Raw genomic sequence first — 43,028 nt, forward strand, 5'->3', positions numbered from 1 at the left:
TCGTTTACAAAATGAGATTTTCATTTACAAAGAGAGACTCTTGGGTTACAAACGGGACTCTCGCTCTACATTTCACCTTCTATAATCGGCATGAGAAAAAATGCCACTGCAAATACAAGGATAATGCTGCAGAAGGTTCCCACTACTTTCACAAGTCCGGGAGTTCGATACTGTTCGATCATATAATTAAAGAATCCGTCAACACCCGGATGCATTACGATGCAGATTACAAACCAGGCTGCCGCTACGATTCCGCATACCAGACCGCTCTTTTTGTAAAAAGCTCCTTTTTCATCCTCTGGTACTCTTCTGATTACTTTTGCAAAAACATATCCTAAAAATACATAACTCAGATATGGAAAAAAGCAGAAGCTTGTCTCACCTTTTCCCCCAAAGGTCATATCCAGAAGCCAGTTAAGTGCCTGATTATCAGAAACCAGCAGTTTGGTAAAAGGTGTTACGATTCCCACTATCAATGCACTTATTATGTAACCGCCAAGTTTTACATTAAATTTCCTGTACAAAGCAAGTACAAGGTAGCACATACCGGATATGAAAAAGATATTCACAAATGTAAGCATGAAATACCGACTTGCTTCAAATACTTCCCTGCTGCCTGCCACTTCCCCTGTAATGGAATTTCTTATGGCGTAACTGACCGTCATGACTGCCGCATAGCACAAATTGCTTATGCCTTGGTAAATCAACAGTTTTATACCGTTTCTGACCATGTCCTTTGGCTGGGAATGACGTGTAAAAACACTTCCAAAACCCATGGTAAACAGATATAAGCAGGCTCCGGTAGGCATAAACAGGGCAAACATAATTTTATGTACACTTGACTCTGCCGCTGCTGCACCTGCAATTGTCTGAAAGGAATGTATAAATACAATCATGATCATCAGAAAGCCTTTTACCAGGTCAAGCTCTCTCTGGCGTCCAGTATTTACTTCTTTTTCTTTTAAAGAAAACATATTTCTTCCCCTTTTCCTTAATTTGTTCAAATATTATCTAAAAGTGCAATGTTTTTTGGATACTCCATATTAGAATATAAGTTCAGCTGCAGCTGCAATATCCTGTTATACTCATCACATCCAGGCTCAAGGACTCTTCTCTGCTCATACAAGTCGTGGTCTTCCTTGCTCATTTTCACATCAAAGCTTTCCTTTGTATGAAACTGGATTTCAATTCGGTAGTTGCGCGGATTTTTAAATTTGGTATTCACGCCATTGTATGGAAAACCGTCATTGGTCCAATAATTTTTTAATGCATAAATTTTCCAGTTTTTCTCAGACAAAGCCGTTATAACAGAACGGATCTGTTCTACATAATCTTCCGGATCCAGTATGATCGTATAACGGACTACATCCGCCAGCGAATCAAAGAAGGATTTCTCTACTCTCTGATAAAGCTTATTGTACAAGGATTTCGGTGATTTCACTCTGTACTCTAATCCTTCCAGTACGGCTTTGTTGGTTTTCGCGAACTCTACAAGGAATTTGGTTGTCTCGAATTCTGTGGATAAATAATCGGCATAAAACACTCTTTCCTCAGGAGAAAGCTTCTGAAACAGTTCCCTGTCCTCATCTGTCCATGATTCTTCGATTTCTTTGTTCAGATAGATTTTTTCAGCTGTTTCCGCTGACGGAAGGCGGTGAAGCTCTATGGAAGCAATAGAAAAAAAATCAAAACTGTGGTCTGACCGATTAGACAGACTACTGACAATTTTCCCAAAATTATCAATAATTAAATTTACCTTCCGCTCAATCAGTGTATAAGCCGAATCCGAACCGCCTGCTTCTATCACCAGTTTGCCATCTTTTACCTTAATACTTCTTACCACGTTTCTTTCAACAAATCCAACGATTTCTTCGGAATTATATTTGTCGAACTTGTCATAGCTCAAATCAATATTTGCATTTTTTAATTCTGCCAGCTGATTTCCAACAGCTAACACAGCCGCCAGTTCCTTCAGACTGATAACATTTTGATTGTTCAACACCAAAGCTTCTTCTAACTGAACAGGTGCTGTACCATTTCCACCGATAAAGTGAAGCATACGGATTATGGCATATTTATGCAGATCTGATGGAAATTCAAATATATCACCGTATTCTTCCAACAGGCATGCACTGAACAAAACATGATATTTACTCATAACCGGAAAGAACGTAAGCTCTTCTGCCTGCTTCTGAATTCCAAGCTTGTCTACATATCTATTCATAATTTCCTGATTTAAGCCAAATCCAATATGTGCAAATAACGCTGCGGACAAAAGGCAGTAGCACTCATCTTCATTCAGATTTTCCAGTTTCTGCTTATCCATTATCATATCACAAAATTCTGCAATATCGATAAAATGCATTATAGAATAATCAGAAATATTAGGATATAACTTTTTATATTTTTCCAGCATTCTCTGGACAACTGTACAGTTATCCCGGTAGTTCCCATATAATTTTTTTGATTTTGCTAATAAAATTTCCGAACATTTATTAACTATCATTTGGTTTATTCTCCAGTCTCTTTTCCCTGTTCTCCTTCGTTTGCCTCTTTAATTAGGATAATGGCACAGAGTTATTCGTTTCTTATCCAGCTTAATTACCTCAAGATTACTTACCGTTTCAAAATAATCATTCATATTCCGAATATTCTTTTGTCATTTAAAATCATATCGAACCACAGCACAGTTTTTTACTCCAAATGCAGCATATTCCTCATTTGTCATATCCGTAAAATAGGACTGTACCACTCTGGCGATTCCGTTATGAGCAACCAGGATGTAGGTCTTTTTATCGGACTCTGCTTTTATTTCATCAAGAAGATTATAGATTCTCTGCGCCAGCCTGAGTGTGGATTCTCCGCCTTCATGACTGCATGCAAAAAACTCCTTTGCTTTCTTGAAATCCTTCCCATCCCGGGGAGTGGACTCCCATTTTCCAAAATTCTGCTCAATCAGCCTTGGTTCCACCCTGTATGGAATTCCTGTCATTTCCGAAATCAACCTGGCAGTATCCGCTGCCCTGCTAAGCGGAGAGCAGAGGATTTCATCTGCCTTAACCCCCTCTGTAAGAATCTTCTGTCCCGTCTCCTTTGCCTGCTCGCGTCCATATTCTGTAAGCGGACTGTCTGTAGCCCCGCAAATTTTGTTCTCAACATTCCACACGGTCTGCCCGTGCCGGATGAAATAGAAATGTCCCATGGTGGGTTCCTCCCGTTATTTTCTTCTCATAATCCTGGTTATATTTCTCGGTAAGCGTCTTTACCTCTGCTTCTGTAAATCCAATATAAGGTGCAAAATTCCTAGAGCATGTTTAAAAAGGCTTTCTGCAAGATGTGCGTCACAATCGTCCAATAAAATAATGGGTTCGTCATTTTCATTAACAGTTTTTATTACAGCTGCAACTACTCTAACTGTTTTCATAAGTTCCTTGTTGAAACGTAAATATGCATCTTCTTTAGTAATTTCAGACATTTAATCCCATTTCATAACGTATATCAATTTAAGGTTCCAATATCCTCAACTTTAATATAGTTTAAGATAGTAGGCGCAGCATCCCATCCCCTTAAATAACTTATTTCAGAATTATACACACATTTTTCTATTTTTCCCTTTAGTTCTTCAATATCATTTACGCCAAATAATACCTCCATTTTTTTACAATATCTACGTGACTTCATTCTTTCCCATTCTAGCCCTTTATTTTCAACATAAATATAACATGTAGGAAACCAACAAGTGCCATACCAAATTCGCTCATTTTTAGGAAGATCATAGGCATTACAAACCTGATATAAAAATAAATCTGCTTCTGCAATTGCTTCTGCCGTATATATCGGAAATTTTTCTCTTTGACTGCAAATAATATTGCCAACTAAAGTATACTTATCTTTCATTTGAGACATTGGCTTATAATGTTCTTCAATGACAAAACTATGATGTCTAAATGTTGTATAATTAGTTTGTTTAATTTCTCCACCAAAAAGACTGTTCTCTAAAAAATATGTATATGTTAGCAATATATTTATTGCCTCATAGTCTTTAATATGACGTAAATAAGCAATAACACAGATGAACAATTCCCACAAAAGAATTTTATATACATCCAAATCATTCTTATTTGCAGAATATGCCTGTGGATTAAATGTTTTTACACAAGTTAATTTGTTATATAAGTACTCAAAAGATTCTGCAAGCGTCTCCGCATAATTGCTTTCGGTTTCGGCAATCGTTTCTACAAATTCCAAATATATATCACGTACTGTTTTTGTATTTAGGAAATTATTATATGCTTCTTCTGGTTTTACATTACAAATATAATAAGATTTTAAAACCTCAATATATGCTTCTTGAAATCTTGCTATGCAGCTCTTTCGTTTAATTGATGTATTACCTCCTCTGATTTGACGAATCAAATCTTTTACTGGAAAAAAATTAGTCTTTTCCTCATCCAACCATTCTGGTTTCTTTCCAAGAGGTGGTTTTACAAACTGAGGTTTTTCATATATATTTCGAAGAAGTTTCTCATATTCTTCCTCATATTTTTCCGGATTCGAAAGATCAATATATATTCTGGTTTTTATATAAGTTGGTACATATTCCTTTCCCTCTTCATCTCGCTCTGCAATAATTGGGATGAACTTTTCTTGTCTTGCATTTCCGTACACTTCACTGGAAATAATTACTGTTTCATCTCCTACACCTCCAGTACGGTCATTTGCTTTCTGTGCGTATGCTTTATCACAAATTATGAGTACTTTTGTAATACTCGAATCATTAACACACCTTTCCATAAATTCATATTTATCATTTCCCTCTTTCAAATCCCATTTGTCAAGGACGACATCTACCCCATGGAAAACCAATCTGTTCGCAAGCTCAAGTACAAGTGCATCACTACTCCATGAATATGATATAAATATTTTGGGAATTTTATCAATCTGCAATGTCAGCACCTCCAAATTTAACCTTCATCATTATCACAAATAATCACATCAAATATTGCCTCTTCCACTGTTTTAACACACTCATCCGTATATTTCTTTATATCTTCTCCCCAAAATCGGATAACAGTCCATCCTTCATAGTTTAACTTTTTATTTATCTCGTCGTCTCGCTCCATGTTACGTGATATTTTCTTAATCCAGAATTCACTGTTATTACTATTCTTTAATTTCAATTCTAACTTTTCCCAATCTTTTCCATGGAAAAATTCTCCATCGCAGAATATCGCAATCTTATATTTTGTCAACGCAATATCTGGACTTCCAGGTAATTTTTTGTAATTTTTCCGATACCGATAACCTTTATTCCATAAGGCTTTTCTTAATATAACTTCTATCCTGGTATCTTTTCCGCGAATATTTTTCATATTCTTATGCCGCTGTTCTTTTGTTAAAACATCAGTCACAAAATCACCTCAACAATCAGCTTTCAATTAACTTCGCCAATTTTTCTATTTCATTCATTTCCTGCCGGACATTTATACTCATTAAAGATTTAACATCAATGAGAATTCCCTGTATTTTCTGATATTCTTCTGAATTATCCTTCCAATTACTTATTGCTTCTCCTATTTTAAGCATCTGGGAATTATCTGGACATTTCCTTTTCAACGAATCAAAAGGCATAAGAAATGCATTATACACCCTCATGTTATCTCCATGTTTTTTCTTAAATTTTTTCTCAGTAGCTACATACTCCCCATATGTAATCTGTTTATTAATTGATGTTGATTCAGGAAGATCCCTGGTATTTCCAGTTACTCCGTATTTATAATACTTTGCATCAAGAATGTACACATTTGTTCCACTTATCATAATCGTATCTGGTTCAAGAGAAGCATTTTCATGTTTCGTCTTATCAATCCACCATGAAGTCTTCGGAAAATAATCAGCTTTATTTTCTATACCAAATACTTTATCAATCATTTTTTCCCAGACATATTCAAAGCGATAAGTTCCGTATCTATAAGTCTTGTCAGAATTTCTATCTCCCTCAAAATCAATAATTGCCAACATATGTCTAAACAATATGCGATTTTTATCATTATATGTATTTGCAAGCTTTTCTTTAAGAACCGAACGGAAGATTCTGTCCCGCTTTATAATTCGTGGTTTTTCTGGCATTATTCTGGTAAAAAGCCATCCCATTTGTTCAAAACTCTCATACACACAATACTCATGTATTAATGTAATCAGTTCATTTTCTTTAACACGATCGTTCTTTGTTACAAAATCCAGATAAAATACATCTGTACCCTGTACATAAGACTTCTGAGTTTTTATTGTTCTGTTCCAATTTATTTTTCCTTTTTTAGCAACTTTATATGAAACTTCCTGTTCTTTATAATAACCTCTTGCAAAAAAATCTTTTATAAGATATAAATATGACTGCAACGGAAATTCCATTTCATCAAAAGCATTTCCTTGTCTAAGAACATCTGATTCCTTTCGCTTTGTATTAGCCGAAAGTGTTGTAAATAGTAACATAATGTCCTTGCGAAGTTCATTGTCGTCTTCAGATATATGATAACCTATCGGAAAGTTGATACTAATATCGCCATCACTACATCTCAATCCAACAAATGTATCCTTTTCACAATTAGAATTCACTCTGCACTTGCTTCTTATATCAACTTTCCTCAAAAAATCACCACCTACTTTTCATCATTTTCTATATTTCGCTGCTTCATTTTTAAAAGCATCTTCTCATAGACTTCTGTTCTCAATACAGATTCCAATTTATCAGCTTCACTTGTTTCATACTTACTAACCACATCCTCCAGAGATTTACAGCTCTCATTAAATATTACTGTCGGATCCATTCTAAAAGCATTATCCCATAGATGTTTAAGCACTTTTTCAGAGAACTTATCTGCATCCAATTCTTTTTTCTTTGCAAAATATATTCCCAAACACTTATCTGCAGAGCTTACCATGTCAGTATTACTATCAATAATCATATCGTTAATTACAGTAGCAAAGGTCCCCCAACTTACTTTTGTACCATCAATCATATCTTTTGAATGTTCAGATTTTTCAAAATTATTCTCTATCTGTCTTGTACTCCATCTTCGCAAGAACGCAGTATCCAGTGTAAACACATTCTGATCAGCCGTATTCATTGTTGCCAGAATGTTCATATTGGAAGGAATCCTTACCGGGTGATTTTCATCCCCATATACCTCTTTTGCAACATCATAATTTGAAATTCCATATTCACTCTCCCCAACTTCTTCTGCAGGAAATTCATCCTCATCTTTTCGATCCAGTAACTGAAATATCTCTCCAAATATTGCAGGTGCATTGCCACGATTTAATTCTTCTATAACAAGATAATAATGATTACTGGGATCTTCTTGTGCTTTCTTTAACATTCTGGTAAATGGTCCTGGTGTAAACACATATTTTAACTTCTCATTGCCGTCTTTATCTTTTTCCACTCTCGGCAATATCTGCCCCACAAAATCTGAGTATGTATAATCGGGATGAAAAACAACCCTTTCCATCATTTTTTCATCATTACAATATTTTGTTTTTATTTCATGGCTTTTACCAGATCCTGGGACTCCATACAAAAGTATATTTTCTGCTCCTGTTTTTCTCTCGCCAAAAACTTCTTTTTCTTCTTTTATCGCATTCTCATCTGAAATATAAATACCATATGAATTCTGTTCAAGACATCTGTATATATTCAAAGCCTTTTGTAATTCTGTAGAGTATGATTCATTTATTCCAGCAGCTTTAACTATATCCAATGATTTGAATGCCTTTTGAATAATGTTTTTTCCGTACTTTATTCCGAAAATATGGATAGAAGCCACTTGCATTTTATTTTCTGCATTACTATACATTTCTTTAAGAATGTTTCCTAATTCCGAGATTGTAAAATTTCTATTTTCAACTTTGGAATCTTTAATTTTAATATATTTCTTTATATCAACTTTCGTATTAGTCGGTAATTTGTAAAATTTGTTGTTTAGCACAGAAAGATGATACTCTCCATTATTTTCATCAGCTGCTCTTATTCCAATACAATCATAACTCAACCTCTCTTTATGTTTCAAGATCACCAGAAAGTCTCCGGTGTGTAACAACTTTCTAAACTTAACAAAATCCACATCATCACTAGTAATCAATGAAAGTTGTACTTGATCTGCCTGTTCTTTTCTCCTACTTCTTACCACGCTTGCACAAACACAACTTTTTTTATTTTCGTCAAAAATGATTCCGCTTTTCTCATCAGCCTCTAAATATGAAATATTGTCCTGGTAAATGTAAAGTGGGATCTGTGTTATAAAATATTTTTTTAACTGTTCATCTTTTTCACTATAATCGCAGTTAAAATAACCATCAGCCATGAGATACGGGAACATATTCATCTGTTCTCCAGATATTGCTATGTGTGTCTGATTAGTTGTTCTCCCCTCATCCAGGGTATTAGACGCTTCCAGTCTTTTTACCAGTATTCCATCATATTCGTTTGCAGAACACTGTGGAATTATATTCTTTATTACTCTTATTGCTTCTACAAAATTCATCAAGCATTACCGCCTTTCATATAGCCTTTTATCACTTGTGCTATTGCCCTTCCCAAAAGTGGCGGAACAGAATTTCCTATCTGCATATATGTCTTCGTATATGCCCCTCTGAAAAAATAATCATCAGGATAAGACTGTACTCTTGCCGCTTCTCTTGGCGTTAATCCTCTTGCCTGGGTAGGATGTATATACATATTGCAGTCAAATTTCATATGCGCAGTTATCGTTTTACAAACCTTATCATTTTCCAGTTTAAAATATTTATCCTTAAAAATTCCATTTCTTCTGGCATAAGGCATGATATCTGCTATTTTAGGGTCATCTGAACGATCTCCCGGTTCCATTCGTCCAAAAATTTCAATATCCCTGTCATTGTTGTATCTGGCCTTATGATTTGAAACCACATCAATTACTCTGCCTTGATTAATATAAGAAATATAATCATTTGTTTCAGTACAATAATTCTTTTCTATTTTGTATCCACTTTCTATCGAGCCGCTTTCTGTAGAGTTTTTCACTCTTGAAGCTTCCAATTTCCTAAGTCCAAATAAAGCATCACCCAGATTATATTCCGGTATCTTTTCGCTAAGTTCAAATATCTCATTGAAGATTTTCTCATTATCAATTCCAAGACAATTACCTATATATATTAGTCTTTCACGATTTTGAGGCACTCCGAAATTCTTTGCATTTAGTATATGGCACTCTACAGAGTACCCGATTGCACGGAAATCATCTTTTACCTGTTCTGCTACAGATTGCATCCCTTTGACATTTTCCATGACAAAAAATTTAGGCTGAACTTTTTTTACTGCTTCAACATAACTTTTATAAAGATGATTTCTCGGATCGTCTATCAGCCTCTGTCTGTTAGCCATACTAAATCCCTGGCAAGGTGGTCCACCAATAACAATGTCAGCACTTCTTCCATCCAGCAATTCATCAAGCTCGTTTACCACATCTTTTATGTTTCCCAATATAATATGGTCTCTGGGTGTCTCCGGATGGTTATGTGCATATGTATCCACACAACAATCCTGGATATCATTTGCCAAGGTAGTAACAAATCCTTCCTGTGTAAATCCTAACGACAACCCACCTGCTCCGCAAAACAAATCTATCATCTTTAGTGAATCATCATTAACATTTTTTCTGGCGTTCTCAATATAAGTATTACAATATTTGCTTACAGGACATTCATAACACTGCTGTACATTTTCATTACATATAACGGATAATCTTCTGAATGCAGTCATAACTTCTGCATCGTTCTTTACCTCGTCCTTATATAATCTGGCCCTTGCATTAAGGAAGTCCTCTTTTACAGTTTTCGTTACTCTTTCAATACAAATTTCTATATTTTCCTGCTCTTTACTATCAAGTCCTGCTTTTACAAACGCAGTAAACTCACATTTATCGTTTTTGTATTCCATATCAGTCTACCCACTCTCCAAGATTTATAAATGTACTCTTTACCGATTGGGCAACAGCTCTTGACACATTAACTGTAACTGCATTCCCAAATTGCTTATACGCCTGGCTGTCAGACACTGGAATCACAAAAGAATCTTCAAATCCCTGCAATCTTGCACACTCGCGCGGCGTAAGTCTTCTTATCTTTCCCTTTTGTGTGACATAATTATCCTGACATGCTCTGTGCATCTTCGCCATAGTTGCACATAAAGGTCTTGCAATCTCAAGATCTATTTCTGATTTTGCTTTATATCCACCAGTTCCATTAGATAATATTGTGGGTAATATTCTATCTGACAAAAAATACTTATTATCAACTTCCGGCTCTAATAAATCCTGTAAAGTTTTTTTAAGTTTTTCTTTTTGCGGAAATATGAATTTTGCATTCTGGTTGTCAAAACACACTATGTAAGTTCTATTTCTTGTCTGTGGTATTCCATAGTCGGCTGAATTTAATATATCACAAAACACATTATATCCGAGCACGTCTTGTAATACTCTGTGTATTTCTTTATATGTTTTTCCATTATTATGAGTCCGTAAAGAGCGGACATTTTCAAGAATAATCGCTTTCGGCTTCTTTCCTCTTTTAATTTTATCATCCACTATTTCTGCTATTCTAAAAAACAAGGTTCCTCTTGTGTCCTCAAAACCTTTTTGTTGTCCCATCATACTAAAGGGCTGGCAGGGAAATCCCCCTATAAGAATATCACAGTCTGGTATAATTTCTAATGGAATTTCATTTATATCTCCTAAAACAATATGATCACCAAAATTAGCCTTATATGTCTGTACCGCGTACTTATCAAAATCATTTGCCCAGACAATATTATAACCGGTATCTGCAAAACCTTTATCAAGTCCTCCAAGTCCGCTGAAGAGTGATACAACATTCATCTATTCTTCCTCCCCAAGCTTATTATTTTTTATGTACTCTCTGATCCATAACCCAATTTCTACAGAAGCAGTTTTTCCTTCTTTACGCAATAATGTCATAAATTCATCTTTTACTGTCGGTTCAATTGATATTTCTATTTTTGCAGTTTTTATTCTTCCTGCAGGTCTTCCGCAATTATTTTTCTTTATATTCGTCATTAAAATTTCCTCCATTTAATATAGGTATTATATAATGTTTTTATCAGGGTGTAAATAGATTCTTTTATATAATTTTCTGTATACACTTTTCATCTTGTTTGCTATAATATATACAAAATTAAAGAAGGGAATATATGCACATGTATAAATTAATTATTGATCTATTAAATAATTTTCTAAATTATATACATATTCCAGATACTCCACTTAATCCAGATGTTTTCCAGGGTGTATTTGTGAAGAAGCTTTCCAATCAGAATATTATAAAAGAGAAACGAAGAATCAGCGCCAATAATACTATTCTAAAAGTCAACCAGACACATATAGATGTCACAGGAGAACAGGCGAAATTATTTTTCTTTGAAGGTCTGAGTAATACTACAACTCCTCCTCAGAGTATTGACATAGATTTATATGATAATAATTTGAGCTATCTTTGTGCTATCAACAATCCTTTAAGCCGTCTCTCTTCAGATGGAAACACATATTTTTTTCGCCATTCAATTGATGTGCCACCTTATCTATCAAATTGGGATTTAACCCTTCACAGTTCTGCATACAAAAAATACGGACACAAGGGCACGCAAGTTCAGATTAATATACCAGATTCGAAAGAATCCTTTACTTTACTCCAAAGATATGCCTTCCAGGACGATGCTCTTGTCATGCTGAGATATGATTATTTGCGCTACCTTGCCATACTCATCCCCTCAGAGTTGTGCAATCACCTATATTCTATTACTGACACACATGGTTCTCATAATATAAACTTTGCAGTACTAAATCCTTCATATAATTCAGCATTAGCAATTCAATTACAACATCAAATCATTTCAAAAGATGTCATGTATGACGATGCTAAAACAATTGCATTGCAAAATACCCTTAATAATACCCCGAATGCTGGAACAGATATTGAAAGAATTGTAAAAACACGCGTTTCACAAGGCTCCTTTCGAAGACTACTTCTTCTTGAACGTCATCACTGCAACCTTTGCAATATTTCCACAACATCGGTATTACGTGCAAGTCACATTAAAGAATGGTCTGAATCTTCCAGAGAAGAACGTATAGATGCAAATAACGGTTTACTTTTATGTGCTAATCATGATGCTTTATTTGACCGCCACCTAATATCATTTAATCCTGATACTGGAAATATATGTATCTCAGAATCAATTGACAATGAACAGCGAAAAGCACTAAGTATTTCAGAATCAACACAGCTTTCTATGGGTGAACGCATGAAATCATATATGCGTATACACTATAAAAAATTTATAGATAAAGAAAATCAATAGTTTCATTATTGCGAGATGTAACCACATACATCTCGCAATATTAATTTGTTTACAACACTCCCTGCTTCCACATTTCTTCCGCCACACACACATATTCCTTACTATTCTCCAAAATCCCTATTTTCTCTTCCCATGTAAGATTTCTCTTAATCTTCGCAGGACTTCCCATTACCAGGGAACCTTCTGGGATGATGGTGTTTTTGGTGACGAGGCTTCCGGCTCCGATGATGCAGTCGCTACCAATTTTTGCGCCGTCAAGAATTATGGCACCCATTCCAATTAAAGTGCGGTCGCCGATTGTGCAGCTATGGATTACAGCATTGTGACCGATTGTGACATTATTCCCAATATAGACTGGCAGGCCTCGGCTGACGTGGATCGTGCAGTTTTCCTGGATGTTGGTTTCCTCGCCGATTGCGATTGGCGCGTCATCTCCGCGGATTACGCTGTAGTATAGCACGCAGCTGTCGCGACCGATTGTTACATCACCGATGATTACGGACTGCTTCGCAATTTTTGCCGTTTTGTCTATTTTTACATTCTTATAGTTCATTTGTTGTTCCCCGATCTGATGATATTTTATGGAATGAATATCAATCTATTTTCATTAATAGTAACATACAAAAAAAAGATTGTATATTCTTTCATTAATATACAACCTCTCAATTTCAATTCACAAGTTACTATTCGCTCTTGATCAGCAGCACGCTTCGCAAAGCATAGAAGTTCATTCACATGATTCTGCGCCGAAATTCTCGTTTTTACTGTGAACTTTATTCACCTAAAACGCTTCTCAGAACGTTAACAATAAGCAGTAACTTACTTGTTTCTTTTTCCCTTACCTAAACAATATCCCTGCTACTTTCTCCAGTTCCCGTCGTTCTTCCACATCATCATAGGACTTCTCCCTGTCGTCTAGTCCTTTCACCACATTTATTGAAAAAAGCCCGTCTTTGTTACAGTAGAAGAAAATTCTCTTCACACCGTTGATTTTAAACCTAGCTTCAGCATTTCCTTCTGGGTAGAGTTTAACCATTTGCATGCGGTCTGAGGATGCAGCTGCGATAAAGGAAATGTAATGTTTTTTCGTCATATCATGATCAATGCAGACGAAGTATTCGGCTTCTACTTTTTCGATAAAAATTTTATGATTCTCGTCAGTTTCTTCTGGGACAGCGGGCGCCAACTGCACGCCGTGGCAATGTATGACAGCTTCGCCCATGGTATGGATCACATTGCCGCATACAGGGTAGACGTAAAATTTTGAGCGGAGCATGTTGGCTGACACATTTGCATTACTCACGGTACTGCCAGAGATCAGTTCTGTGACAGATATGGAAAAAGCGTCTGCAATTGGCTCCAGCAGCGTAATATCCGGATAGCCTTTTCCAGTTTCCCATTTGGAAATTGTTTTGTCTGTGACTCCCAGCTTATCAGCAAGCTGTAATTGTGTCATTTTGTTTCTTTCACGTAATTCTTTAATTATGGTTCCTGTAACATATTGGTTCATAATATCTACCTCCATGTGCAGATTCTATAACAAATTTGACTTTTTGAGTACCTACGCAAAGTAAAGTTTCCTACGCTGATAAACTTCTTTCTTATAATTATTGATTTTTTATGTTCATAAAAATTAACAAAAGTACGCTGTTTTATCAATTTTTATTTACTTTATAAGCTTGACATTTTTATTTACTTTATAAGCAAAACTTTCTCCTCAACCAGATTTTTTATATTTGATTAAGGAGACTAATTTTCGTTTATAGGCAACGCCAAACTTATTTTTCTTCCAAAAACTTTTCTATTTTATCCCAATATACTTCCATCGTCTCATCCCCGCCACAATATATCTCATGCTTCGTCCCGGGCATGTAGACATATTCACAGGGAGCTACACCGCGCTTTCTGATTTTCGCTGCGAATTTCTGAAGTGCGCGGACGGATATGAAATCGTCTTTTTCGGCCTGGAAAATGAGCAGAGGAGACCGGAGTTTCTTCCAGCCGTGGTATCTTAAATACCAGCTCATTTTTATGGCTGCTTTCAGCCAGCCATAGGATGGTGCACAGGTCTGGAGAAACTGTTTTTCTTTTCTCAGGTCGTTGTACCTTGCAAATTTAGATTCGGAGGTGCCAGCGCTGGTTTGGAAGGTATCGGTTCCGTCGTAGGGTTTCTGGCCTAAGACATAGGACTCTTCCTTTCCCAAAAGGCATTCTGCATTGGCGATCAGTACGGTCAACGGCCAGGGCACACCTCCGGTGAGCGGTTTGATCATAGGCGAGCTTAATATCACTTTATGAAAAAGAGTGGGTTCCCAGGCTGCGGCGATTACGCCGATTGCACCGCCCATGGAGTGGGCCAAAAGGTTCACGGGCAGCTTCGGGTATGCCCTTTTGATTTCGTGGCATACTTTCAAAAAATCCCTTACATACCGCTTCCAGATATCAATATGTACCAATGAAGGATCTGCTGTCAGGCGGTAGCTTTGGCCGTGTCCCATATGTTCTGGCATGTATACGTGATAGCCAGCCTGTAAAAAATAGTAAATCATCTCCTCATATTTTGGCGCACCTTCTGTGAAGCCGTGGCTGATTACAACCACCCCTTTTGGATCATCTGCCAGATAACGTTTCACATGGATTTTTCCTATAATTCCATTTTTCTCATGGTAAATGTCTTCTGCTCCTGGAATGTACCCCTCTCGGCAATGAGCCTTTAAATAAGGTTCCACCTCATTTTTCATAGTATCTAAATATTCGTTTTCCTGTATTATTTTCATTCCAAAACTCCTCTTACAAGCAGCTTATAAAATCATAAAAAACAATCATCACGATTCACACATTCCTGATAACACAACTTATTCAAAAGTATCTTTGAAAAAGGCGTGCTGCGACATGTGTGTTACAATTTACGAAGGGCTTAATACTTTATTACTATCCCCCAATAATCCCATTAATCTTCTTCTCATTATAAAACACCAGAATAATTCCGCCCACCATACAAAACACCGCTGCGCCAAAGGCTGCGATTCTATAACCAGTTCCCTCTCCTGCTCCAATCGTAGAAACAGCAGTAAAGATCAGCATGGAAAGACTCTGGCCCAGTTTGAATGCAAAGGTTCTTGCCGCATAAAACATTCCTTCCCTGTTGCTTCCGGATGTGATGGAATCACTCTGGGCGATATCTGCCACAACCGCCTGGGGCAAAATTCCGAAAATCGCCATCGGCAGCGCTGCCACCACCGTCAGGATCAATCCCTGTACGGTTTCCGGAATAAAGCTCATTTTTCCCATAAATCCTGTATAGAAATAAGCCAAACTGAATACAGCAAATGCAAATAGAATCATCTTTTTCTTACCCAGTTTCGGGGTAAGCTTATTTACCGGAATGTAAAATACCAAAGACAATGCTGTCATCCCCACAAAATACAGGGTTGTCATCGTCTCCGGCAGCTTCAGAAGGCTGGTCACAAAGAAAGGCAGACCTGTCTGAAACATGGTAAGGGCGATCCAGTAAAAAATATCGGAGCCCACAAATTTACAAAATTCTCCATTCTTAAACGTAGCAGTCAGGGAGCGAAAAGCAGACTCTTTTGCTGGAACTGTGTCCACGTAATCCTTTTCCCGAATGCAAAATACCGGTATCAGCATGCAGATAAATGCCACCACTGCCATCAGCGTGAAGGTGACACGGATGGCGCCAACACGTCCAAATGCCGGGATAAATGCACCCCAGATAGTTGGTGCCAGGTATGCAACTGCAGTTCCTGCAATGAATGTAAAGGAAATCACCGTAGAAATGTTAAGCCGCTCCTGCTGGGTATGTCCCAGCTCCGGGATCAAGGCATTATACGGTGTGCAATAAGCTGTAATGGAAAGGTAATAGGCCAGAACCATCACCAGCAAAAACGCTGCATTGAGCCAGCTTTTCTCATTAATCGGGGACCAGAACACTAACACTGTGGAAAGTGCCAGAGGCAGGGACGCCCATTTCAGGAACGGAATTCGCCGTCCATTTTTGGACGTACACCGGTCTGACCAGGACGCGATCATAGGATCTGTGAAAGCATCAAAAATTCTTCCGAAGGCTGTGATTCCTCCGATAATGGTGAAAATGCCAAGCACCACCAGTCCCTGGGGAATAAATACAGTCTGCCCCTGGCTGATGGCGGTTTCATCTGGCTGATAAAAATACACAAGCCAGTTTGAAATGATTCCGGACAACATTGCCCATCCAAACTGACCTGCTGCAAACTGCCAGATTTTTGCTGTTGTAAGTTTCTTCATCACGCACTTACCTCCTGCTTCTTTATATAATGATAGTATCATTTTTGTGCCCGCTTCACAATATACGAATCATTACTATTGCACAATTTTCACAGAATTTATTACTGTTTTATAGGTAATAATTTACTTGCAAGTGTTTGAAAAAGGCTTTCTGCAAGATGTGCGTCACAATTTGTGGAAGATTTTATCCGGATGAGGGCGCCATAGCGGGCAGCAACCGAATTCGGGTAGAATATACCGCAAAGTGGGCGTGCAGATTGCGGATTTTATTCAGCATTCCACAGCCACTTTAATTACGCCATCTCTCTTATTTTCAAAGAGCTCATACGCTTCCTCAATTCTGCAGAGCAGATAGGTATGTGTGAGCACAGGCTTAGGCTTCTCCATTCACTGTCTGCCATCCGGAACTTTCATGGTAAATATAAAAGCAAGTGAACTAAGCAGCAGCATATAAGGATACAGCAGCATTGGAAGTATATCAAATGCACTGACCACTTCTCCTAAACTGGCTGCAGCAGAAACAGCAACCAGCATTTGCGCTCCGTACGGTAAAATACCCTGAAAAATACAGGAAAATGTATCCAGGATAGAAGCAGCTTTTCTGGCGCTGATACCGTAATCCTTTGACATTTCTTTTGCAATCGGGTTCGCCATAACGATCGCAACTGTATTATTGGCAGTTGCAATATCCATTAGCCCAACTAACAGTCCCATTCCCAGGAGCCCGCCTTTTTTTCCTTTAAACACTTTCTTTATCCAGTATAATAAAGCGGAAAATCCACCATACTCCTTGATCAGGGCACAGATTGCAGCTACCAGAATCGCAACCATACTGGTTTCAAACATCCCGGCAGCACCGGTTCCCATATTTCCGATCAGGTCTGTGGGTGCTATCATTCCTGTTGCAATCATAATAACTGAGCCACTTAGAATACCTGTAATCAGCACGAAAAATACATTAAATCCGATGATTCCACCTATAAGAACCAGAATATAAGGAATGATCTGTATTAAATCATATTTTTCTTCGATGAATCCACCATTATAATTTTTAACAGACAAAACCAGCAGAATAATAATGCTGGCAATAGCAGCTGGCAGTGCAATAAAGAAATTCTCCTTAAATTTATCTTTCATTTCACAGCCTTGTCCATTACATGCAGCAATGGTTGTGTCTGATATAAATGACAGATTATCTCCAAACATGGCGCCGCTCATGACGGAACCAATACAAACCGGCAGTGCAAATCCGGATACTCTTGCTACTGCAACTCCAATTGGAACGATCAGCGTAATTGTTCCTACAGAGGTACCCATTGCAAGAGAAACAAAACAGCTGACCACAAAAAGCACAACAACTGCAAACTGAGGCGGAACCAGTGACAAAATAAAATATGCAACACTGTTTGCGGATGTTCTTCCGACTATACCTACAAAAATACCTGACAGCATAAAAATTATGATCATTGTAATAATGTTAGGATCACTGATTCCAATCCCCATAACTTCCAGCTTATCATTCAATTTAAGCTCGCGGTTCTGTATACAGGCAACAAGTAATGCAACCAGAAATATTACAACAACGGGGATTTTATAAAATCCCATCTCGATATCCAGGCCATACTCAAATAATATGCCAAGCCCCAGATACAAAACAACAAACACTACTATAGGAAGCAGTGCTTTTCCATTTCTTTTTTCATTTTTCCTCATCCTACATTTTTCTCCTTCTTCGTTATAGTACTAATAGTACCATTTTTGTGCCGGCTTCACAATAGCACGTCAACTGGATATTTTACATAAAAAGTCCCGGCAGGCTTCTGCTTCTGAGCGCTCAAACTCAGGTAGTATGAAACCTGCCGGGAAGTTTTATTTTCATCAACCGAAAAACTACAGCTTGCTAATAATCTGTCTCTTATATTCCAAAAATTCTTCTGACAATGCAAAATCCGCTGCCCTGGGTTTTCTCTCCTGGATCACGATCTCATCTTTGATGGTTCCCGGAGTTCCGTTCAGGATGTAAATCCGGTCGGACAAAAGAATGGCCTCGTCAATATCATGGGTGATAAACAAGGTAGACAGATCAATATGCTGCATAACTTCCAGATACCATTTATGCACGCTGGCCTTTGTCAATGTATCCAGTGCACTGAAAGGCTCATCCAGAAGGGCAACTCCGCTGGAACTTAAATAGGTTCGAAGCAAAGCCGCACGCTGACGCATACCACCGGACAGCTGGCTTGGATACTGATACTGGGTGCCTTCCAGACCAAATTCTGCAAAAAGCGGATTGGCCTTTTCCCTGGCTTCTGCTTTCTTCACGCCTTTCAGTACAAGGGGAAGTGCTACATTGTCGATCACTTTCTTGTGGGGAAGGAGAAGATCCTTCTGCAGCATGTAACTGATGCTTCCAGGTGTGGAAGTCACATCCTGATCTTTCAGATAGACCTTTCCTTCATCAGGTGGGATAATACCGGAAAGCACATTGAACAATGTGGTCTTTCCGGAACCGCTGACTCCCAGAAGGGAAACCAGTTCCCCCTGCTCCAGATAAATGGAAATGTCCTCCAAAACTTTTTTTTCACCGTATGTTTTTGAAATATGTTCTGCTCGTAAAATTACTTTATTTTGTTCTGATGACATATTCGTTCCTTATACACAGTGCTACTTCTATAACCAGTTCCATTTTCCGCAAAAATCGGGGTAAATTTTCCTGACAGAATAGCTCTATGCGTTAATTTCTTTCTCTTTCATTCCTTACTGTGGAAGATACTCGTTAGAAAATCCGACTCCAGTAAGATCCTTGTCGCAAAGCTGGTTCTCATACAGCCATTTGTAGAATGCATTCCATCTGTCTGCATCAATTACGCCCCAGCTTTCTGCATCGTCAATGTATTTTGTGGAAAGGAATTCCTGACTCTTCTTTACAAGATCTTCAGCATCCTTCAGAGAGCCTGTATTATCGCCGTCAATGAGGATCTGTGCTGCCTCATCCGGATTCTCTGCTGCAAACTCATATCCCTTTGCAGTTGCTTCCATAAATGCTTTCGCCTGATCCGGATTCTCAGCAAGATAGTCGTTATTTGCAATGATAACCGGTGTGTAGTAGTCAAATACAGGGTTGATATCAGAGAATGCAAAATAGTCGCAGTCTACACCTTCTACGTCAGCATTGATTCCGCCCCAGCCCTGGAATACCCAGATGGCATCCGTCTGATTGGCAGCAAGTGCTGCTGGCTCATCTGTAATATCATTAGGGATCAGGGTAACCTGGCTGAAATCTCCGCCTTCGCCGTTTACAACATTTTCCAGCATAGCAAGCTCGATTGGAGAATCCCATGTGGAATAGGTTTTTCCGGTAAGTCCGGCTGGTTTGTCAATTCCGTCACCTTTTCGGGAAAGGATTCCGGAGGTATTGTGCTGAATGATTCCTGCAACTGCTGTGATTCCAAGAGGCTCGTCAAGTGCAAGGGAAGCAGCCATGGTATCCTGAGCCTCGATCGCAAACTGAGCCTGACCTGCTGCGCACATAAGGGCTGCACCATTTTCCGGTGGCTGAACGATTTCCACATCAAGACCAGCTTCTTCGTAGTAGCCTTTTGCCTGTGCTACATAAAGTCCGGTGTGGTTGGTATTCGGTGTCCAGTCCAGGCAGAATGTGATTTTCTCCTGTGCACCATCTTCTGCGTATACACCGGTAGGAACTGCAAGCACCATAGCTGCCGCTGCAACTGGTGCGATTACTTTTTTCAAATTCTTATTCATGATTTTTCTCCTTTTCTACCTGCAGCCATGGCATTGTGATCCGGCTGACAATATTTACTGCCAGAAGAAGTAAAAGACTGATGATCACAATGAAGATAATGACTGCAAACATTTTATCAAAAGAATATGCTTTTTTTACACGGGTCATATAAACACCAAGTCCGTTAAATCCACCCAGCCACTCAGAAACAACTGCTCCTACAACTGCGTAGGAAGCAGATATTTTCAGCCCGGAAAAAAACTGGGGCAAAGCACCTGGAAATTTCACATGGCGGAAAATCTGTGCCCGGCTGGCTCCCATGGCCTTCATCAGACGAATGGCATCCGGATCCACACTTTTATATCCATCCAGCAGTCCGATTGTAATTGGGAAAAAAGTGGTGATCACAACCAGAGTGATCTTCGGTGCCATTCCAAATCCCATCCAAAGCACCAGAATTGGCGCAATGGCAATGGTCGGTATGGTCTGTGTAATGATCATGATCGGATAAAATGCCTGATCCATTACACGGAACCGATCCATCATAGTTGCAAACACAAATGCCAGCGCGATTCCAATGAGAAGTCCGTAAAAGGATTCCAGCAAAGTGAATTTCGCATGGAAAAGTATGGTTGGCAGATCGCCAAACAGGGCTGTCAGCACTGCTACCGGAGATGGAAGCATGTAGGAGGGAACAATTCCCGAAATGCTTACCACTTCCCAGCCAAGCAGAATCACGGCCATGGCTGCAATTGAAGGGATCTTACTGGTGATGTTTGGTAACTTTCTTTTCAATGGTAAGTACATCCCCTTCTGGTTTGTATGCAATTTTAACATATACGCTCATAGCCTTGCAGCCTGCGCGCTCAGCTACATGCTGACACTCTTTTACAATGTCCATCAGCTGGTCATAATCACCTTCAATGGTGGTCTCAAATGGTCCTACATAATAGTTCAGACCAGTGGATCTGATGTAGGCGATTACCTCGTCTACAATGCGGATAACTTCCTCTTCATCCTGTACATTTGGCAGTACCTGAATTGCTACACTTGCGTTCATTTTCTTTTCCTCCTATTTTCTGTCCCATAAACAGGACTTTGTAATAAAAATCGAATAAGAACCATTCTTGAAACTGTGACGGAACTGAACAGGCTCTGTCAGTCAGTATAAAAAAAAGAGCACCTGCCATCCAGACAAATGCTCCTACTTACATCGTTAAACACTTCCTACACTGGCATGATCCAACAGGTTAAAAGGGTCTAAGGACTACCTTACTCTCAGCTTCTCAATTGAAACTCCCCTGGTCTTTATTCAGATTTCGTTGCTTATTATAATACACCTTTCTTCAAATTACAAGAAACTATTTTTATCTCAATTATATTTTACATACCCTTAACAGAATTGTACTGCTCGCAGTCTGACCAGCAAGCTCTAATTAATATTCCCATTTCATCAGAATTCGTTAAAAAAATCCCCCTGCATATCACAGTTATTTCCTGCAGAATATATAATAAATCTATAGATTCTCAAAAGCAGCCTGAATACTGTCATAGTGCAGGAATTTTCCCTGGGCTGCAAATTCCTTGATCTGATTCAGGGTGGCAAACATGTGGCCGTCTGTCTCTTCTTCCTGAAGATGTAGATCTTCTTCTTTCACATCCATCACAAAGCGGTAAACATCTACGAAATAGTTGTCTCCCTCCCCTGGATTCTCTCTTTTGTAAGTAAAAAGATAGCCGCCCTGCGCACCGCTTACATCAAGGCCTGTCTCTTCTTTCACTTCGCGGAGTACAGCATCATAAGAAGATTCCCCTGCCTGTGCTGCACCACCGGAAACCTCCCACCAGCCTGGTGCCCAGGCTTTTGTCATCACACGTTTGGTAATGAGAAACGTACCATCTGGTCTTGCCACTACTCCAAGTACGGTGAGATGGTATTCTCCGTCCTTTAAACACCAGTCGTTTCGTTTCATGGTACGGCCGGTAGGTCTCTTGTTAATATCATAGATATCCCAGAATTCCATTTTATCACTCCTGTTATATTTTTCTCATGTATATTCTCGTTTCATTCTTGTTTCGCAAATATTGTTATCATATGCAATATTTTACTTTTTCTATTTCAGCAGTTCCTCCACCATCTCTCTGGTATACTCTACCTTCTCTACATGGTTGACCTCGATCTGATACAGTGCATTTGCCGCAATGTGCTCTGCTGCCTGCTCCAGATCACGAATGCCTGAAGTATTGGAATAACGCTGGATGATTGCCTCCAGCGCACCCTCTGTGATAATGCACTCACTCTCTTCCATATGCATTCTCTTAAGAACCTTCGGAAGAGAGAATCTGGAAAAGATCACTTTCTTCTCCTCAGCTGTGTAGTCCGGAATATCAATTACTGCGAATCTGGACATCAGCGGTGCACTGATCTGGTCACGGTCATTTGCAGTAGCAATTGGATACACACCACCAGTTGGGATCATACACTCCATATAGTTATCTGTAAATCCAAGGTTGTCCAGAAGCGTAAGAAGTACATCTGCCGGATTTCCATTTCCTTTGCCGGAATTTGCCTTATCAAGCTCGTTAATAATAAATACCAGATTAGAGGCACCAGCCATGGAAAATGCCTCCATAATAATTCCGGGCTTTGCATTTGCGTAAATACGGGGGCTTCCGGTAAGCTGCTTAGAGTCGTTAATTGAGCTCATGTCCAGCGTAGTCCACGGAAGTTTCAGGATTCTTGCAACTGCATAGGCTATCTGGGATTTGCCAGTACCGGCAGGTCCGATCAGAAGAAGTCCGTAGGCCGGAAGGGTATGTGTACGGTTGATCTGGATAATCGTCTCGATAATACGTTGTTTCACACGCTCCATTCCATAAAGCTCTTCATCCAGGATTCTCCTTGCCTCAACAGGATCGATTGCTTCAAAATAATTGTTCTTCCACTGGATATTCAACATAATAGAAAGAGCCCTCTGTGCATGATGGCGCTCTTCCTGAGAAACTTCACTGGATCTTGCCACTGCCAGATTTCTTCTGGTCCAGAGTCTGATATTATCCGGCAGTGTTTTGCCTGCGCAGGTCATAAAATCGGTAATACTCTGAATGCTGGTAAGCTTCATCTCATCACCGTTTTCCTCCTGTTCCTCATCCTCTTCTGCCTCAGCAGGTGCATTACTCTCCAGAAGTCTCTCAATCATAAACTGCAGAAAGCCATCCTCTGCAGAAAGCTTTGTGCCGCCGCCAAAAGCAGTTTCGCGAATGCGGTATACCGCATATCCGTCCTCCCTGTTAGTACCAGACAAACGTACATTGATCCTGCTGTCTCCCAGCCATTTCAAAAGACTGGTAAATCTGGAATCAATTTTCACCACATCTGCTGTATGGTTACCGTCTTCTTCCTTAAAATCAAAAGCAGTACGGTTTACCGGATTGGTAAACACACCGCAGGAATGATGTTTCCACTGTCTCTCTTTATTGTCAAGCACCATGATCGGCTGCTCCGGTGAAGGCTTCGTATGGCTGCTGTGAAATGTTGTGTAAGTACACTTTGCCTCCGCTTTGCTTGCAGAAGCACCGCTGAAATCAAATACTGGCATAGCTTTTTCCTCTTTCCTGTGTATTTAAAGGGATATATTTCTCTAATTTCTCTTACCTACTATAACAACATTTTTCTCTAATGTCCAGAATGAGTTGGCCTGTTTCATAATGCAGCATTGTCTTGTATTATTGTTCACTTTGTGACCAGTAACTATCTTATTTTTTATATATCTTGGCATTTCTTAGTTTTTTACAAAAAATCTCTTGCCAAAATGGAGAAATTCGTGTATTCTATTATACGGACTACTTTTCAACAATTTGATTTTCACTTAACATTTGATATATATTTCTGATTTTTAGTGCGCAGACACCATAGTCCCTCCCAAAGCTTCTAATGGAATACTGCAATCTAAAAATAAAAGACTCCCGGGCGCTCTAGAGCGTGTCTGAAAAAACTTTCTGTAAGATTTTTCAAACAGGCTCAAGTGTTCCGGGAGTTTTTCAATTCATTTATGCCAGACTTAACAGCTGCTTTCCTTCTGTCAGTCTTTCTTCAAACTGCTCATAGAAATCTCTGCCCACTTCATATGTTTTCATATAAAAACGATTCACCACATATAAATTCAGATTTTTGATCAGCTGGGCATCTGTGGCATTATAAAGAACCTCCTGCACATCCAGCAAAAAATAATGCCAGTCAGCTACAAACTTTTCATACTGGCGAAGATCCGGAGTGTCGATCCATTTCTTTACCTTGATCTTGCTCCGGCTTGTCTTCTTACATTCATGGATCTGCAGAAAATACTTAAATCCTCCATTTTCATAGAAACGTCCCAATGGGAAAAGTCTGCAGAACCCAGGACGGAAGTCATGAATGCTGCACCGTCCCTGTTCATTCAGGAAAACACAGCATTGGTTTTTTCCACTCATGCAAAGATGAGGCAGAATATTCCCATCCATGGCATCGAACTGGATCAGCCCGGTGCTTACCAGTTCCTGTGGTGTTTTTCCCAGATTCGTACACAGACGGTACACATCCATGGGATCCAGCACAACTGAGTCCCCCATACCCTCACAGCAGTCATGACAGCCCGCACAATCCTGACAGTCTGCCTTTACCATATCATTTAATTCATAAAGTCTTCCGTCGGAAATCTCTTCCAAAGATACTTCTCGGCGCATATGCAAATTCCTCTTTCTTTTATTTTTTTGTAGACAAACATGGTTACGGTTCACTTCGCGATGCACTGAAATCATGCATTTTCAAGATTTCCCGCTGAGATTCCCCATTTTTCTGTAAACGATATTCACCAAAAACACCCCGCGGGACATTGCCAGTGAACAGTAATATAACATGCTGCCATCAACAGCATCTCCGTATTATCTATCCTCTGTATTTACAACTTAATTCCAGACAATGCCTGTGCAAAAGCATTATTCACCGGCTCATTTGCCTCTTTCTGCTGCCTGCGCAGATAGTTCTGCACGTCACGCTTGCCTACTCCTGCGCCCTCTTTCTGGCGTCTTGCCTGGAACGCGGAAAGCTTCTCTTTATAACCGCACTGGCAGACAAACGTCTCTTCCTTACCTTTCACATACATTTCCATACGTTTATGGCATTTTGGACAACGGGCATTGGTAGTGCGGGAAATCGTTTCACGGTAGCCGCACTCCCGGTCCTGGCATACCAGCATTTTGCTGTTTTTTCCATTGACAGCCAGAAGTTTTTTGCCGCACTGCGGACATACTTTATTTGTAAGATTGTCGTGGCGGAACGTGCCCTCCCCGGTTTTGATCTCATCTACAATTTCACAGGTATAGTCACGGATTTGGTGAAGAAAATCCCCCTGACGTATCCTGCCTTTTGCAATCTGGGAAAGCTTCATCTCCCAGTCAGCTGTGAGCTCAGGCTTTTTCAGGTCTTCCGGCACCAGCTCCAGAAGCTGTTTTGCCTTTGAGGTAATATGGATCTCATTGCCTTTTTTCTCCATCATAAAGGAATGGAAAAGTTTCTCAATAATGTCTGCTCTTGTGGCAACGGTTCCAAGCCCCCCAGTCTCTCCAAGGGTTTTCACCGCTTCTTTATCTCTTGTCTCCATAAATTTCACCGGATTTTCCATAGCTGCAAGAAGAGTTGCCTCTGTGAATCTTGCTGGCGGTTTTGTTTTTCCTGTATTTAAGGAAGTTTTCAAAATCTTTAGTCTGGTTCCGGTTTTCATCTCCGGAAGACGCTGGTCTTTCAGTTTTTTCTCATCATCCGCCTCATCTTCCAAATCATCATCTGCTCCGCCTTCGTAAACTTCCTTCCAGCCCATGCTCTTTATCACTTTGCCGCTGGCTGCAAAAGTTTCTCCTGCCGCTTTCGCCTCCATGGTCACCTGCTCATACTGGCTTGCAGGATAAAGAACTGCAAGGAAACGACGGACAACCATATCATAAATCTTCCGTTCTTCATTTGTCATGTGGTCCAGCTGAACAAACTGTTCTGTCGGAATGATCGCATGGTGGTCACTGACCCTCTTATCATCCACAAAACTTCCATTCACCTGCACAGGCTTATTCATAAGTGCGCCAGCAAGCTTTCTGTACGGACCGATTCCGCAGGCCTTCAGTCTTTCCTTAATAGTAGGAACAATGTCCTTTCCAATGTATCGGGAATCGGTTCTGGGATATGTGAGTACTTTGTGATTTTCGTAAAGGCGCTGCATAATATTCAGGGTCTCTTTTGCAGAAAAACCATATTTCAGGTTGGCTTCCCTCTGCAAAGTTGTCAGGTCGTACAGGCCCGGGGCCATAGTCTTTTTTGCTTTTTTCTCTACACTGGTTATTTCAAGAGCAGCGTTCTCCAGCCTGCCTTTGATCTGCTCTGCCCTTTCCCTAGAAAAAGTACGGAAGCTCTTTGTTTTCTCATCTCTCCAGGTCCATTTCACATCCTGGGTCTCCAGAGAAATACCATAATATTCTTTTGGCACAAATTTGCGGATTTCTTCTTCGCGCTTTGCGATCATGGCAAGGGTGGGGGTCTGCACCCTGCCACAGGAAAGCTGGGCGTTGTATTTACAGGTGAGAGCTCTGGTACCATTCATTCCCACCAGCCAGTCTGCTTCTGCCCTTGCAACAGCTGCACGGTAAAGATTATCATAGTCATGCCCGTCTTTCAGATTGGCAAAGCCTTCTTTAATTGCTTTATCTGTGACTGAGGAAATCCACAGTCTCTTAATTGGCTTATGGCAGCCTGCTTTTTCCAGAATCCAGCGGGCAACAAGTTCCCCCTCCCGTCCTGCATCTGTGGCTATAATGATTTCTCCAATATCTTTTCGGAAAAGCTGAGTCTTTACTACGGAAAATTGCCTGCCTGTCTGGCGGATGACTACCAGCTTCATCTCCTTGGGGAGCATGGGCAAGGTCGCCATTTCCCATTTTTCATACTTTCTGTCATATTCTTCCGGGTCAGCCAGGGTTACAAGATGTCCAAGTGCCCAGGTTACTACATAGTTTTTGCCTTCGAGAATACCACCATTTTTCTGGTTTGCGCCAAGAACACGGGCAATGTCTCTGGCGACGGACGGTTTTTCCGCAATTACAAGTGATTTCATGTATACACTCCTGATTATTTTCGTATTTGATGATGTCTGCTTAAGCAAACAGTGAAATCCTCTCCATAATTGTTAAGGAATAGTTACATTATAACACACTTCAGAAATTTTTAAGAATATTTTGTTAAAATTAATTTGTAAAACGATCCCACCAATGCTATTATGTAACCATAAAAGACAGAGAATCTACATCGCAAGGCTTCAGGTTCTTTGTCTCAGAGCATGCCCCCAAATACTTTCCCTGATATGTGCTTCACAATTTATGGGAGATTTTGCAAACATGTTCTAAAAACCTAGGAGAAGTTATGTATTATTTTATTGTTAATCCCAATTCCCGCTCTGGCAGGGGACGTTCCATCTGGAATGAAATTCATCAGCAGCTTATGCTTCGGGGAATTGATTTCCAGTACTGCCTTACAAGATATTCCGGACATGCCGCAGAGATTGCTTCTGATGCCTGTGCTCTTGGCACTGAATCTGAGCCTGTATATATCATTGCAGTGGGAGGTGACGGCACCATTCACGAGGTGCTCACCGGCATCACCGATTTTGACCGGGTAGTCTTCGGATACATTCCAACCGGCTCTGGCAATGATTTCTGCAGAAGCATGAGACTCCCTTTTGATCCAATGGAATCACTGGAATATATCCTAAAGGCAGAGCATATCAGCAAAATGGATGTTCCTTACCTGCTCCGCAATAATAAGAAGTCCCGATTCGGTATCAGCACGGGAATCGGATATGACGCCGGCGTATGCCAGGAGGTTCTGGCAACGCCCTTAAAGAAGATATTCAATCGTCTTGGGCTGGGAAAGCTGATTTATCTTTTCATTGCATTGAAGCAGCTGATTTTTATTAATCCAGGAAAAATGACAGTGACCCTAGATGGAGAGAATACTTTTTCCTATGACCACGTATATTTTACAGCGGTTATGAATCAGAAATATGAAGGCGGCGGTTTTAAGTTCTGCCCGGATGCTCAGCCTGACGATCAGCTTCTGGACGTGATCCTTGTGGAAGGTATCCGTAAGATAAAGCTTTTATTTTGCCTGCCTACTGCTTTTTTCGGAAAGCATGTGGGCATCAGGGGAATACATATTCTCACCTGCAGCGATATCCATGTACATAGTGCGTCCGCTCTTCCCATTCATATTGACGGGGAATCTGGCGGAATTCGCGAAGATTTAACAGTTTCCATTGAAAAAAGCTCTTTAAAAATCATTTTACCTGTGGTATAATCTCTCACGATTTGGGGGATCCGGAATTACAAGACCGGTAACCCAGATTGGAAAAGGAGTGAAAAAGACTTGGTACAATTTATAAAAAAATACAGGCATGGTCTGATCATACTTGCGTATGCCATTGTTTATATGCTTTTTTTTGAGTATCTGGAGTGCAGGCCGGTATGGGGATTTCATGTGATCGACACTGTTTTTGATGATTACATACCATTTTGTGAGTATTTTATTGTCCCCTATCTATTATGGTTTCCGTATCAGATTCTCACAGTTTTATACTTTATCTTCAGGAACAAGAATAAAAAAGAATATTATCAGTTGATTTTCAATATGATGATGGGTATGACTGTTTTCCTGATCGTGTCTTATGCATATCCAAATGTACTGCACTTAAGACCATCAGAGTTTCCAAGGGAAAACGTGTTTACAGATATGGTAAGATGGCTGTATCGGACGGATACACCGACCAATGTTCTGCCAAGTATTCATGTATTTAATTCTCTGGCAGTTCATATGTCACTTACCAATTGTGAGGCGCTGAGAGACCACAAAGGGGTAAGGTATGGATCATTGGTTCTTACATTACTTATTATCATGTCTACTATGTTCCTGAAGCAGCATTCCGTAATTGATGTGTGCTGTGGTGCTACGCTGGCGCTGTTTGGATATCTGTTTTTCTATCCGCAGAAGGCAGGAGAAGAAGCAAGTGGCATGGCAGTAGAGAGAATTGGACGGAATAATCGCAGGAAACATTATTAAAAAAAACGCGCACTTCCAGAAATGGGAAGGCGCGTTTTTTTTTAACAAAAATACGAGCGGCGACAACCGAATATAGATAAAATATGCTGCAAAGTGGGGCGTACAGATTGCAGGAATGATTTTTCAAACAGTCTCCAGAGCGCCCTGATCATTAATCAGTTAAATCCGTAGAACTTCTGGCAAAGCTTGTATGCAGCTACAGACACCTTACGTCCGCCGCGGCCTGGAAGGTTCATGAAGTTACCCATGAGGCTGTGGCGAAGTTTTCCGTAGAGGGCACGGTTCGTGGAGCGGATATATTCCAGAAGCTCCTTCTTCTTGTCGAGAGCTTCCTTTGTGCCGGAGCGGATCAGCATAATGGAGGAAATGGTAGTAATAATATCCAGATAACTGATCATGTAGGCTCTGGTGCGTTTATTCATGCTGCCGCAGCTGGTGTAGGAATTTACCATCAGTTTATTTACGCGGAGCTGCTGGTCGATTCTGCGGATCATAACTGTCTCGTTTACGGACTGGTCATCGCGGCCGATAAAGTAACGGTAGAAATTAGTATCCAGGTAGTACATGTTCTGTACATACGGCAGCGGATCAAAGGCAAAAATATTATCTACGTAGAAGGTATGCTCCGGCAGAGTCAAGTTGCACTCAAGGAGAAGCTGGGTACGGTAGATCATGGAGTGCATGAGAAGATATTTTCCCTTTGGCATGTGACCTACTTCATTCCAGGTGAAAATCTGGTTCACTGGCAGGCAGTGACGATACTGCATAACCTTCTTGCGGGTAGCACCCTGTTTCTCGTATACAAAATTACTGATGAGAAGATCAACTGTTTTGGAGCCTTTTACCAGCTCTTCCAGAGTTTTCAGGATCTCTTTGTAGGATTCTTCATTTACCCAGTCATCGCTGTCTACAACCTTGAAATAGAGCCCCTGGGCATTGTGGATACCGGTGTTTACGGCGCCGCCGTGGCCAAGGTTTGGCTGATGGATGGCGCGGACAATGCCTGGATATTTCTCCTGGTATTCATCTGCGATCTCGGCTGTTCTGTCCTTGGATCCATCGTCAATTACAAGGATCTCTACTTCATCTCCGCCTGGTAAAAGGGATTTGATGCAGTTCTCCATATAAGCTTCAGAATTATAACATGGAATTGCTATGCTCAGTAATTTCATTTATTTTCCTCCTCATGTAGTGTAACGATTCTGTATTTTAAAATTACGCACCTTGCGATGTATTTTCCTTTTTTTCTTTGAGTTATGTTCTCAAAAACGCCAGCTGAACCGTTACATATATTTTTCATAAGCGCCAAACGCAGAAGGTATGGCGTAGTTTCTCTCTGATTCTTTTTTATCTGCAAAAAGAATTCCCGGGGCATGTGTCTGCTCCAGGGAGGACACGCGGATCCGGTACGCTTTCATCCGCCACTCAATGTGGGAAAAAATATGCCTGGCCTCCGGCAGTTCTTCTATATATAAGGGCTCTGCGCCAAGCTCTTTCACGTATTCCAGGGCTTCCTCACGGTTCAGGTATCCTTCTGTATTGGGAAGCTCGTATAATCCGGCAAGGAGGCCTTTCGGCGGCCGCTTGCGGATCGCAGTGCAGCTTCCATCCTGAATAACCAGAACGGTTCGCTCTTCCACCACTCTTGGCTTCTTTGGTGCTTTCACCGGAAACTTTTCCATAGTGCCGTGAAGTCCCGCCTGGCAAAAGCCTCTCACCGGACAAAGGTCGCATTTGGGCTGTCCGTTGGGGACGCACACTACTGCTCCAAGCTCCATCATTGCCTGATTAAAATCACCTGGACGGTCTTTTGGGATAATTTTCTGCAATGCGCTTTCTGTTTTTTTGCGAAATGCAGGTCTGGTAATGTCCTCCTGATCCTCCGTCATTCTGGTAACTACACGGAAAACATTTCCATCTACGGCTGGCACTGGAACACCATACGCTATGGAAGCGATAGCTCCTGCGGTATAACTTCCTATCCCCTTTAACGAGATAAGAAGGGAAAAGTCGTCGGGAAGTCTCCCATTATATTTTTCTACCATTTCCCTGGCTGCCAGCTGCATGTTCCGCACACGGCTATAGTATCCAAGACCTTCCCACAGCTTTAACAGCTTTTCCTCCGGACAGACTGCCAGGGCCGGGATATCCGGCAGTTCCCTGATAAATCTTTCAAAATAGGGCTTTACAGCTTCCACGCGGGTCTGCTGGAGCATGATCTCGGATACCCAGGTGTAATAGGCGTTGTGCTTATCCCTCCAGGGCAAAATCCTTTTGTTCTCATCATACCAGGCAAGAAGAGGCTGTATAAACTCATCTGTCATCTAGTTTCCTCCAAACACACAGGCACTTGATTCTGTATTTCCATCCCGTCTGGCTCTACCAGACAGTCATAGGCCAGAATATGCACCCCTGCCTTTTTCGCTTTCTGTAAGGTTTCCCCAAATTCCCTGTGAGTATCCCAGTTTGGTTCAAATCTTGTAATTCCCTTCATCTGGATCACCAGAAGCAGATAAGCCTCATACCCTTCCCTTATGCAATGGATCAGCTCTTCCAGGTGCTTCACGCCCCTCGCAGTAGGAGCATCTGGAAAGCGGGCAATATTGTCTGCTTCCAGGGTTACACCCTTGACCTCAATAAAAGCCTTTCTCTTATCTGAGCAGGCATACAGGTCAAATCTGGAATTTCCATAAGTTTTCTCAGGAGTTACCTGCACTTCCTCTGGAAAAAGATGGCCTGCCTTTACCCATTCCAGGGCAGCTTTATTGGGAATCTGGGAATCCATATTGATCAGGCGTCCGCCTTTATTTACACAGACCAGATCGTATGCTGTTTTCCTCATCGGATTACTGCTCTTTTCCAGAAAAACCTGGACACCAGGAATCAAAAGCTCCCTGCATCTGCCTGTGTTCTTTACATGAACCGTCTCTGTCTGTCCCGCAATCTCCACATGTGCAATAAATCGGTTCGGACGATCCAGGAAACGGCCTTCTGTAATATTTTCGTATTTCATAGTTCACCTCGTGCTGCTGCCTGACTCCCAAAACGTGTCTGAAAAAGGCTTTCTTCAATGACAGTCTCAAGAAATAATGTAACTATTTCACTGCAATATAAAACTGACCAATAGTTCAAAAGCAACAGTCACCTTTCCTATCATAACATAAAATCTGCAAAAAGCCAGTTAAAATTGAAAAATCCCATGTTAGGAGATTGATTTTTTTGATTTTCCTATATAGAATAGAAACCGTCAGATTTCAAAACAGAATGAGAAAAGAAGCAATTTAAGAATTTTAAGCACACCAGAAAGGACTAAAAACCTCAAATGGACAGTATTATTTTTGATATTGACGGAACTATATGGAATTCCACCGACGTTGTAGCTATGGCGTGGAATAAGACTTTAGAAAAAGAGAATCTTGATGTCCGTGTGACAGCTGATCAGCTGAAAGGGCTGTTTGGCAGACTTCTCCCAGATATTGCGAAGGCAATCCTTCCAGAACAGACTGAAGCGGAGCAGCTTCGGGTCATCGATATCTGCTGCCAGGCTGAGCACGATCTGCTGGGTGCGATGGGGGCACCTGTTTACGACGGACTGGAAGAAACTTTGAAGGAGCTTAACAAACGCTACCCTCTTTTTGTAGTAAGCAACTGCCAAGCTGGATATATTGAGCTTGTTTTTGAGAAAACAGGGCTGGGAAAATACTTCACCGGTCATCTGTGTCCAGGAGACAGCGGGGAAGCCAAGGCAGCTAATATCCGTTCTATTGCTAAGAAATATCAGCTGAAAGCACCTGTTTATGTAGGAGACACCTTCGGGGATTACCAGGCATGTCAGGAGGCAGGGGTACCATTTGTATTTGCTTCCTATGGATTCGGACAGGTGGATACACCGGATTATATGATTGAGAAGCCAGCGGATCTGTTGAAATTATTCTAATTATTTATACAAATTTTTATTAGCAGTCCTTGCTTTTTCAAAAAATAGTGCGTCTAACTCATTACTGAAGTAACGAGAATGCGACACACAGTTATCCAACAGCAGATCGCCGGAATGATTTTTCAAACATGCTCCAGTGCAGCTCAATATCCGGATTACAAAAGAAGCACCTGTATATCAATTTCCAGATATACAAGTGCTTCTTTTTCATCTCATTTCTTACATTTCTTGCGAATCACTACCACCATGATAATGAAGATAACAATTACTGCTGCCAGATAAATGATATCGTACACATAGCTCTTGATCACCATATCCAGACCGGTGAGAATTCCGAAAATGAGCAGAGTCACGCCGGAAACCAGCTGAACCTTTTTGTCATCGTAAAGCTTCTTACGCTCAGCGGCATTTCCGCCTTTCATAAGAATATCTCCATGACCGGTAAGAAGCATAACTCCCATTACAAGAGCTGCTATAGTCAGTATCATATCAAATGAATCCATATTCATATTAACTTATTCTCCACTTCTTTTGTGTTATGCTGCTGCCCGCGGTCTCAAAGACATGCAGCTGTCTTTTCATCCATCTAGAGCGTGTTTGTTCGTACTCAGTGACCAAAAACTAATTGTTACTGCTCACTGCAATTTTCCGGTCAGATAAATGATCTTTTAGTAGAAGCACACGATCGGCACATTGGTATCAATAATGCTGTACAGAGTAGCTGCTGCATCCAGCGGCATATTGATACATCCATGGGATCCGGCGTAGGTATAGCGGTCACCACCGAAATATACCTGCCAGGTAGCGTCATGGAAACCAATTCCGCCGTTAAACGGCATCCAGTAGGTAACCTGGGTTTCGTACTCGTAAGTGCCGTCCGGCTTCTTCTCTCCACGAAGCACATCCGGGCTCTTCTTATAATACAGGGTGAAAATTCCCGGAGGTGTGGCTCTGTCATCATAACGGATATCTCCGGAAACAATGTCAGAGTCAAAGATGATGCTGCCATTCTGGTAATAGTACATGTGCTGACTACTCAAATCTACCTCGATATAGGTACTTCCAATATCATTGTATCCGTAAGAATTGGCTCTCATGGAATATACCGGTTCCCGTGTAGTCTGAGTGCCTGTACGGATCTCTTCTGTCAGCTGTGCTGCTTCTGCGTCCTGATCGATTTTCCAGCCATATGCAGAGCCATAAACAGAAACGGTACGGCCACTGGTCGTATTAAAGGAGCGTGTTGTTCCAACTGTGTCATGCTCACTTGCCAGCTGTGCCACAAAATCCTTGATATGCTGGGTAAAGGAAGCATCATCCTGCACCAGCTGTCCCTTGTCATCAAACTGCAGCCATTCCTTAAGGGTGCTTCCGTCAAGAGTGACTGTCTGCTCTCCAAATGTATAGGTAATGCTGGCCTTGGTATAATTATTATAAGCATCCCTGGTGGCCTGAAGGGTAGGATCATCGCTGGTCACTGCTGCCACTGCATATACATCCGGCGTATTTCCCAGATCAATGGAGGTCTGGCTTCCGGAAATGGCGGTATCCAGCGCTTTATAGGCTTCCTTCACCTTCAGCTTGCTGCCCTCAGTCTCAGGAACAATGGTAAACTCGCTTCCCTCAAGCGCCACATATGCATTCTCCGGCTCAACCTGGTTTTCTGCCTGTGCACACTTTAATTCCTTTACTTCACTCTGAAGCAAACTCTTATCAAAAGTCACATTCTCCTGGGTGGTATAGCTTCTGGTCTCCATGAACCCTTTTACCCATTCATATGGCTTCTGCTGCTTCAAAAGATCCAGAACTTCTCCATCAGACACATAGCGGTAATTGATCTGGTTTCCGCTGATGGCCTGCGGCTCCTGGTTCCTCGCGGTAATCTCAATGGAATAATCCTCTACATTGCTTGCAATCAGCTGCTCTGTTTCGTAGGCAGTCTTATTGGAACAGTTGATTCCGTTAATATAGGTTCCCTCAAAGAATCTGTCTGCATAATAGTAACTCACTGCTCCATAAGCGCATCCTGCTGTCACCGCAAGAATAGCTGCCACAATTCCCGTAACTTTAAGTCCCTTATGCTTCTTTCTGGGAACAGGGATGATCTTCTCATCCAGTTCCTCATCAGTAATAGGAACATAGGAAATCTTCGTCGGACGGGCAGATCTGGCTGCCGGCTTCGGAGACGGTCTGGCAGATTTCTTAGAAGTCTGCTTCTCAGGCTGGTTAGGTGCTGCCGCACCGGCAGAATCTTTTCTTCGGTGCTTTCTGCCTTTATTTGAATGGGGCGGAATAATTTCCACCTGAAGCTCTTTTTCAGATGTTTTCGGTTCATCTGCAGATTCAGCGTCCTCTGAATCTTCGCTCTCTGAATCTTTTTCCTCTGAATTCTCTTCTTCAGATTCTGTCTCTTCCTCGTCCCAGAAGTCCTCTTCTTCCGTGCTCAGCTCTGCCTCATCCTGGTCGTACTCTTCTTCCTCTGGATACTCCTCTTCAGAATCCTGCTCAGCCAGTTCTTCTGCATCGGAATCGTCTTCACCTTCCCAGGAATCAAAATCGCTCTCCTGGTCATCTTCATCATAAAAGTCTGCGCCGTGGAATTCCTCGTCCAGATCTGCTTCAAGACCTGCCATAGCCGAATCTATTTTATCTTCAAAGTCTCCCGGGCTTCCCTGAGTATGCTTATTGTCCTTACTCATGTATAAAACTCTCCTCTGATAAAAACACTGTTTGAACAAGGCTTCTCCATCTAATGGCGAAACCTTGTTTCATTATAACATATATTTTCCATTTTGTATCTTAAAATGTATATTTCCTTCAAAAGAATCCCTTTAATAAAACTATCTGATACACTTATTCTATTAAACTTTTCCTTTTGCTTTGTAATCCCTGTTTTTCAATTTTACAGGCACAACTTCTTTTTCATATCCTTCATCACATAGAAGTAAAGTCCAATAAGAAGGACAGTTGCTACAATCCATGCAAAAGGACTTGCCATACATGCCATGGTATAGCTCTTTTTATTGGAAGCAACAATTGCCATGATACCTCTTCCAACCAGCTCTGCAACACCGGAAAGCATAGGCAGAAGTCCGTATCCCATTCCTTGGAATCCATTTCTGTAGGAATTGACTACATACAGGGGAATCATAAACATCCCAACGCATTGCAGATACGTTTCCACCATAGGAATTACCACCTCTGCGTTATCAGAAATGAACAGATAGGCAAAATATTTTCCTACGAAAAAGAGAATAAAACCTACGAGCACCCCATATGTACAGCCGATCACATCTGCAGAACGAAATCCTTTTCGAACACGATCCAGCTTACGTGCTCCGATATTCTGCGCATTGTATGTAGACATGGCAGTTCCAATTGCTACAAAGGCCTGGGTAAAAATACTCTCAATCTTGGAACCGGCTGTAAATGCAGCCACTGCATAGGAGCCCAGGATATTCAGGGAGCTCTGCACCATCATGGTGCCGATCGCTGTGATGGAAAACTGAAGACCCATGGGAATTCCCACGCTGATCTGTTTCCCTGCAATATATTTGTCAAAATGCCAGTCCTCTCTCTTCATCTTAAGCTCCGGCACTGCCTTCCAGATGTAAATCAGGCAAAGCAACCCGGACACGCCCTGAGAGACGACGGTAGCCCAGGCAGCTCCCGGTGCACCCCAGTGGAAAAAGATAATAAATACAAGATCAAGCACAATGTTAAGCACGGCCGCCAGGATCAGGAAATAAAGCGGCGTCTTACTATTTCCCAGTGCCCTCAGAATACTTGACACCAGATTATAGAGCACCTGGGTAAAAATCCCCGCACAGATGATCATAATGTAGCCGTATGCTCCGTCAAAGATATCCTCTGGCGTATGCATAAACACTAGCAACCTATGCATTCCAAGCATACTTACAGCTGTCATAACAACTGCGATGACCACTGAAAGAATCGCTGCATTTCCAACCGTCTTACGCATCTCATCCATTCTGCCGGCTCCGAACTTCTGAGAAGTAAGAACCGTAAATCCTGTAGTCAGCCCCATCAGAAATCCAATAATAAGGAACGTAATGGTCCCAGTGGCGCCTACCGCTGCCAGCCCCTTGGTTCCAACAAACTTTCCAACAATAACTGCATCTGCCATACTGTACAGCTGTTGAAAAACATTTCCCAGAAATACAGGAATAGTAAAATTCAACAGCATTTTCATGGGCTTTCCCACAGTCATATCTGTCTGCATATTCTGTTTTCCTCCACAAAAAAAAATATCATTTTAGGAGGATTATAGGCGATATTTTTTCTACTTTCAAGCCCCTATTTTTATTATTTTGCAACTATTCCGCAGGTACTGTTCCGCACGTTTTTTTGTGAACAAAGTTCACAGAAAGCCCGAAAATTGCAACGCGAAATTATGCAAAGCGTGTTACTGGTCACGGAGAGAACAGTAACACACTGTGAAGGTACTGAACAATTACATTATTTAAGCGCTTGACAAAAACCATTTTCTGCCATACTATAAGAACCACATAACGAAATGTTAACGTGTGAAAGACATCTGTCTTTTTCGCGCTTACGTTTATATCTGCTGCCAGACTATGAACGGGAACCACGATCAAACGGCAGCACTACTATTTTTAAGAAGGGAGTTCCCCATGGGAGAAAAAGTTATAAACGCAGCCCTGCTTGGGCTTGGAACAGTTGGAACCGGTGTTTACAAGGTTCTGAAGAACCAGGAAGAAGAAATGACAGCCAAGATCGGCTGCAAGGTTAAAATACGCAAAATACTTGTCCGCAACCTGGAAAAGGCAGCTGGCAAGGTAGATGATCCGGCTGTCCTTACCAATAGCTGGGAGGATATTAAAGCAGATCCTTCCATTGACATTATAATCGAACTGATCGGCGGAATCGAACCTGCCAGAACCTATATTTTGGATGCTCTTCACGCAGGCAAGCACGTAGTAACAGCAAACAAAGATCTGATTGCCGTCCACGGAAAAGAACTTATGGACACAGCCAGAGCTTCCCATGTGGATTTTCTCTTTGAAGCAGCTGTAGCAGGCGGAATACCTATTATCCGTCCTTTGAAGCAGTGCCTGGCAGGCAACCACATGAGCGAGGTTATGGGTATTGTAAACGGTACTACCAACTTCATCCTCACAAAAATGTCCCAGGAGAATATGGAATTTAAAGATGCACTGGCACTTGCCACAGAGCTTGGCTATGCAGAAGCGGATCCTACTGCGGATATTGATGGACTTGATGCAGGACGCAAGGTGGCTATTCTCGCCAGCGTTGCTTTTAATTCCAGAGTGGTATTTGATGATGTTTATATCGAAGGAATCACAAAAATTTCCGCCAAGGACATCCGCTATGCAAAAGAGATGGGCTGTGCCATCAAGCTTCTTGGTGTTGCCCGCAATACTGAGTCCGGTGTAGAAGCTTACGTCTGCCCGATGCTGATTCCAAATGATCATCCTCTTGCAACCGTTAATGATTCCTATAATGCAGTCTTTGTTCATGGAGATGCTGTAGAGGATGCCATGTTCTTCGGACGGGGTGCAGGTGAGTTTCCTACTGCAAGCGCCGTAGTTGGAGATATTTTTGATATTGTGCGCAATATGGAAGCAGGCTGCTGCGGCCGTATCGGATGTACCTGCTATAAACAGCTTCCTGTGAAAAAAATGGAAGATACCTACAACCGTTACTTCCTTCGCCTTCATGTAGAAGACCGCTGCGGTGTACTTGCTGAAATGACAGAGGTTTTCGCCAAATATCACGTAAGCATTGCCCAGATCATCCAGAAGGACAGCCAGAACCAGGACGACCATCTTGCAGAGGTTGTTGTGATCACTTCCAAGGTTCGTGAGGGTGACTTCAAGACAGCGGTACAGGAGCTTTCCAATAAGTCTTCGGTAAAGCGTATTTCAAAGACTATCCGAGTTTATAGGAAGTAATTAGAAAAATCAAAATTATATTGTACATATGTTTATCTTAAGCATACAGTCAAAGGCACGATTCGTTCGTGCCTTTTTTATGTAATAAGCTGTTATATAAAAAGCCTGCCAAGGCAGAATTCTTTCTCATCAGAACTCCCATAGTAAATACTGCTAAAAATAGTTTCCAGAAATAAAAAAAATTGTGATTGAAAAATCCCAGATTTTTGATACTATATATAAGGAACAACAAAAGGGAAATTTTATCATATAAAGGAGCACATTATGAGCAAAAAACCAACGGTTTTAATGATTCTTGACGGATATGGCCTGAATGAAAGACATGACGCAAACGCTGTATACGAAGCGAACACACCTGTCATGGACAAGCTGATGGCTGAATATCCTTTTGTAAAAGGTAATGCAAGCGGACTGGCTGTAGGTCTTCCGGACGGTCAGATGGGTAACTCCGAGGTTGGTCATATGAATATGGGTGCAGGCCGTATCGTATACCAGGAGCTTACCAGAATCACCAAAGAGATTCAGGACGGAGATTTCTTCAAAAATGAAGCACTTCTTGCAGCTATGAAGAATGCCAAAGAAAATGATTCCGCGATCCACTTCATGGGTCTTCTTTCTGATGGTGGTGTTCACAGCCACATTACTCACCTTTTTGGTCTTCTTGAAATGGCTAAGAAAGAGGGACTTAATAAAGTTTATGTACACTGCTTCCTGGACGGCCGTGACACCCCTCCGGCTTCCGGAAAAGGATATATCCAGCAGCTCCAGGCGAAGATGGATGAGCTTGGCGTAGGTGAGATTGGTGTTGTTTCCGGACGTTATTACGCAATGGACCGTGACAACCGCTGGGATCGTGTTGAGCTTGCTTACAACGCACTTACCAAGGGCGAGGGTGTTAAGGGAACCGACGCAGCTGAGGCTGTACAGGCATCCTATGACGACGGCAAGACAGACGAATTCGTTCTTCCAACAGTCATTGAGAAAGATGGCAAACCAGTTGCCGTTGTTTCTGATAAAGATTCTGTTGTATTTTTCAACTTCCGTCCTGACCGTGCACGTGAGATCACAAGAGCATTCTGCGATGACGAATTTACAGGTTTCGCAAGAGAGAAACGCCTTGACCTCACATATGTATGCTTCACAGATTACGATGACACCATTGGAAATAAGCTGGTTGCATTCCACAAGGTTCAGCTTCACAACACATTCGGCGAGTACCTTGCAGCTCACAACATGACTCAGGCACGTATCGCTGAGACAGAGAAATATGCTCACGTAACCTTCTTCTTCAACGGTGGCGTTGAGGAGCCAAACAAGGGCGAGGACAGAATCCTTGTGAAGTCCCCGAAGGTTCCGACTTACGACCTGCAGCCAGAGATGAGCGCTCCGGAAGTTTGCGAGAAGCTTGTTGCAGCAATCAAATCTGAGAAATATGATGTGATCATCATCAACTTCGCCAACCCGGATATGGTTGGTCATACAGGTGTTGAGGCTGCTGCAATCAAAGCTGTTGAAGCTGTCGATGAGTGTGTAGGAAAGGCTGTAGAGGCTCTGAAGGAGGTTGACGGACAGATGTTCATCTGCGCTGACCACGGTAACGCAGAGCAGCTTGTAGACTATGAGACAGGCGAGCCATATACTGCTCATACCACCAATCCGGTACCGTTCATTCTGGTTAATGCAGACCCGAAATATACGCTTCGTGAGAACGGCTGCCTGGCAGACATCATCCCGACTCTGATTCAGCTTATGGGCATGGAGCAGCCAGCTGAGATGACTGGTAAATCACTTCTGGTGGAGAAATAATCCGCTTATACAGCTCTGTTGCTTTAAAGGGTGCTGGCTTAAATGCCAGCGCCTTTTTTATTATGTTCTTTTTTATTATAGCTACAAAAAGAACAGCTCTGACAGATTTTCTATCTATCACAGCTGTTCTATTATTCCTGATACCTATTGTCGCCAGTTCTTTCTGAGTTATTGTTTCCCTTATACAACAACACGATCTAAATCGTACTTCCACTGTTTACTACTTCTTACATAAAAACTACTTCTCACTGAGCTCCTTCAAAAGCTTCTGAAGATGGCGGATATAATGAAACCCTGCACACAGAGTTACCGAAATAATAACAGACAACAGTGCAGCCATAACCACATATACCACAGCGCCAGATTTCGCCCCTGCTACCATACAGTAAAACAGACACGCAGACAATGCAGCTGCAAATACAGTGGAACCTGCTATTTTTAATCCTTTTCGCATATCTTAGTCCTCCCAGATAGGGTGGCTATAATCACCCTGTTATGTTTTTCATTTTAAACCCATAATAGAGATATGGCAAGAACAAAATGGACAGGAATTTGAGTGATGATAAAATACGACAGATTCTGGGAGACATTGAAAAAACGCCATATTTCACAGTACTATCTCATTAATGAGTGTGGAATCGAAAAAAGGTTATTGCGCAGACTTCGCGACAATGAAAATGTAGAAATCTTTTCATTAGACCGAATATGCACTGTTCTTAACTGTGATCTGGATGATATAGTAGAATACGTACCCAATAACCCTGATATCACTGAGGATGCGAAAACAGCCCAAAAAGAGGCAGCCGCATCACATCCTGCTCACACTCCATCGAAATAACTGGTGCTTCAGACTCCCACAGTATAAACCATACATAAACTATACGTGTCTCAGCTCTGATAAACACGTTTTTTTGAAAAAGAATAAAAATACTTACATTTTTATTTTTTTGCACGGATGCCTAATTCTTTGTTTCGGCTGAGTGGAGAGAGTCTGGAATTATTTTTAGAGCATTTTGTTCTTTTTTCATATTGTTTTTTAATTAATCCAGGGTATTAATTTTTCCATAAAGAACCCTGCTGCATAAAAAACACCGCCAGGTGACTTTCGCATTTTATCTGCGAATTTTCATCTGACGGTGTTTTTATCTTAAAAATTATTTATTCAACCTCTTCCGGCTCCATACTCAGCTTATGCTCCACTTCTGTGCCAATATCATACTTCTGTCTGTATTCCTTAAAATAAGTGTAATATTCCAGACTGTCTGTAGGATAAATTCTGGAGTTGTGAATGTGGATATCGGTTGTCTCTTCCCCACTTTTCATAAGTGCTGTCATAGCACTTGCACAGTGGGAAGCAATACGTCCAAAGCTGTTCAGAATATCGCTGAACACAGTTCCCTCTTCCAGTCCGCATTTGCCCTGGCTGAGGCGCTCTGCATGGCGCATCTTCAGTTCATCACAAAGTCTGGTGATTACCACGCCAAGTGGTGCAACACGCTGTGCGGCTTCTCTGTCATCGTTCATAAATGCATTGCAGGTCACATTGATTTCCTCACGGACTGCATCCATAACTACATTCAGCTCATCCCATGCTGTCTGAGAGAAATTAGTGTGGTTATCATGCATTTCATTGGACATATGTGCGATGTAGGAAGCGTGATCGCCAATTCTCTCAAAGTCATTGATAGTGTGCAGATAAAGGGAGGTCTGGCGCGTCTGGGCGGTGTTCATCTCACGTTTGGTGAGCTGGATCA

Annotated in this window: 42 protein-coding genes and 1 riboswitch; of the genes, 9 read left to right on the forward strand and 33 right to left on the reverse strand. The window is 41.2% G+C overall.

The genetic code is table 11. The annotated features are described in order from the left end of the window. Positions 1 to 65: 65 nt before the first annotated feature. The 11 genes from AB5170_RS16500 to AB5170_RS16550 all read right to left on the reverse strand — a co-directional run bounded on the left by AB5170_RS16500 (position 66) and on the right by AB5170_RS16550 (position 11,111). Positions 66 to 974: a heparan-alpha-glucosaminide N-acetyltransferase domain-containing protein gene (locus AB5170_RS16500; protein WP_368361640.1), complete on the reverse strand. Its 909-nt coding sequence runs from the start codon at positions 972 to 974 to the stop codon at positions 66 to 68. A 26-nt stretch (positions 975 to 1,000) separates the two neighbouring features. After that, on the reverse strand, positions 1,001 to 2,506 hold the full coding sequence (locus AB5170_RS16505) for a hypothetical protein (protein ID WP_368361639.1): 1,506 nt from the start codon (positions 2,504 to 2,506) through the stop codon (positions 1,001 to 1,003). Between the two features lie 153 nt (positions 2,507 to 2,659). Next, positions 2,660 to 3,202: a histidine phosphatase family protein gene (locus AB5170_RS16510; RefSeq protein ID WP_187566389.1), complete on the reverse strand. Its 543-nt coding sequence runs from the start codon at positions 3,200 to 3,202 to the stop codon at positions 2,660 to 2,662. 60 nt (positions 3,203 to 3,262) lie between these two features. Beyond that, entirely contained in the window at positions 3,263 to 3,475 is a 213-nt protein-coding gene (locus AB5170_RS16515) for a hypothetical protein (RefSeq protein WP_173735510.1), read from the reverse strand. A gap of 23 nt (positions 3,476 to 3,498) precedes the next feature. After that, a complete protein-coding gene (locus AB5170_RS16520) occupies positions 3,499 to 4,947 on the reverse strand; it encodes a toll/interleukin-1 receptor domain-containing protein (RefSeq protein WP_202031460.1) in 1,449 nt (482 codons plus the stop codon). Positions 4,948 to 4,964: 17 nt separating this feature from the next. Continuing rightward, positions 4,965 to 5,411 (reverse strand): very short patch repair endonuclease, encoded by a 447-nt coding sequence (locus tag AB5170_RS16525; RefSeq protein ID WP_173715610.1) that lies wholly within the window; start codon positions 5,409 to 5,411, stop codon positions 4,965 to 4,967. 16 nt (positions 5,412 to 5,427) lie between these two features. Continuing rightward, positions 5,428 to 6,648, reverse strand: coding sequence for an LlaJI family restriction endonuclease (locus tag AB5170_RS16530; RefSeq protein WP_173771611.1), 1,221 nt, complete (start codon positions 6,646 to 6,648; stop codon positions 5,428 to 5,430). A gap of 11 nt (positions 6,649 to 6,659) precedes the next feature. Continuing rightward, positions 6,660 to 8,543: an McrB family protein gene (locus AB5170_RS16535; protein WP_368361638.1), complete on the reverse strand. Its 1,884-nt coding sequence runs from the start codon at positions 8,541 to 8,543 to the stop codon at positions 6,660 to 6,662. After that, positions 8,543 to 9,976 carry a DNA cytosine methyltransferase gene (locus AB5170_RS16540; protein ID WP_173715612.1) on the reverse strand — a complete coding sequence of 478 codons (1,434 nt, stop codon included), beginning with the start codon at positions 9,974 to 9,976 and terminating at the stop codon, positions 8,543 to 8,545. The genes AB5170_RS16535 and AB5170_RS16540 overlap by 1 nt, the downstream gene beginning before the upstream one ends. 1 nt (position 9,977) lies before the next feature. Continuing rightward, positions 9,978 to 10,913 (reverse strand): DNA cytosine methyltransferase, encoded by a 936-nt coding sequence (locus AB5170_RS16545; protein WP_173715613.1) that lies wholly within the window; start codon positions 10,911 to 10,913, stop codon positions 9,978 to 9,980. After that, complete coding sequence (locus AB5170_RS16550) at positions 10,914 to 11,111, reverse strand: antitoxin (RefSeq protein ID WP_173715614.1); 198 nt, start codon at positions 11,109 to 11,111, stop codon at positions 10,914 to 10,916. Between the two features lie 140 nt (positions 11,112 to 11,251). Between AB5170_RS16550 and AB5170_RS16555 the strand changes: the two genes are divergently transcribed. Further along, positions 11,252 to 12,412 carry an HNH endonuclease gene (locus AB5170_RS16555; RefSeq protein ID WP_173735507.1) on the forward strand — a complete coding sequence of 387 codons (1,161 nt, stop codon included), beginning with the start codon at positions 11,252 to 11,254 and terminating at the stop codon, positions 12,410 to 12,412. 49 nt (positions 12,413 to 12,461) lie between these two features. On the opposite strand, the gene AB5170_RS16560 is transcribed toward AB5170_RS16555, so the two are convergent. The 5 genes from AB5170_RS16560 to AB5170_RS16580 form a co-directional block, all read right to left on the reverse strand. Then, positions 12,462 to 12,965, reverse strand: coding sequence for a gamma carbonic anhydrase family protein (locus AB5170_RS16560; RefSeq protein WP_195590333.1), 504 nt, complete (start codon positions 12,963 to 12,965; stop codon positions 12,462 to 12,464). Positions 12,966 to 13,250: 285 nt separating this feature from the next. Continuing rightward, entirely contained in the window at positions 13,251 to 13,922 is a 672-nt protein-coding gene (locus tag AB5170_RS16565) for a helix-turn-helix domain-containing protein (protein WP_368361637.1), read from the reverse strand. A 268-nt stretch (positions 13,923 to 14,190) separates the two neighbouring features. Next, positions 14,191 to 15,189: an alpha/beta hydrolase gene (locus AB5170_RS16570; RefSeq protein ID WP_195590334.1), complete on the reverse strand. Its 999-nt coding sequence runs from the start codon at positions 15,187 to 15,189 to the stop codon at positions 14,191 to 14,193. Positions 15,190 to 15,343: 154 nt separating this feature from the next. Then, positions 15,344 to 16,696: an MFS transporter gene (locus AB5170_RS16575; RefSeq protein ID WP_195590335.1), complete on the reverse strand. Its 1,353-nt coding sequence runs from the start codon at positions 16,694 to 16,696 to the stop codon at positions 15,344 to 15,346. A 101-nt stretch (positions 16,697 to 16,797) separates the two neighbouring features. Then, positions 16,798 to 16,890, reverse strand: a complete 93-nt coding sequence (locus AB5170_RS16580) for a DUF6783 domain-containing protein (RefSeq protein WP_319017140.1) — start codon at positions 16,888 to 16,890, stop codon at positions 16,798 to 16,800. Between AB5170_RS16580 and AB5170_RS16585 the strand changes: the two genes are divergently transcribed. Beyond that, the gene (locus AB5170_RS16585) at positions 16,855 to 16,989 is read left to right on the forward strand and encodes a DUF6783 domain-containing protein (RefSeq protein ID WP_306467771.1); all 135 of its coding nucleotides are present in this window, start codon (positions 16,855 to 16,857) and stop codon (positions 16,987 to 16,989) included. The genes AB5170_RS16580 and AB5170_RS16585 overlap by 36 nt on opposite strands. A 94-nt stretch (positions 16,990 to 17,083) precedes the next feature. Here the strand turns inward: AB5170_RS16585 and AB5170_RS16590 are convergent, their stop codons facing one another. The 9 genes from AB5170_RS16590 to AB5170_RS16630 form a co-directional block, all read right to left on the reverse strand. Then, positions 17,084 to 18,409, reverse strand: a complete 1,326-nt coding sequence (locus AB5170_RS16590) for a Na+/H+ antiporter NhaC family protein (RefSeq protein WP_118583870.1) — start codon at positions 18,407 to 18,409, stop codon at positions 17,084 to 17,086. 177 nt (positions 18,410 to 18,586) lie between these two features. Continuing rightward, positions 18,587 to 19,339, reverse strand: a complete 753-nt coding sequence (locus AB5170_RS16595; RefSeq protein ID WP_195409783.1) for an ABC transporter ATP-binding protein — start codon at positions 19,337 to 19,339, stop codon at positions 18,587 to 18,589. Positions 19,340 to 19,453: 114 nt separating this feature from the next. Continuing rightward, positions 19,454 to 20,461, reverse strand: coding sequence for an ABC transporter substrate-binding protein (locus tag AB5170_RS16600; protein WP_173773955.1), 1,008 nt, complete (start codon positions 20,459 to 20,461; stop codon positions 19,454 to 19,456). Further along, on the reverse strand, positions 20,454 to 21,236 hold the full coding sequence (locus AB5170_RS16605; RefSeq protein WP_148462485.1) for an ABC transporter permease: 783 nt from the start codon (positions 21,234 to 21,236) through the stop codon (positions 20,454 to 20,456). Before AB5170_RS16605 ends, AB5170_RS16600 begins: the two co-directional genes overlap by 8 nt. Beyond that, complete coding sequence (locus tag AB5170_RS16610) at positions 21,205 to 21,501, reverse strand: thiamine-binding protein (protein WP_118583864.1); 297 nt, start codon at positions 21,499 to 21,501, stop codon at positions 21,205 to 21,207. Before AB5170_RS16610 ends, AB5170_RS16605 begins: the two co-directional genes overlap by 32 nt. 146 nt (positions 21,502 to 21,647) lie before the next feature. Continuing rightward, positions 21,648 to 21,754: riboswitch (TPP riboswitch) on the reverse strand. Between the two features lie 204 nt (positions 21,755 to 21,958). Continuing rightward, the gene (locus tag AB5170_RS16615; RefSeq protein WP_148462486.1) at positions 21,959 to 22,465 is read right to left on the reverse strand and encodes an NUDIX domain-containing protein; all 507 of its coding nucleotides are present in this window, start codon (positions 22,463 to 22,465) and stop codon (positions 21,959 to 21,961) included. 90 nt (positions 22,466 to 22,555) lie between these two features. After that, complete coding sequence (locus AB5170_RS16620) at positions 22,556 to 24,040, reverse strand: AAA family ATPase (RefSeq protein ID WP_118583860.1); 1,485 nt, start codon at positions 24,038 to 24,040, stop codon at positions 22,556 to 22,558. Between the two features lie 451 nt (positions 24,041 to 24,491). Then, the gene (locus AB5170_RS16625; protein ID WP_118583858.1) at positions 24,492 to 25,163 is read right to left on the reverse strand and encodes a YkgJ family cysteine cluster protein; all 672 of its coding nucleotides are present in this window, start codon (positions 25,161 to 25,163) and stop codon (positions 24,492 to 24,494) included. Positions 25,164 to 25,378: 215 nt separating this feature from the next. After that, complete coding sequence (locus AB5170_RS16630; RefSeq protein WP_173715627.1) at positions 25,379 to 27,577, reverse strand: DNA topoisomerase III; 2,199 nt, start codon at positions 27,575 to 27,577, stop codon at positions 25,379 to 25,381. Between the two features lie 305 nt (positions 27,578 to 27,882). On the opposite strand from AB5170_RS16630, the gene AB5170_RS16635 reads away from it, so the two are divergent. The 3 genes from AB5170_RS16635 to AB5170_RS16645 all read left to right on the forward strand — a co-directional run bounded on the left by AB5170_RS16635 (position 27,883) and on the right by AB5170_RS16645 (position 29,722). Further along, the gene (locus AB5170_RS16635) at positions 27,883 to 28,815 is read left to right on the forward strand and encodes a diacylglycerol kinase family protein (RefSeq protein WP_118583854.1); all 933 of its coding nucleotides are present in this window, start codon (positions 27,883 to 27,885) and stop codon (positions 28,813 to 28,815) included. Between the two features lie 69 nt (positions 28,816 to 28,884). Further along, positions 28,885 to 29,574 carry a phosphatase PAP2 family protein gene (locus tag AB5170_RS16640; RefSeq protein ID WP_148462491.1) on the forward strand — a complete coding sequence of 230 codons (690 nt, stop codon included), beginning with the start codon at positions 28,885 to 28,887 and terminating at the stop codon, positions 29,572 to 29,574. A 76-nt stretch (positions 29,575 to 29,650) separates the two neighbouring features. Continuing rightward, positions 29,651 to 29,722: a DUF6783 domain-containing protein gene (locus AB5170_RS16645; RefSeq protein ID WP_368072542.1), complete on the forward strand. Its 72-nt coding sequence runs from the start codon at positions 29,651 to 29,653 to the stop codon at positions 29,720 to 29,722. A gap of 7 nt (positions 29,723 to 29,729) precedes the next feature. Here AB5170_RS16645 and AB5170_RS16650 read toward each other — a convergent pair whose 3' ends face one another. The 3 genes from AB5170_RS16650 to sfsA all read right to left on the reverse strand — a co-directional run bounded on the left by AB5170_RS16650 (position 29,730) and on the right by sfsA (position 32,587). Next, a complete protein-coding gene (locus AB5170_RS16650; RefSeq protein ID WP_118583852.1) occupies positions 29,730 to 30,746 on the reverse strand; it encodes a glycosyltransferase family 2 protein in 1,017 nt (338 codons plus the stop codon). A gap of 111 nt (positions 30,747 to 30,857) precedes the next feature. Next, on the reverse strand, positions 30,858 to 31,898 hold the full coding sequence (gene mutY / locus AB5170_RS16655) for an A/G-specific adenine glycosylase (RefSeq protein ID WP_195983047.1): 1,041 nt from the start codon (positions 31,896 to 31,898) through the stop codon (positions 30,858 to 30,860). Next, positions 31,895 to 32,587 carry a DNA/RNA nuclease SfsA gene (gene sfsA, locus AB5170_RS16660; RefSeq protein WP_368361636.1) on the reverse strand — a complete coding sequence of 231 codons (693 nt, stop codon included), beginning with the start codon at positions 32,585 to 32,587 and terminating at the stop codon, positions 31,895 to 31,897. Before sfsA ends, mutY begins: the two co-directional genes overlap by 4 nt. A gap of 309 nt (positions 32,588 to 32,896) precedes the next feature. Here sfsA and AB5170_RS16665 point away from each other — a divergent pair, with 309 nt between their 5' ends. Then, positions 32,897 to 33,511, forward strand: a complete 615-nt coding sequence (locus AB5170_RS16665) for an HAD family hydrolase (RefSeq protein ID WP_195983045.1) — start codon at positions 32,897 to 32,899, stop codon at positions 33,509 to 33,511. A 212-nt stretch (positions 33,512 to 33,723) separates the two neighbouring features. Here AB5170_RS16665 and AB5170_RS16670 read toward each other — a convergent pair whose 3' ends face one another. From AB5170_RS16670 to AB5170_RS16680, 3 genes are all read right to left on the reverse strand, one after another. Further along, positions 33,724 to 34,020: a DUF3784 domain-containing protein gene (locus tag AB5170_RS16670; protein WP_227198820.1), complete on the reverse strand. Its 297-nt coding sequence runs from the start codon at positions 34,018 to 34,020 to the stop codon at positions 33,724 to 33,726. Positions 34,021 to 34,179: 159 nt separating this feature from the next. Then, on the reverse strand, positions 34,180 to 36,210 hold the full coding sequence (locus AB5170_RS16675) for a L,D-transpeptidase family protein (RefSeq protein WP_368361635.1): 2,031 nt from the start codon (positions 36,208 to 36,210) through the stop codon (positions 34,180 to 34,182). Positions 36,211 to 36,413: 203 nt separating this feature from the next. Continuing rightward, the gene (locus tag AB5170_RS16680) at positions 36,414 to 37,754 is read right to left on the reverse strand and encodes an MATE family efflux transporter (protein ID WP_173769746.1); all 1,341 of its coding nucleotides are present in this window, start codon (positions 37,752 to 37,754) and stop codon (positions 36,414 to 36,416) included. 412 nt (positions 37,755 to 38,166) lie between these two features. Here AB5170_RS16680 and AB5170_RS16685 point away from each other — a divergent pair, with 412 nt between their 5' ends. Both AB5170_RS16685 and gpmI read left to right on the forward strand, forming a co-directional pair. Then, the gene (locus AB5170_RS16685) at positions 38,167 to 39,468 is read left to right on the forward strand and encodes a homoserine dehydrogenase (protein WP_173718402.1); all 1,302 of its coding nucleotides are present in this window, start codon (positions 38,167 to 38,169) and stop codon (positions 39,466 to 39,468) included. Between the two features lie 264 nt (positions 39,469 to 39,732). Continuing rightward, positions 39,733 to 41,274 (forward strand): 2,3-bisphosphoglycerate-independent phosphoglycerate mutase, encoded by a 1,542-nt coding sequence (gene gpmI / locus AB5170_RS16690; protein ID WP_118580904.1) that lies wholly within the window; start codon positions 39,733 to 39,735, stop codon positions 41,272 to 41,274. A 238-nt stretch (positions 41,275 to 41,512) separates the two neighbouring features. Here gpmI and AB5170_RS16695 read toward each other — a convergent pair whose 3' ends face one another. After that, positions 41,513 to 41,728, reverse strand: coding sequence for a hypothetical protein (locus AB5170_RS16695; RefSeq protein WP_173769743.1), 216 nt, complete (start codon positions 41,726 to 41,728; stop codon positions 41,513 to 41,515). Between the two features lie 105 nt (positions 41,729 to 41,833). On the opposite strand from AB5170_RS16695, the gene AB5170_RS16700 reads away from it, so the two are divergent. Beyond that, positions 41,834 to 42,112, forward strand: coding sequence for a helix-turn-helix transcriptional regulator (locus tag AB5170_RS16700; RefSeq protein WP_173773249.1), 279 nt, complete (start codon positions 41,834 to 41,836; stop codon positions 42,110 to 42,112). Positions 42,113 to 42,432: 320 nt separating this feature from the next. Here AB5170_RS16700 and AB5170_RS16705 read toward each other — a convergent pair. After that, on the reverse strand, positions 42,433 to 43,028 hold a 596-nt coding region (locus AB5170_RS16705), incomplete at its 5' end, for a PhoU domain-containing protein (RefSeq protein WP_368365106.1).

It is taken from the genome of Ruminococcus sp. RTP21484sp1_RTP21281st1_A8_RTP21281_210402 (assembly GCF_040914025.1).
Lineage (GTDB): Bacteria > Bacillota > Clostridia > Lachnospirales > Lachnospiraceae > Blautia_A > Blautia_A faecis.

What these genes read in the sequence shown, in the direction of transcription:
- AB5170_RS16500 (WP_368361640.1), bottom strand. Translation starts at nt 974, where the DNA reads ATGTTTTCTTTAAAAGAAAAAGAAGTAAATACTGGACGCCAGAGAGAG.
- AB5170_RS16505 (WP_368361639.1), bottom strand. Translation starts at nt 2,506, where the DNA reads ATGATAGTTAATAAATGTTCGGAAATTTTATTAGCAAAATCAAAAAAA.
- AB5170_RS16510 (WP_187566389.1), bottom strand. Translation starts at nt 3,202, where the DNA reads ATGGGACATTTCTATTTCATCCGGCACGGGCAGACCGTGTGGAATGTT.
- AB5170_RS16515 (WP_173735510.1), bottom strand. Translation starts at nt 3,475, where the DNA reads ATGTCTGAAATTACTAAAGAAGATGCATATTTACGTTTCAACAAGGAA.
- AB5170_RS16535 (WP_368361638.1), bottom strand. Translation starts at nt 8,543, where the DNA reads ATGAATTTTGTAGAAGCAATAAGAGTAATAAAGAATATAATTCCACAG.
- AB5170_RS16540 (WP_173715612.1), bottom strand. Translation starts at nt 9,976, where the DNA reads ATGGAATACAAAAACGATAAATGTGAGTTTACTGCGTTTGTAAAAGCA.
- AB5170_RS16545 (WP_173715613.1), bottom strand. Translation starts at nt 10,913, where the DNA reads ATGAATGTTGTATCACTCTTCAGCGGACTTGGAGGACTTGATAAAGGT.
- AB5170_RS16550 (WP_173715614.1), bottom strand. Translation starts at nt 11,111, where the DNA reads ATGACGAATATAAAGAAAAATAATTGCGGAAGACCTGCAGGAAGAATA.
- AB5170_RS16555 (WP_173735507.1), top strand. Translation starts at nt 11,252, where the DNA reads ATGTATAAATTAATTATTGATCTATTAAATAATTTTCTAAATTATATA.
- AB5170_RS16560 (WP_195590333.1), bottom strand. Translation starts at nt 12,965, where the DNA reads ATGAACTATAAGAATGTAAAAATAGACAAAACGGCAAAAATTGCGAAG.
- AB5170_RS16565 (WP_368361637.1), bottom strand. Translation starts at nt 13,922, where the DNA reads ATGAACCAATATGTTACAGGAACCATAATTAAAGAATTACGTGAAAGA.
- AB5170_RS16570 (WP_195590334.1), bottom strand. Translation starts at nt 15,189, where the DNA reads ATGAAAATAATACAGGAAAACGAATATTTAGATACTATGAAAAATGAG.
- AB5170_RS16575 (WP_195590335.1), bottom strand. Translation starts at nt 16,696, where the DNA reads ATGAAGAAACTTACAACAGCAAAAATCTGGCAGTTTGCAGCAGGTCAG.
- AB5170_RS16585 (WP_306467771.1), top strand. Translation starts at nt 16,855, where the DNA reads ATGTGCGTCACAATTTGTGGAAGATTTTATCCGGATGAGGGCGCCATA.
- AB5170_RS16590 (WP_118583870.1), bottom strand. Translation starts at nt 18,409, where the DNA reads ATGAGGAAAAATGAAAAAAGAAATGGAAAAGCACTGCTTCCTATAGTA.
- AB5170_RS16595 (WP_195409783.1), bottom strand. Translation starts at nt 19,339, where the DNA reads ATGTCATCAGAACAAAATAAAGTAATTTTACGAGCAGAACATATTTCA.
- AB5170_RS16600 (WP_173773955.1), bottom strand. Translation starts at nt 20,461, where the DNA reads ATGAATAAGAATTTGAAAAAAGTAATCGCACCAGTTGCAGCGGCAGCT.
- AB5170_RS16610 (WP_118583864.1), bottom strand. Translation starts at nt 21,501, where the DNA reads ATGAACGCAAGTGTAGCAATTCAGGTACTGCCAAATGTACAGGATGAA.
- AB5170_RS16615 (WP_148462486.1), bottom strand. Translation starts at nt 22,465, where the DNA reads ATGGAATTCTGGGATATCTATGATATTAACAAGAGACCTACCGGCCGT.
- AB5170_RS16620 (WP_118583860.1), bottom strand. Translation starts at nt 24,040, where the DNA reads ATGCCAGTATTTGATTTCAGCGGTGCTTCTGCAAGCAAAGCGGAGGCA.
- AB5170_RS16625 (WP_118583858.1), bottom strand. Translation starts at nt 25,163, where the DNA reads ATGCGCCGAGAAGTATCTTTGGAAGAGATTTCCGACGGAAGACTTTAT.
- AB5170_RS16630 (WP_173715627.1), bottom strand. Translation starts at nt 27,577, where the DNA reads ATGAAATCACTTGTAATTGCGGAAAAACCGTCCGTCGCCAGAGACATT.
- AB5170_RS16635 (WP_118583854.1), top strand. Translation starts at nt 27,883, where the DNA reads ATGTATTATTTTATTGTTAATCCCAATTCCCGCTCTGGCAGGGGACGT.
- AB5170_RS16650 (WP_118583852.1), bottom strand. Translation starts at nt 30,746, where the DNA reads ATGAAATTACTGAGCATAGCAATTCCATGTTATAATTCTGAAGCTTAT.
- mutY (WP_195983047.1), bottom strand. Translation starts at nt 31,898, where the DNA reads ATGACAGATGAGTTTATACAGCCTCTTCTTGCCTGGTATGATGAGAAC.
- sfsA (WP_368361636.1), bottom strand. Translation starts at nt 32,587, where the DNA reads ATGAAATACGAAAATATTACAGAAGGCCGTTTCCTGGATCGTCCGAAC.
- AB5170_RS16665 (WP_195983045.1), top strand. Translation starts at nt 32,897, where the DNA reads ATGGACAGTATTATTTTTGATATTGACGGAACTATATGGAATTCCACC.
- AB5170_RS16670 (WP_227198820.1), bottom strand. Translation starts at nt 34,020, where the DNA reads ATGAATATGGATTCATTTGATATGATACTGACTATAGCAGCTCTTGTA.
- AB5170_RS16675 (WP_368361635.1), bottom strand. Translation starts at nt 36,210, where the DNA reads ATGAGTAAGGACAATAAGCATACTCAGGGAAGCCCGGGAGACTTTGAA.
- AB5170_RS16680 (WP_173769746.1), bottom strand. Translation starts at nt 37,754, where the DNA reads ATGCAGACAGATATGACTGTGGGAAAGCCCATGAAAATGCTGTTGAAT.
- AB5170_RS16685 (WP_173718402.1), top strand. Translation starts at nt 38,167, where the DNA reads ATGGGAGAAAAAGTTATAAACGCAGCCCTGCTTGGGCTTGGAACAGTT.
- gpmI (WP_118580904.1), top strand. Translation starts at nt 39,733, where the DNA reads ATGAGCAAAAAACCAACGGTTTTAATGATTCTTGACGGATATGGCCTG.
- AB5170_RS16695 (WP_173769743.1), bottom strand. Translation starts at nt 41,728, where the DNA reads ATGCGAAAAGGATTAAAAATAGCAGGTTCCACTGTATTTGCAGCTGCA.
- AB5170_RS16700 (WP_173773249.1), top strand. Translation starts at nt 41,834, where the DNA reads ATGATAAAATACGACAGATTCTGGGAGACATTGAAAAAACGCCATATT.